The sequence below is a fragment of the Bremerella cremea genome (genome assembly GCF_003335505.1).
GTDB classification, from domain to species: Bacteria; Planctomycetota; Planctomycetia; order Pirellulales; family Pirellulaceae; genus Bremerella; species Bremerella cremea_A.
In genome coordinates this window covers 230,686-288,356 of the sequence record NZ_QPEX01000044.1, presented here as the reverse complement: position 1 = coordinate 288,356, position 57,671 = coordinate 230,686, and the positions used below count along the sequence as shown (strand labels likewise).

General features: G+C 54.0%; 44 protein-coding genes and 1 tRNA gene (2 of these 45 only partly in view). 25 read left to right on the top strand and 20 right to left on the bottom strand.

Annotated elements, in window-relative coordinates; translation table 11 throughout:
• A protein-coding gene (locus DTL42_RS20700; protein WP_158545498.1) for a beta-galactosidase crosses the window boundary here: on the bottom strand, window positions 1–1,115 show its 5' portion. Its footprint begins 250 nt before the window's first position; 1,115 of the gene's 1,365 nt are visible here — the first part of the coding sequence; the start codon lies at window positions 1,113–1,115; its stop codon lies beyond the left edge, outside the window.
• Between the two features lie 383 nt (window positions 1,116–1,498).
• On the opposite strand from DTL42_RS20700, the gene DTL42_RS20695 reads away from it, so the two are divergent.
• Complete coding sequence (locus DTL42_RS20695; protein ID WP_261341605.1) at window positions 1,499–2,404, top strand: phosphoribosylaminoimidazolesuccinocarboxamide synthase; 906 nt, start codon at window positions 1,499–1,501, stop codon at window positions 2,402–2,404.
• A gap of 7 nt (window positions 2,405–2,411) precedes the next feature.
• On the opposite strand, the gene DTL42_RS20690 is transcribed toward DTL42_RS20695, so the two are convergent.
• The 3 genes from DTL42_RS20690 to DTL42_RS20680 all read right to left on the bottom strand — a co-directional run bounded on the left by DTL42_RS20690 (window position 2,412) and on the right by DTL42_RS20680 (window position 6,307).
• Window positions 2,412–4,310 (bottom strand): tetratricopeptide repeat protein, encoded by a 1,899-nt coding sequence (locus tag DTL42_RS20690; protein ID WP_114371736.1) that lies wholly within the window; start codon window positions 4,308–4,310, stop codon window positions 2,412–2,414.
• Between the two features lie 10 nt (window positions 4,311–4,320).
• Window positions 4,321–5,145: a 3-deoxy-8-phosphooctulonate synthase gene (gene kdsA, locus DTL42_RS20685; RefSeq protein WP_234824288.1), complete on the bottom strand. Its 825-nt coding sequence runs from the start codon at window positions 5,143–5,145 to the stop codon at window positions 4,321–4,323.
• A gap of 232 nt (window positions 5,146–5,377) precedes the next feature.
• Window positions 5,378–6,307 (bottom strand): diacylglycerol/lipid kinase family protein, encoded by a 930-nt coding sequence (locus DTL42_RS20680; RefSeq protein WP_158545497.1) that lies wholly within the window; start codon window positions 6,305–6,307, stop codon window positions 5,378–5,380.
• A 794-nt stretch (window positions 6,308–7,101) separates the two neighbouring features.
• On the opposite strand from DTL42_RS20680, the gene DTL42_RS20675 reads away from it, so the two are divergent.
• From DTL42_RS20675 to DTL42_RS20660, 4 genes are all read left to right on the top strand, one after another.
• Window positions 7,102–7,175 (top strand) — tRNA-Thr (locus DTL42_RS20675).
• Window positions 7,176–7,349: 174 nt separating this feature from the next.
• Window positions 7,350–8,681, top strand: a complete 1,332-nt coding sequence (locus DTL42_RS20670; protein WP_114371732.1) for a DNA-directed RNA polymerase subunit alpha C-terminal domain-containing protein — start codon at window positions 7,350–7,352, stop codon at window positions 8,679–8,681.
• A 141-nt stretch (window positions 8,682–8,822) separates the two neighbouring features.
• Window positions 8,823–9,968 (top strand): tRNA guanosine(34) transglycosylase Tgt, encoded by a 1,146-nt coding sequence (gene tgt / locus DTL42_RS20665; RefSeq protein ID WP_425305530.1) that lies wholly within the window; start codon window positions 8,823–8,825, stop codon window positions 9,966–9,968.
• A gap of 117 nt (window positions 9,969–10,085) precedes the next feature.
• Entirely contained in the window at window positions 10,086–11,432 is a 1,347-nt protein-coding gene (locus tag DTL42_RS20660) for a PQQ-binding-like beta-propeller repeat protein (protein WP_234824287.1), read from the top strand.
• Window positions 11,433–11,496: 64 nt separating this feature from the next.
• Here DTL42_RS20660 and DTL42_RS26090 read toward each other — a convergent pair whose 3' ends face one another.
• Window positions 11,497–11,718 (bottom strand): hypothetical protein, encoded by a 222-nt coding sequence (locus DTL42_RS26090; RefSeq protein WP_147274380.1) that lies wholly within the window; start codon window positions 11,716–11,718, stop codon window positions 11,497–11,499.
• 22 nt (window positions 11,719–11,740) lie between these two features.
• Between DTL42_RS26090 and yajC the strand changes: the two genes are divergently transcribed.
• From yajC to DTL42_RS20635, 3 genes are all read left to right on the top strand, one after another.
• The gene (gene yajC / locus DTL42_RS20655) at window positions 11,741–12,100 is read left to right on the top strand and encodes a preprotein translocase subunit YajC (protein WP_114371728.1); all 360 of its coding nucleotides are present in this window, start codon (window positions 11,741–11,743) and stop codon (window positions 12,098–12,100) included.
• Window positions 12,101–12,226: 126 nt separating this feature from the next.
• A complete protein-coding gene (gene secD / locus DTL42_RS26430; protein WP_158545496.1) occupies window positions 12,227–16,063 on the top strand; it encodes a protein translocase subunit SecD in 3,837 nt (1,278 codons plus the stop codon).
• A 575-nt stretch (window positions 16,064–16,638) separates the two neighbouring features.
• The gene (locus DTL42_RS20635) at window positions 16,639–17,526 is read left to right on the top strand and encodes a LysM peptidoglycan-binding domain-containing protein (protein ID WP_114371726.1); all 888 of its coding nucleotides are present in this window, start codon (window positions 16,639–16,641) and stop codon (window positions 17,524–17,526) included.
• 8 nt (window positions 17,527–17,534) lie between these two features.
• Here DTL42_RS20635 and DTL42_RS20630 read toward each other — a convergent pair whose 3' ends face one another.
• The 3 genes from DTL42_RS20630 to DTL42_RS20620 form a co-directional block, all read right to left on the bottom strand.
• Entirely contained in the window at window positions 17,535–18,500 is a 966-nt protein-coding gene (locus DTL42_RS20630; protein ID WP_114371724.1) for an alpha/beta hydrolase, read from the bottom strand.
• A 205-nt stretch (window positions 18,501–18,705) separates the two neighbouring features.
• Complete coding sequence (locus tag DTL42_RS20625) at window positions 18,706–19,377, bottom strand: hypothetical protein (RefSeq protein WP_114371721.1); 672 nt, start codon at window positions 19,375–19,377, stop codon at window positions 18,706–18,708.
• A 60-nt stretch (window positions 19,378–19,437) separates the two neighbouring features.
• Window positions 19,438–19,872 (bottom strand): DUF2752 domain-containing protein, encoded by a 435-nt coding sequence (locus tag DTL42_RS20620; RefSeq protein ID WP_158545495.1) that lies wholly within the window; start codon window positions 19,870–19,872, stop codon window positions 19,438–19,440.
• A gap of 174 nt (window positions 19,873–20,046) precedes the next feature.
• On the opposite strand from DTL42_RS20620, the gene DTL42_RS20615 reads away from it, so the two are divergent.
• Complete coding sequence (locus DTL42_RS20615; RefSeq protein ID WP_114371717.1) at window positions 20,047–20,586, top strand: GrpB family protein; 540 nt, start codon at window positions 20,047–20,049, stop codon at window positions 20,584–20,586.
• A gap of 9 nt (window positions 20,587–20,595) precedes the next feature.
• Here DTL42_RS20615 and DTL42_RS20610 read toward each other — a convergent pair whose 3' ends face one another.
• Complete coding sequence (locus DTL42_RS20610; protein WP_147274379.1) at window positions 20,596–23,655, bottom strand: PVC-type heme-binding CxxCH protein; 3,060 nt, start codon at window positions 23,653–23,655, stop codon at window positions 20,596–20,598.
• Window positions 23,656–23,863: 208 nt separating this feature from the next.
• Between DTL42_RS20610 and DTL42_RS20605 the strand changes: the two genes are divergently transcribed.
• Window positions 23,864–24,745, top strand: a complete 882-nt coding sequence (locus DTL42_RS20605) for a hypothetical protein (protein ID WP_114371713.1) — start codon at window positions 23,864–23,866, stop codon at window positions 24,743–24,745.
• Between the two features lie 28 nt (window positions 24,746–24,773).
• Here the strand turns inward: DTL42_RS20605 and DTL42_RS20600 are convergent, their stop codons facing one another.
• From DTL42_RS20600 to rny, 4 genes are read right to left on the bottom strand one after another with little or no spacing between them, the layout of a single operon-like run.
• Window positions 24,774–25,568 carry a bestrophin family ion channel gene (locus tag DTL42_RS20600; RefSeq protein ID WP_114371711.1) on the bottom strand — a complete coding sequence of 265 codons (795 nt, stop codon included), beginning with the start codon at window positions 25,566–25,568 and terminating at the stop codon, window positions 24,774–24,776.
• A gap of 43 nt (window positions 25,569–25,611) precedes the next feature.
• Window positions 25,612–27,078 (bottom strand): sulfatase-like hydrolase/transferase, encoded by a 1,467-nt coding sequence (locus DTL42_RS20595; RefSeq protein ID WP_234824286.1) that lies wholly within the window; start codon window positions 27,076–27,078, stop codon window positions 25,612–25,614.
• A 39-nt stretch (window positions 27,079–27,117) separates the two neighbouring features.
• The gene (locus DTL42_RS20590) at window positions 27,118–27,921 is read right to left on the bottom strand and encodes a TIGR00282 family metallophosphoesterase (protein ID WP_114371710.1); all 804 of its coding nucleotides are present in this window, start codon (window positions 27,919–27,921) and stop codon (window positions 27,118–27,120) included.
• A gap of 28 nt (window positions 27,922–27,949) precedes the next feature.
• Window positions 27,950–29,503 carry a ribonuclease Y gene (gene rny, locus DTL42_RS20585; protein WP_114371708.1) on the bottom strand — a complete coding sequence of 518 codons (1,554 nt, stop codon included), beginning with the start codon at window positions 29,501–29,503 and terminating at the stop codon, window positions 27,950–27,952.
• Between the two features lie 903 nt (window positions 29,504–30,406).
• On the opposite strand from rny, the gene tilS reads away from it, so the two are divergent.
• On the top strand, window positions 30,407–31,339 hold the full coding sequence (gene tilS / locus DTL42_RS20575; protein WP_158545494.1) for a tRNA lysidine(34) synthetase TilS: 933 nt from the start codon (window positions 30,407–30,409) through the stop codon (window positions 31,337–31,339).
• Between the two features lie 66 nt (window positions 31,340–31,405).
• Here the strand turns inward: tilS and DTL42_RS20570 are convergent, their stop codons facing one another.
• Window positions 31,406–33,004 carry an MFS transporter gene (locus tag DTL42_RS20570; RefSeq protein WP_199590187.1) on the bottom strand — a complete coding sequence of 533 codons (1,599 nt, stop codon included), beginning with the start codon at window positions 33,002–33,004 and terminating at the stop codon, window positions 31,406–31,408.
• A 332-nt stretch (window positions 33,005–33,336) separates the two neighbouring features.
• Here DTL42_RS20570 and DTL42_RS20565 point away from each other — a divergent pair, with 332 nt between their 5' ends.
• From DTL42_RS20565 to DTL42_RS20555, 3 genes are all read left to right on the top strand, one after another.
• Window positions 33,337–34,662: an ArnT family glycosyltransferase gene (locus DTL42_RS20565; RefSeq protein ID WP_114371700.1), complete on the top strand. Its 1,326-nt coding sequence runs from the start codon at window positions 33,337–33,339 to the stop codon at window positions 34,660–34,662.
• An 88-nt stretch (window positions 34,663–34,750) separates the two neighbouring features.
• Entirely contained in the window at window positions 34,751–37,984 is a 3,234-nt protein-coding gene (locus DTL42_RS20560) for an AsmA-like C-terminal domain-containing protein (RefSeq protein ID WP_147274378.1), read from the top strand.
• A gap of 250 nt (window positions 37,985–38,234) precedes the next feature.
• The gene (locus DTL42_RS20555; RefSeq protein WP_114371696.1) at window positions 38,235–38,585 is read left to right on the top strand and encodes a hypothetical protein; all 351 of its coding nucleotides are present in this window, start codon (window positions 38,235–38,237) and stop codon (window positions 38,583–38,585) included.
• Window positions 38,586–38,662: 77 nt separating this feature from the next.
• Here DTL42_RS20555 and DTL42_RS20550 read toward each other — a convergent pair whose 3' ends face one another.
• Window positions 38,663–39,409, bottom strand: coding sequence for an ion transporter (locus tag DTL42_RS20550; protein WP_114371694.1), 747 nt, complete (start codon window positions 39,407–39,409; stop codon window positions 38,663–38,665).
• Between the two features lie 147 nt (window positions 39,410–39,556).
• Between DTL42_RS20550 and dapF the strand changes: the two genes are divergently transcribed.
• Window positions 39,557–40,426, top strand: coding sequence for a diaminopimelate epimerase (gene dapF / locus DTL42_RS20545; protein WP_114371753.1), 870 nt, complete (start codon window positions 39,557–39,559; stop codon window positions 40,424–40,426).
• A 32-nt stretch (window positions 40,427–40,458) separates the two neighbouring features.
• Window positions 40,459–41,304, top strand: coding sequence for a lysophospholipid acyltransferase family protein (locus DTL42_RS20540; protein WP_114371692.1), 846 nt, complete (start codon window positions 40,459–40,461; stop codon window positions 41,302–41,304).
• Here the strand turns inward: DTL42_RS20540 and DTL42_RS20535 are convergent.
• Entirely contained in the window at window positions 41,301–43,106 is a 1,806-nt protein-coding gene (locus DTL42_RS20535; protein ID WP_114371690.1) for an NPCBM/NEW2 domain-containing protein, read from the bottom strand. The two genes, DTL42_RS20540 and DTL42_RS20535, sit on opposite strands and share 4 nt — an antisense overlap.
• 188 nt (window positions 43,107–43,294) lie before the next feature.
• Here DTL42_RS20535 and xseA point away from each other — a divergent pair, with 188 nt between their 5' ends.
• The 6 genes from xseA to DTL42_RS20505 all read left to right on the top strand — a co-directional run bounded on the left by xseA (window position 43,295) and on the right by DTL42_RS20505 (window position 50,110).
• A complete protein-coding gene (gene xseA, locus DTL42_RS20530) occupies window positions 43,295–44,539 on the top strand; it encodes an exodeoxyribonuclease VII large subunit (protein ID WP_114371684.1) in 1,245 nt (414 codons plus the stop codon).
• 99 nt (window positions 44,540–44,638) lie between these two features.
• A complete protein-coding gene (gene xseB / locus DTL42_RS20525; protein WP_199590186.1) occupies window positions 44,639–45,013 on the top strand; it encodes an exodeoxyribonuclease VII small subunit in 375 nt (124 codons plus the stop codon).
• Window positions 45,014–45,096: 83 nt separating this feature from the next.
• Entirely contained in the window at window positions 45,097–45,993 is an 897-nt protein-coding gene (locus tag DTL42_RS20520; protein WP_114371751.1) for a polyprenyl synthetase family protein, read from the top strand.
• 5 nt (window positions 45,994–45,998) lie between these two features.
• The gene (gene dxs, locus DTL42_RS20515) at window positions 45,999–47,903 is read left to right on the top strand and encodes a 1-deoxy-D-xylulose-5-phosphate synthase (protein WP_114371651.1); all 1,905 of its coding nucleotides are present in this window, start codon (window positions 45,999–46,001) and stop codon (window positions 47,901–47,903) included.
• A gap of 97 nt (window positions 47,904–48,000) precedes the next feature.
• Entirely contained in the window at window positions 48,001–48,891 is an 891-nt protein-coding gene (locus DTL42_RS20510; protein ID WP_234824285.1) for an NAD(+)/NADH kinase, read from the top strand.
• Between the two features lie 97 nt (window positions 48,892–48,988).
• On the top strand, window positions 48,989–50,110 hold the full coding sequence (locus tag DTL42_RS20505; protein ID WP_114371639.1) for a hypothetical protein: 1,122 nt from the start codon (window positions 48,989–48,991) through the stop codon (window positions 50,108–50,110).
• A 13-nt stretch (window positions 50,111–50,123) separates the two neighbouring features.
• On the opposite strand, the gene DTL42_RS20500 is transcribed toward DTL42_RS20505, so the two are convergent.
• On the bottom strand, window positions 50,124–51,374 hold the full coding sequence (locus DTL42_RS20500; RefSeq protein ID WP_114371634.1) for a class I SAM-dependent methyltransferase: 1,251 nt from the start codon (window positions 51,372–51,374) through the stop codon (window positions 50,124–50,126).
• A 68-nt stretch (window positions 51,375–51,442) separates the two neighbouring features.
• On the opposite strand from DTL42_RS20500, the gene DTL42_RS20495 reads away from it, so the two are divergent.
• The gene (locus DTL42_RS20495) at window positions 51,443–52,210 is read left to right on the top strand and encodes a DUF6690 family protein (protein ID WP_114371615.1); all 768 of its coding nucleotides are present in this window, start codon (window positions 51,443–51,445) and stop codon (window positions 52,208–52,210) included.
• Between the two features lie 175 nt (window positions 52,211–52,385).
• On the opposite strand, the gene DTL42_RS20490 is transcribed toward DTL42_RS20495, so the two are convergent.
• A complete protein-coding gene (locus tag DTL42_RS20490) occupies window positions 52,386–53,804 on the bottom strand; it encodes a DnaA ATPase domain-containing protein (RefSeq protein ID WP_114371583.1) in 1,419 nt (472 codons plus the stop codon).
• A gap of 434 nt (window positions 53,805–54,238) precedes the next feature.
• Window positions 54,239–55,174 carry a GNAT family N-acetyltransferase gene (locus tag DTL42_RS20480; RefSeq protein WP_114371561.1) on the bottom strand — a complete coding sequence of 312 codons (936 nt, stop codon included), beginning with the start codon at window positions 55,172–55,174 and terminating at the stop codon, window positions 54,239–54,241.
• Between the two features lie 202 nt (window positions 55,175–55,376).
• On the opposite strand from DTL42_RS20480, the gene DTL42_RS20475 reads away from it, so the two are divergent.
• Entirely contained in the window at window positions 55,377–56,462 is a 1,086-nt protein-coding gene (locus DTL42_RS20475; protein ID WP_158545493.1) for a PDZ domain-containing protein, read from the top strand.
• 134 nt (window positions 56,463–56,596) lie between these two features.
• A complete protein-coding gene (locus DTL42_RS20470; RefSeq protein WP_114371557.1) occupies window positions 56,597–57,073 on the top strand; it encodes an MgtC/SapB family protein in 477 nt (158 codons plus the stop codon).
• Between the two features lie 56 nt (window positions 57,074–57,129).
• Here the strand turns inward: DTL42_RS20470 and DTL42_RS20465 are convergent, their stop codons facing one another.
• On the bottom strand, window positions 57,130–57,671 hold the 3' portion of the coding sequence (locus tag DTL42_RS20465; protein WP_114371555.1) for a LysR family transcriptional regulator. The gene runs 346 nt beyond the window's last position; only the last 542 of its 888 coding nucleotides appear in the window; its start codon lies off the right edge, out of view; its stop codon occupies window positions 57,130–57,132.

Sequence of the window (57,671 nt, the reverse complement as noted above, 5' to 3'; positions counted from 1 at the left end):
ATGGCTTCGGGATCCGGTCGCCACGAGCTAGGAGCTGATAAGGTAACAAATAACGGCACGCCTAACAGGCTCCAATAGTCGAGCAGGTCTTCGACATCGAAATAGCCTCGATAGTAAGTGGCCGGTGTATGTTCGCCGAAGTTAAACTCTAGACCGATGCCGGTAATGCCAACCCGCGCTCGGACAAGTTCCTCAGCAAAGTGAATCGGAGCTAATTCCCGGTCTCGACTGGTCATGTATTCGCCCCAAGGTTTGGCGAAACTGACCAGCAGCGGAGCTCGAAGTCCTGTGCTGCGCAGGGAATGAATGATATGGATTAAAAGCTGCAGTCGTTGCTCTTCTTTCATGGCAACGGCGGTTTGATCGTTCAGCCCCGCTGCGCAGTACCAAAGATCAACTCGGTTACGAAAGTGCTGGACTAATTCAACCGCATAACGTTGAACGGCGTTGAGCAACTCTGCAAAATCATTTTCCCACAAATAAAGCCAGTCTGGTGTGGTGAAACGATCGAGGCTGAACAACGGTCCCAGAATTGTGGAAAGCCCCTCCTGGCGAATCGATTCGAGCGTTTGGTCGACCTGTTGCCAATCGTGGTGGCCGATTTCTGGCTCGCAATGTTTCCAGTTGGGTTCAACGAGGGCGGCGTTTAATGGAGCCGTCAAAAGCGATTTGATGTCGGGCGACATCGGTTCGTTTAAGGCCATCCCACGCAGAAAAGCCCGTTGCTGCCCTTGCTTCTTAATGGCTAAATGCGAGGCTGCGGAGTAGACGTGTTCGAGTTGGGATATCCCTTCCAACGCATCGCCTAGGCTTTTCAGGGCCAACTTGTCGGCGTCTTCGGGGTGGTCTTTGGTAACCGCTGCCCGGGCGAAGTTGTCTGTCGCGTCTCTTAGCAGAGCCAGCGTAAGGTCGAGCAAGTCGAGGTCGGCATCAAGACACGCATTGCAAAGCGTACGAAAACGAAAAAGGGTTCCGCGAGCTAACTCTAGCAGCAGATCGTAGGGAGCCTTATTATCGATCCGCAAGCTGCAAGTCGAAAGCAAGATAGGAGTTCGGGTTGCTGTGCGGTAAGGAACTTTGATTTTGACCCCATCCGATTCAAGTACTTCAAGCACCAAGCGATTGCCTGCCCGCTTGATAAACGTACAGCGAACCAGCCGATCACAGCCGACCGCATGCATAATACGGCAGTCAGTGTCCGAAATAGTAAGTTCAGGCGAAATTCGAAACGTCAATTTTGGCAAATCAGCGGCTCACTTCGGTACGACAGGCCCCCACATGCTGCGAAATTCAAGAAGCTGTCCCATGATGATAGCACGTGCAGTATGCATTCTAATCGTCCCTTGCGCCCGGATGAACCACCAATAAACTTCATTTGCTGGGGTATGTCACCTAAAACACCTGTAACGGCAGACGTCTGGGCGGGCCTTTTGCATGGGCAAAACGTGTGGCAAAATGCCATTTGTCGCACTACTTTGAGTCTATTCGGGACTTGGTGGTGTTTATTTTCCGCCAATTTGCCATTTCTCAAGTTAGTAAAAGCATGGGGCTAAATTACCCGGTCCGGCAGGGCAAAGTTCGCGATGTGTACGACTTGGGCAGCCAGGTCTTGTTGGTGGCTTCCGACCGCATCAGTGCTTTCGACTATATTTTGCCATCGCAAATTCCGGATAAAGGGCGCGTTCTAACGCAGATGAGCCAGTTTTGGTTCGAGACGCTAGATGTGCCAAATCACCTGATCACCACGGATGTGGCCCAGATGAAGCTGAACGGCGACGTCGATCTGTCTCAGCTTGAGGGACGTTCGACCTTGGCCCGTAAGACGGAAGTGGTGCCGATTGAATGCGTGGTCCGGGGTTATCTGGCGGGCTCTGGCTGGAAAGAGTATCAGCAAAGCCAAACGGTCTGTGGAATTAAGCTGCCGGCAGGACTGAATCAGGCATCACGCTTACCAGAGCCAATCTTCACGCCAGCCACCAAGGCAGAATCCGGGCACGACGAGAATATTCCGTTTGCCCGCATGGTGGAAATCGTGGGGCAGGAAATGGCCGACCTTTTGCGAGAACGCAGCTTGGCCGTGTACCAAGCCGGGGCTGAGCGAGCCCTACAACATGGCATCATCATTGCCGATACCAAGTTCGAGTGGGGCGTGGTCGACGGCGAAGTGATTCTGATCGACGAAGTGCTGACGCCTGATAGTTCTCGGTTTTGGCCTCAAGATCAGTACGCCGAAGGGATAAGTCCTCCGTCGTTCGACAAGCAGTTCGTCCGCGATTGGCTTGAGCAAAGCGGATGGGATAAGAACAGCGAGCCGCCGATGTTGCCGGATGAAATCGTCCAAAAAACACGCGGCAAGTATATCGAAGCGTTCGAGCGAATCACCGGTCGCAAGTTCGCCTGGTAAGAGCCGCCTAGCTGGGTGAGTTGTCGGCGGAATCGGCAGACGTTTCGGTTGCCTCTTGGCTTGGCTCGGTGGTTTCTGGTGGATTGTTTTCCGCCGCGTTGGGTTGCGGCTGCGGAGTTTCGGATTCCGACGTGGCTTCGGGTTGATCTTCCGGAGGGGCCAGCCGCTGGGCTCGCAGGGCATTACCACGACGGTACGGCGAAAGAACGTCATCGTCATTGGTGTAGAACTGAATTGCCTTGTCGGCCAGCGAAGCATCGGCGTCTTCTTCTTTCGATAATGCTTCGTAGCTGCGTCCAATCCCATAGAAGACGGCCGACTTGTATTTCGATTCGGGATAGGGTTCGAGTGTCCGTTTCTCGAAGAAGTCGAGGGATGAGCGGTATTCTCTTTCGTCTAAGGCAATGACACCCAGATTAAAACTGGCCATCTCACGCCACAGGTTTGCGTTTTGCTGCATGTGGGCAAGGTAAGCATCGCGGGCTTGCGTATCTTGGCCGAAGTCGATCCCCATGGCTTTAAGCATCTCAGTCTTTTCAGTGATGCTCGCATTACGAAGGTCGTGGGACATCAAGCGTGTTTCCAGCAAGATACTTCGTGCGCCAGGACGTTGTGGTTCGTCGTTGAAACGGTTCATCAACTGCAGCGTTCGCGCCAGCGAGATTCCACCAGGGAAGTCGTACAAGCGGCGCTCGTTCCGAAATTCTGCGGCCAACTCAGGCTGAGAAAGCCATTTGGCGATCGATTGTTCCGACTCGAAAGGAGCCTCCCAGAGCTTAACGTCGGTGACGCCTGGCATCTCTTTCAGGCGATCTTTAATCAGGCTTGGTCGAACATGCAGGTTCAGCTTCTCTTCGCCTGTTAAGGTTTGTTCGAGCATGTCTGTGGCTTGTGTCAATGAGGTCGAGGGGGCTTCGACTAAGAGGGTCACATGCTTCAGTTTTTCAGGCGTGACTGGATACTTGTAGTTTTTCGAGGCCATCGCTTGCAAGTCTTCCGGATGTTCAACCAACTGCGTCAAAGTTTGAATTCCGGTGCCATCGCTCGTTGCAATCGGGAGACCATAGGCCGTATCGAACAAGTACAGATGCTTGCCGACATGCACCCCCACGACCTGAGTCACGGGATCCTTTTCGCCAAACTGAACGACAACGGCATCGAGGTCTTGCTGACGGCACAAGTGAATGAAAACGCGAGCACGTTCGAGGGCATCACCTTGCATCACTTGCAGGACACGCCAAACGTCGCGGCTCGTGCCAGGCTCGAAGGTTTCGCGCACGATTTCTTCTTCGCGTACCGGTTGGATATTCCGCACGGTCCAGTCGAACAGTAAGTAGGCGAGTGATAACTGTTCGGCTTCCGATTCGGTCAGTGTGTGGTTCTCTTGTGCCTTCATAAAGCGAGCTAATTGGGGCGGTAAGGTTAATTGGCCATCGTCCCAACGCTGCTTAATTCCGTTGGAAATGGCCTTCTCCCAATAACTGCTCAAGATGTAGTCGTATTCGCTTCCTCGGTAAGTGATTTCCGCCTGCGCGCGAGGGGCTGGTAGGAAGGGGCGACTGGCTAGATCTTGCAGACGCGGCATCGCCTGGATCGATTCTGGCAGTTCAGCGATCAGCGGATCTGGCTGCCACTGCGGATCTTTGGGCTGCGCGATGAACCAGCGATTGAGATCCTCGAAAACCTTCTCTTGAACAGCACCCCCAGGCGCTTGCCTGGTGTAGAGGTCGAGGTCTTTGATGAATGTAAATGCGGTGTCGACAAATTGCTTGGCGCTACCCGGATCGGTGGCCAGGTCGGCCTGGGTATCGGCGATCGTGCGGTGCTTGCGTGGTGTGTCGGAGCATCCAGCTAGAAACGTCACGGCCAGCAGGATAGGAATGGCAAGTCGATGCGTGCAGCTCATTAGGATTCGCTTAACCTAGGGCGGCCGTGCGAACGGCCAAAACGCGGTCTATGAGGGATTCCAGTTCGGCCAGGGGGATCATGTTCGGGCCATCGCTGGGGGATTGATCAGGATTAGGATGAGTTTCAAGGAATAGGCCGTCGATGCCAACCGCCGCAGCCGCTTTGGCCAACGGAGCAACCATCGCCCGATTGCCACCGGTTTGACTGCCCAGGCCGCCTGGCTCTTGGACACTATGAGTCGCGTCGAAAACAACCGGCACACCTAGCGAACGCATTTCGATTAGGGCGCGCATGTCATTTACCAAGCGGCCATAGCCGAAGAAGGTGCCCCGCTCGGTAAGCAGGGTTTGGCTGGCCTCGGCTTCTTTAAGCTTCTCGACGACGTGCTTCATGTCCCCAGGAGCCATGAACTGCCCCTTTTTCACGTTCACGGCCTTGCCGGTGGCAGCGGCCGCGACCAGCAAATCGGTTTGTCTCGCCAGGAACGCGGGGATTTGCAGGATATCGCACACTTCGCCAACAGGGGCCGCTTGGCACGATTCATGAACGTCGGTCGTGACCGGAATGCCAAATTCGCTGCGGACGGCTGCCAACAACTTCAGGCCTTCTTCGAGCCCTATTCCTCTGTACGAATGAATGCTAGTACGGTTCGCTTTATCGAACGAAGCCTTGAAAACAAGCTGAATCGGGTGGCGTTGAGCGATCTGGCAAAGCTGCTCGGCGATTTGAAAGGCAAGATCCCGCGTTTCCAAGACACAAGGTCCAGCGATGAGCAGCAGATGCCCGGCTTGGTTCAAGCTGAATGCTGTTTGTGATGGAGCAGAGGAATTCACGGCGATCTCGTTCGCTATGGAAGCTTTGTTTTTGGTGGCTTGGTCAGTGTGGCTGGAAAACACGCTGGTACGAACAGCCAGGCAAAGGCCCAGTGTACTCGCACTTGATTCTTACGGGGTGCCCGGCTTGGATCAAATCGCACAGACAGGCAAACCGAATCTAGCGGTAAGTCCTATTGTGACAAGACTTCGGGTAAATGCCCACCCGAGAAGTCGTCTCCTGGGCACGGCTTTATCCTGGCTTCTTGGTGGCCGGAACAATCAGCGGTAGGTAGCCAGGCTGGACTGAGACGGTCACATCCGTAAAACCGGCCGGATCACCGTCGGTCTGAAGCGGAAGAGCTCCCTCATCGCAGTGGATTTTAAGTGAGCGAGCTCGGTAGTAGGTGGTATCACTCCGAGTCGAGAGGTTGCCAGAGAGAAGCGAGCAAATGTAGGTATTTGTTGCCCAGAATCCTTTTTGGGTCAAAACACAAACATCAAGCAAACCGTCGTCAGGGCGGGCATTCGGGGTTAACTCCAGCCCAAGGGCATACCGCGGAAAGTTGAAAACGAACACCCAATAGCCAATCGTTTGGGTGCGTGTGCCGTCTTCTAGCTCGATATCGAGTTCTATCTTGGGGTACGCATAGCTCCGCATGAGCCCAAAGGTTGGCAAAACGTAGTTGAATTTCGAAAGGTGTCCATCACGTTGGGCATGTACCTGATGGACCACTTCCGCTTCAAACCCTGCCGAAAGCATCAACATAAAGGTCCGTTCGCCACACTTGCCGGCGTCGAAATGGCGAACTTGCCGTTGCGTTAGCATCGCGGCAAAGGCGTCGAAATCGGTAGGAATCTGCAGATACTTGGCCAGAACGTTCTCGGTACCAGCGGGATAGATCGCGATCGGAACTTGGCCAGCGGTTAGCCCTGCGATCATGGCTGCCGTGCCATCCCCGCCGACTGAAATAATGAAATCAGGTCGTGTGATTGAATCGTCGTGCCACTGCGCTGAGAGTTGCTGGGGGGAGTTTAGCTCGCGCATCTCAATGCCCAGCTTTTCAAGCAAAGCACGAAGCTGAGCATGTTGGTGCGACTTGTCACAGCCGCCGGCGATTCGGTTGATAAAGAGCCAAGCCGAACCGAGCGAAGTTTGCGGGCGAGTATCGGTAGAGATCACCGTAATATTGCCTTCAGGGATTCGTCCCTATACGCGTTGAGTAAACTCCGAAGCTCCCCATCGTATCGGGCCTCTGTCTGAAAGAAAGCCTAGATCTGGTTTAGGGCTCCCTATAGCTCAAATTGAGACAGATTGAGCATTGAGGAGCTCTGCTTAGGCGAATGTCTCAAAATGAATCATCGTTGAATCGTCGTAAGGTGTTGTGATTTAATTGGATACGATGTGTGATCTCGATCCAAGACGCAGTGTTAGGTTTTTTTGCCGAGAAAATAGTACTGCAAGGGGGAGTGTATCATTCGTTTGTGGCATCATACGACACGCCGGGAGCTTTTTAACAGGTGGAAGTTGATGAATCAAAATGAGACTTTGTTGTAAGTGTTTTGATTGTAACGGTTTGTGTTTGGCGTTTGTTTTTTTGTTGTCTTTGGCCTGCCGATTGCTGTTAATTGGGCATCGGCTCCTCGGAGGAGTCGGTAAGCTGGCCCGTGGGGCCGCTGTCGAACTTAAGCTGGGTGGTTTGCCTTGCCCCTGACGATTCAGCTTCTCCAACGCGGGTTGGTACGACAGCGGTCCCTCGATTTTTTCTTGGTTAAGCCAGAATTTCTCATGGGTGTGATTCGCCTCGCACGATAACCTTCTTCGCGAACCACCAGTTGGCCGATAGGCTTTTTCCGCTTGTGGGTCCATAAAACCTTGAAACTTACCCTGCTTCCTAAAATCAGAAGGTATGGTAAGTTGACGCCATCCAAGAGCTTCTGTATCTTGGAGCGTTTTGATTCGCAGCTTGCGAATAAGCCAGCGTAGCTTCAATTGGCAGAGCACAGCATTCGTAATGCTGGGGTTACGAGTTCGACTCTCGTCGCTGGCTCTTCTTCCTTTCCCGGATGCGAAGGGGTAATAGGTCTGCTTGAGGACATTTTTTTCGGATGATTATCGAAAAGATTGTTGGCAGGCCCTAAACGGAATGGCCCAGGTTACCCTATTTTTCTCCCCCCGAGCTTTCGCACTTGGGATTCGACAGCAAACGTTTGGAGCCCGGTAGATGATTCAAGGAATCGATTTCGATTTGAAGAGCGTTGTTCTTACGAATTCGTCCTTTGGACCAGAGGAGATTCGCCAGATCTTGCGGACGGTCGGACGCGATTACAACGCCTATTCGACGCTGCGAGATAGCGTTTCTGAACTGGAAGGCCAGTCGGAAGAACGCTCGCCGGCGACGAATGTTCGCTTGGGCGTTTGTCTGTTTATCATGGGGTACCATGGTCGTGCCGTTGCTACGCTTTCGGCTGCCGATGGTGGAGCTTTGGCTCACTTTTACCTGGGCCGCAGCTACTATGCCATGCAAGAGTACGATAAGGCGATCGAAGCCTTTCAATCGGCTCAAACCGCTGGCTACAACCGCGACGATTGCCAGTTGGGCATGATCGAATCGCTGAGAAGCAAGGGTAAGTCGGAAGAAGCCCTGGCGATGCTCGACAACATGTTCGGCCCTGTGGAATCGACTGCGAATTACCTCTATCAACGTGGTGCGACGATTGCTTCGTTGGGCGGAAATCCAGCTGAAGTTGTTGCGTTGTACGAGCGAGCCGTCGAAGCTGATCCGGGGCATGCCGGGGCTTTGTTTGGCTTGGCTTTAGAAAACGATCGCCGCGGAAATGACGTGCAGGCGTTGCAGCTTTATCAGAATGCTGCTGCTGTCTTCCCGACGCATGTCGGTGCCCTGTTGAACCTGGGACTGCTGCACGAAGATCGTGGCGAATACGACCGAGCGACCCATTGCTACCAGCGTGTTTTGGATTCTTATCCAAATGACAAGCGGGCTCGTATGTACATGAAAGATGCCCAAGCTTCGGGCGACATGTTCTACGACGAAGAAGAGCAAAAGAAACGCGACCGCATGTCGCAGGTGCTCAGCATTCCGGTTACCGATTTCGAGTTGTCGGTTCGCAGCCGCAACTGCTTGCAGAAAATGGGCATTATGACCCTGGGCGACCTCTGCCGCTGCTCGGAGCAGGAATTGCTGGCCAGTAAGAACTTTGGCGAGACCTCGCTTATTGAAATCCGGGACATGCTGCGTTCCAAAGGCTTGGAACTGGGGCAGATGGCCAACGAAAAGCAGGCCGCTCCCGAGGTTACTTACGATACTTCCGGCTTGTCGGCTGACGAGCAAGCCTTGCTCGATCGTCCGATTGCCGAGCTTAGCCTGTCGGTTCGTGCCCGCAAGTGCATGGTTCGCTTGGGAATTTCGACCATTGGCGAACTGGTCCGCCGCACCGGCGATGAATTGCTGGAATGCAAGAACTTTGGTGTGACCAGCTTGAACGAAGTTCGCGAGAAGCTGACTTCCTACAATCTAAAGCTACGCGGCGACTAAGCAGTTTGGTGCGGTTTCCCTGGCAACAGCTTGGGAAGAATCGAACGAGATGATACCGCATTCTGGCCTGCCAGTCAGGCCTTGCAATCATAAACCCATGCGGCAAGCCGTGTGGGTTTTTTCATGGAGCATCAAGACACTTTGAGCGATTCAACTGCAAAAACAGCCGAGGCTGATTGGTTTCGCTATCAACTGAAGCAGCAAGATTCCACAACGGCAGCCCGCCGGGGCGAGTTCGTCACCCCGCACGGAACCGTGCAAACGCCAGCGTTCATGCCGGTCGGCACGCAAGGAACGGTCAAAGGGCTCGAAATCGGGATGGTCCGGCAAACCGGCGCCGAGATGATCTTGGGCAATACCTACCATTTGTCGCTTCGGCCAGGGGATGACGTCGTTGCCGAGCTAGGCGGGCTGCATAAGTTCATGGGGTGGGATGGGCCGATCCTCACCGACAGTGGCGGTTTTCAGATCTTCAGCTTGGCCCAAATGCGGAAGATCACCGAGAAGGAGGCCATCTTTCAATCGCACATCGATGGCCGCAAGATTCACCTCTCGCCCGAGCGCAGTATCGAAATCCAAGAGAACCTCGGTAGCGATATCGCTATGGTGCTAGACCACGTCGTCGAACTACCGAACGAGCCGCAAGTAATTCGTGAGGCAATGGACCGCTCGATTCGCTGGGCCGAGCGGTGTCAGGCTGCCGCCACGCGAAAGGATCAGGCTCAGTTCGCGATTGTTCAAGGTGGGCTCGACGAAAACATGCGGGTCGAGTGTGCCGAGCGATTAGGGGCGTTGAACTTCCCTGGCTACGCCATGGGTGGGCTTAGTGTGGGAGAGCCGCCGCCAGAGATGTATCGGATTCTGGACGCGACCTGCCCTGCTCTGCCGGCCGATAAGCCGCGGTATCTAATGGGCGTCGGGCGACCAGAAGACTTGCTGGAGGGGATTCGCCGGGGGGTCGATTTGTTCGACTGTGTTATGCCCACACGCAATGGTCGCAACGCCCTGGCCTTCACCGACGAAGGCACCGTCCGTCTGCGAAATGCCAAGTATCAACGCGATCCGTCTCCGTTAGATTCGAAGTCGGCTCCTCAGGTTGCGGGGCTTAGCCGGGCTTATTTGCGGCATCTGTTTATGGCCAAGGAAATGCTGGGGCCGATTTTGCTGTCGCTACATAACGTGGCGTACTACCAGCGATTGATGCGCGAAGCTCGTCAGGCGATCGAAGAGGGACGATTCGTGGCGTTTTATGAAGAAAAGATGAAGGGTTGGGCTTCTGGTTCGTAAAACGTTTACGATTCCGGAAAGTTTGCCAAAGTTCTTGAATCCTTCCTCGGAGGCTTGGCCTCTAAAGAGAATCGCGACGCGTTTAGGTCCTCGCCAGCTCAAGCCAAGGAAAAAGCAATGCCTTTGCCTTCTTTCGTACGATTTCTGTTCGCTTTGCTCGTGGTGGCGGCGTGTGGGGGTGTTTCCTCTGCGCTGGCCGACGATTGGCCGCAGTGGATGGGGCCTCAGCGAGATGATGTCTACCGAGAGGCAGGTACCATCCAGTCGATTCCCGAGCAGGGGCTGAAGGTGAAATGGCGTGTGCCGATCGCTGGGGGCTATTCCGGGCCAGCCGTAGCTGGAGGACGCGTCTTCGTCACGGACTTTGTGGCCAAGACGAACCAAATCAACAACGACCCTGGCACACGGCAACAGCGGCTAGGTAAGGAGCGGATCCTGGCTTTCGACGAGAAGACCGGCGAGCCGCTATGGGAATACGCCTACGAGCGTCCTTACGAGATTTCGTACGCCGTGGGCCCTCGCTGCACGCCCACGGTCGACGATGGCTTAGTTTATATGCTGGGTGCCGAAGGGGATTTGATTTGCCTCGACGCCGAAACGGGCGATCTAGCTTGGCGCCGGAGCTTAAAAGATGATTTCGGGGCGGAAATTCCGATCTGGGGTTGCGCATCGCATCCGCTGGTATACGGCGATCTGCTAATCACGATGGTCGGTGGCGAGGGGCAAGGAGTGGTCGCTTTCAATAAAAAGAATGGCGAGATCGTCTGGAAAGCACTTGATTGCAAAATGGGCTACGCCCCGCCGTCGGTGATTGAGGCTGGCAAAACCAAGCAATTGATTGTCTATCAGCCGGAAGGTGTGGTTTCGCTAAACCCAGAAGACGGCAAGGTTTATTGGGAGATCGGGCTGACGCCAGCGTACGAGATGGCCATCGCTCGCCCCATGTTTGATGGCAATAAGTTGTATGCCAGTGGGATTCATACCGAATCGGTCATGATAGAGCTTGATGAAGAAAAGCCAGCTGCCAAAGAGTTGTGGCGAGGGAAGCCGAAGAATGCTGTTTACAGTGGAACTTCTACCCCACTATTTGTCGATGGCGTGGTTTATGGCAGCGATTGCAATGTTGGCATCTTGGTGGCGGTCGATGCCCAGAACGGCGATCGGCTGTGGACCACCTTCGAAGCGACTCGGCCCGAGGTTACGCGATTCATCAAGCATGGAACTTGCTTTCTCACTCGGATTGGTGATTCCGAACGCTATTTTATTTTCAGTGAGGAAGGCGATCTGTTAGTGGCAAAGCTCACGCGAGATGGCTTTGAGTCGTTGGGACGCTATCACGTGCTAGAGCCGACTAGCGAGGCCTTTGGGCGTGGCGTGGTTTGGTCGCACCCAGCGTTTGCCAACAAGACCGGCTACTTTCGCAACGATAAAGAACTGGTGGCAGTAGACCTTCAGGCCAACTAGTTGTGGCGAGAGAGGTTAGGTAAGAAGGGGCGGTTTTATCCCTTTTAAATAGCGATGAGGCGGTCTAATCGATCGCCTTTCGTTGTTTCTTGCCAGATTGGCCGCTATTGCCGGTATAGAACGAAACTCTTATCATGATCGGTTTCCATGTGCTGTCACCTTGTGGACGGTACGAAACAGGTCCATTCTCTGGGTGATTCTGACCTTGCGTCTGCGGTAGCTTGGCGGCTTGATAGCAGCCATGCTGGGCGGTATTGCGTCGGGATACAGCGGGGGAACTAGGCAAACGGTAGGAAGCGTCGGCGGAAATGAATCATTTGACGGCATGGCCGGTTTACATCTTGGCTCAAAACGGCGACGGTTTTTTTTCCAACCCTTTAAATTTCCTGCCCATCGTTGTGATCCTGGTGCTGGGTTACTTCATGCTGATTCGGCCTGAGCAGAAAAAGGCTGCCGAAGCCAAACAAATGCTCGAAGGGATCAAAAAGAATGACCGGGTGGAGACGATCGGAGGGATCATTGCCACCGTGGTCAGCGTGAAGAAGGACCAACAAGAGGTCGTGCTTCGCCTGGATGATAGGTCGGGCACGGAGATGCGGGTTCGTATGCGAGCGATCGCCGGTGTGCTTTCCAAAGAAGGCAAAGCGAGCGATAACGCCGAATCTTAATTTCCCCGGCTCAATTGTCCCTCCCCGGACAAGACCGACAAGCCATGGAATAGATCAGGGACGATACCACTTTCCAATATTCACACTTGCCTCAGGACACGTAGTTCTAAGGCGTGGAGACACGCAATGCAGAAGAGTTGCACGATTTTTGCTGTCATGCTCGTGCTGACGCTAACGGTCACCTTGTTGCCGGGCGTCGATTTCGGGCTGGATGCTGGCGGAAGTTCGTGGCTAGGCTCGACCGCGATGGCACAATCGGTGCCTTCCGGCGATGTGGCTGGCCCCACGATCGAAGTCACTCCAGTTGAAGCACCAGCTTCCGAAGGTAACCAAACCCTCAACGTTTTGTTGGTGATCGCTCTGGCGATTGTCCTCCCCTATTTCTTGGGGGTCTGGATTGCGAAAGCAATTCGCCTGCCTGATTTGGGACAACGTCTGGGAATCACCATGGCCAGTTTGGTGTTCAGCGTTGCGATTTGCGTGCTGTTGTGGCCGCCTCGATTAGGGATCGACCTGCAAGGTGGGATCATTCTGATCTATGAAGTCGACGAAGAGGCCAGTTTGGATCTTCTGACGACCAATGCCGCTGCTGCTGGCGATACCTCTGCCCTGGGGCAGACCAATGCGGCCCGCCTAAAGGAAGGTACGGCTCAGCTGATTCAGCAGTTGCAGAAGCGTATCAATCCGTCGGGTGTTTCCGAAGTCGTTATCCGTCCCTACGGCGAAAATCAGGTGGAAGTGCAGATTCCGCTGGCCGAGTCGGCAGATCTCGATTCGATCAAACGCCGTATTACTAAAGCGGGTGTGCTCGATTTTATGATCTTGGCCAACAGCCAGGACCACGAATACCTGATGACGCGGGCTCAAGATGAATCGCAATTAGGTACGGTTTATGTCACCGATCGCGAAGGCAATCGGATTGGTCGTTGGGTACGTGTCGAAAAAGACCAAGCCTTGGGAATTGTGGGTGACTACAACCCCAATGCAACCGACCTGACACCGATGATCAACGGCAGCCGCCACATGGTGCGTGGCGGTGGTCCTGGCCAAATGCTGGAAACGTTGATGAAGGTCGAACCGCCGGAATTCCAACTGGGCGGTAGCCACTTAAGCAGTGCGTCGGTTACGCGTGATAACTCGAATGGGTCGCCGGCGATTGCGTTTAGCTTTAACGTTGACGGTACCCGGCGAATGGGGCACCTGTCGCAAAACAACCTCACCGAACCGAATATTCCGCGTAAGCTGGGGATTGTGATGGACAACGTCCTCATCTCGGCTCCGCGAATTAATGCTGTGATCACCGATAGCGGTATCATTACCGGCGATTTCACGCAGCAAGAGGCATCCGACCTGGCTCAAGTGCTACGTGCTGGTAAATTGCCGGTGGTGCTGCGAAAAGAACCGATCAGCGAACAAACCATCAGTGCCACCCTGGGTGACGATACGGTCCGTAAAGGTGCTGTAGCAATCACGATTTCGTTGATTGCGGTGCTGGTCTTTATGGTTATCTACTATCGTGTGGCTGGCCTGATTGCCTGCTTTGCGCTGCTGTTCAACCTGGTGTTGATCATGGCCGTGCTAATCCCGTTTGCGGATCTCACCTTGCCTGGTATAGCCGGTTTGGTGTTGACGGTCGGTATGTCCGTGGATGCCAACGTGCTGATTTTCGAGCGTATTCGCGAAGAGCTCAAAAGTGGCGCTTCGTTGAAGGTTGCTTTGAATAACGGTTTCTCGAAGGCTATGTCGACGATTGTCGATGCCAATATCACGACGCTTATTACCGCCGTGGTGTTGTACCGAATCGGTACCGATCAGATTCGCGGATTCGCGGTTACGTTGTTCATTGGTATTTTGATGAGTATGTTCACCGCGATTTATGTCTCGCGAGGTTTCTTCGATATTCTCGAACGGAAACGTTTGATCAAAACGTTGAACTTCATGCCGGCCGCTTCGAGTATCGGTTACGACTTTATCGGTAAGCAAAAGGTTGCCGGGATTGTTTCGTTGATCGTGATTCTGGTCGGTCTGATCGGCGTGGGGGCTCGTGGTAAGTCGATTTTCGATATCGATTTCAACGGTGGCTCCTCAGTTCAGATTTACTTGGCGGAAGCGATGCCGATTTCGGAAGTTCGTAGCAAGCTGACGGATGTCTTGCCAGACCTTACGGTGAGTGCCGTTACCCTGGAAGGTGCGGAAGACCGGATCTACAAGGTCGATACCTCGCTGGCCGAATACGGCGAGCTTGGCAAAGTGGTAATGACCGACCGAAAAGGTAAGTCAGCCGAAGTCGATCTGACGGGTATCAACTCGTTGAATCAGATCATCGAGGCGTTGGATGCTGCGGATGTCGGCATTGCTGTAGGCCCGAATGCAGATACCGACGGCATTGAATTCACCGACGCCACGAACTCGCCTGAGGGTGAAATGTCGGTGAAGAACGCCGACGACAAAACCAATACGGCCAGCAATCTGAGAATGAATTTCAGCACCGACGCATTGCGATACAACACCGGTATGATCCCGGCAGGTGTCGATGTGGTGCAGGATCGGATTAAAGAGGTCTTTACGGGCCCCAACGGCGAGAGCTTGTTGGTGATGCACAATATGGACTTCTCGCTTTCCAAAGAAGCTCAGACAGCCACCCCTTCCACGGCTACCGACGCTCCGCAGGGAGAGTCCAAGCCAGCAGCCGAAGAGAAGCCCGCTGCTCCGGAAGGAAGCGAGCAATCCCTCTTTGCTCCGGCATCTTCGAGTTTGTTTGCCATGCTGCCTTGGCAAGTCGCCATCGATGGCTTGTTGCTGCAAGACGAAGAAACGCCTGAGAAGCCCATGGAAGAAGCCAAGCCGGCTGATGAAGCACCGGCGGAAGAAGCTCCAGCCGAGCCAAAGCCTGCGGACGAAAAGCCTGCGGACGAAAAGCCTGCGGACGAAAAGCCTGCGGACGAAAAGCCTGCGGACGAAAAGCCTGCGGACGAAAAGCCTGCGGACGAAAAGCCTGCAGAACCGATGGCGGAAACGCCAATGACTCAGGTTCCTGCTACTGAAGTTCCTGCGGCTCAGATGCCGATTTCTGGCACCGAAAGCATGTTCAATGTTGAAGTCGAATCAGAAGAGAAACCTCGTTTCCCAACGGAAACGGAGTTGTCCTTCGATGAAGGAATCAGTGCTGATACCGTGCGAACTCTGATCGAATTCGCTGCAGATGATTTGGCGATGCCTCAGCCTGAAGTGGCTTTGTTGGATAGTGAAGGCAATCTGTTGCCTGCCGATAGCCGGGTGAGTCAGAAGAAGTGGGCAATGAAGCTTTCGACGTCACCGGCGGATTCCGAGAAGATCTTAGAGCAAGTCAGCTTGAAGCTTGACTCGACCCCTGTTTGGCCTTCTTCGAGTAAGATCGGTAGCAAGGTTGCCGGTGACATGCAGACCATGGCTGTCTCGGCAATTCTGTTCTGCTTGATCGGAATTGTCGGTTACATTTGGTTCCGCTTTCAAAGCGTGGCCTTCGGTGTGGCAGCGGTCGTGGCGTTGATTCACGACGTGTTGGTCACGCTCGGGGCGATTGCGTTGAGCTTGTGGTTGGCCCCTGCGTTCGGCTTCCTGCAGATTACCGAATTCAAGATTAGCCTGCCGGTTGTGGCGGCGTTTTTGACGATCATCGGTTATTCGCTCAACGATACGATCGTGATCTTTGACCGTATTCGCGAAGTCCGCGGCAAAGACCCGCACCTCACGCCAGAAATGGTTAACCTAAGCATCAACCAGACTTTGGGACGGACGTTGTTGACGTCGCTTACCACGTTGATTGTGGTTGCCATTTTGTACTTCATCGGCGGCGAAGGGATTCATAGCTTTTCCTTCTCGCTTGTGGTGGGTGTGATCGCTGGTACTTACAGCACGATCTTCATCGCCTGCCCGGTGCTGCTGTGGTTGATGAATCGCGAGCAGAGCAAAGCCAAGGCATAACGCCCTGCTTCGCTAATCGTTAAAGTTTACGAAGACGGTACCGTTTGGTGCCGTCTTCTTTTTTTGTGCGCTAACTTCTCGGACGAGCACGAACTGGGCTGCGCAAGCATCGCGTATTGAATAAGTTATTCGATTGATTGCTGACCGCGAGTCGACTCTGGCTTCGCTTGGCTAAGTTGAGTGGGAAATGTTCTTGGCGAAACCAAGCGAAGCTAGAGCGTTTTATCACGTAGCAGTGAGCTTTCTGAACTGGGCGACGGTTGCCTAAATGTGCTTGTCTCAAGGAAGCTGCTCATGCTGCTCTTCAACGATAGAAGCTCTGGGGATCGGCAAGCTGTTTGTTTGTCAATTTCGCTACGTTTTTCCTGGGCAGAAAAGTCTTCCAGCGTAAGGTTTGCCTGACGTGCGTGTTGCTTATATTCGTGCCTGCGACAGGCGAAAAACGTGGCAATGCGTTCTTAAAAATCAAGAGTCCGACGCTAGCTAGTGTCGATGTACCGAAGTATCAGGATGGTCTTCGAAAAGTAAAGCAATGGACTGCGTACACGTGACTCCCCCAGACGACGGTACGCAATATGAATGGCGATTCCAAACTTCTGACCTTGGCCGCACTAGGAGTGATCGGGCTTGGGTCAGCCATGCCGTATTGGTCGGCATGGACCGCTCCCGCTCAGGCAACGCCTGAAGCAACAGCCGCTAACAATGCGGTGCAAACTGAGCAGGTCGAACCGAGATTCGATGCTCAACAGTATTGGGACCAGCAAGTCTCTCGTCCCGATGTCGTAACGTTGACCCCGCGTAGTAATACGGCCATGGGGCTCGACAATCCGGCCCAGATTCCCACCTTGTCGGTCGCAAACGAGCGTTCTGGGCTTGGCCCGGCGCAACCGATTTTGTCCGACGTGCCGATCAATCAGGTCGGCAGCGTAAGCTTGGCAACGCGTGTGGAAGCGTTAGATTCCCCAGGCATGGCCAGCCGGGCCGTTGTTCCGATCGAGATTCCTGGCTCAGCTCAGCCGCTGCCACCAACGGTAACTTCGCCGGTGATTACTACGCGGCAAGTAATGAGGCCAGAGCTGCCCGAGACGCAAGTGCAGCAGCAGTTCACTCCCCTGCCCCGTATTGCCCCGCCGAATCACGGCACCAGCAATAGCGGTTCGGCGATAACGCGGGAGCACCGCGTGCGTGATGGAGATAGCTTGGAGTCGATCGCCGAGAAGTATCTCGGCGATCCGCTCTTGGCCGATGCGATCTATCAAGCCAATCAAGCTCAGTTAGATTCGCCTGACCTGCTGCCAATTGGCGTTAAGCTGACGATTCCTTCTGGGAGGGTGGCTCATGCAGAAGCCACCTCTCCAGAGCTTCGACCGATGACTCAAATGAAACCGATCAGGACAGTTGGCGAGCGGTTGCCAGGCGGAAATCAGCCTTGGACAACGCTCGCGCCGCCTCAAAGTTATTGATAACTCGCCTATTTCAAAGGCGTCGAACGGTCGTGCCAAGGGTCGTTGGCTTGCAGTTCGGCTAAATGGCTCTTGGTAAAGAAGAGAATATCTTTCAAGCAGTTCGAACGGGGATCGGCCAGCAGAGCCGTTCCCGAAAGATCGTTGGGCTTAGTGGCAAAGAAGACGGTCCGATCAGAGGGATTCTCCATTTGCTTTTGGCGAAACTTTTCTAGCGAGTTAAACATTCGCTTTCCGTCTGTCAGATCGGTGCGATTTGCTTCACCGACGATGATCATAATCGACAGTTCGTTCTGCAGGACCGGCATTTTGAGTGCCTGATTGGCGTTAAAGCCTTTGAAGGTCCGTGGTGGAGAAATCAGCACCAGGCCTTTCACATCTTGTCCTTGTTTCAGTGTGGGGAGCGTTGGCCAACTCCAATCGCGGGCGGCGAAATTCAGAGCGGCAATCGCGCTGTAATCGCAACCGATGATGGTTAGCATCTCGATGTTGAGGTTTCCTTTGTTGTTTTCCTCCATCAAAAAGCTCTTCACAGCTTCCAGGTCTTGCGAGACAAATGTCTCGAAATCACTGGCCCGGATTCGGTCGAGGTCGATTTCGGTCACTTGACCATTAGGCCCTTGGACCGATTTGCTGGCTCCGTGGCCTCGTAAATCGACCGTGACCACGGCCAGGCCTTCTTTCTGCATAATTTTGGCGAGTCCGGTTAAGTCATTCTGGCTTCGTTCCCAGCCAGGCAGCATGACCACGGGGATCGCCTTCTTGCCTTCGGTGCTTCCATAGTAAGTGGCGTGGATAACGACACCGTCTTTGGTCGTCAGCGAAATCGCTTCCGGAGGAGGAATCTCTTTGCGAGGCCCGGTTGGTTTAGGGGCTGGTTTTTGGGCTGCCGGCGGTTGAGCTTGGACAGCAGTCGTATCCCAAGCCAGTAAAGCGCACAAAGCGACGATCAGCGATAATTTAAGCAAACGCATCTTGGCCGGATTGATTGGAGGTAGTGGGGAAGAGAATCTCGCCTCAGCGGCGTAACGTAAGTCAGGATTTGACTTTACTAAATGGTAGACGCTGTTTTCAAGCGGGTCAACTTTTCCGCGTTTGTGCTTAAGGCGATCGTGAAAACTAAACATAAAAAAAGCGGGCCTCTAAAAGGGGGCCCGCTGGGATAAGGCCTCGGAAACCTTAGTTGGAAATAAAGGTCTCGTCGAGCATCAAGTCTTCGTTGACATTGTACTTATAGAAATTTCGAGCAATGCGGTGTGAGATAAGCTGCATGAACGAACTGCGAAACTCCCGTTCGTTGCCAAGGCTCGATATAAGGCCATTGGTTGGGAATTCGATTGCCTTAGGGGTGTCGCGAAAGACCACTTTGCCGTCGTTGTTAATATCGTAAACGTTAACGATGAACTCGGCGGTTCCTTTGTAGACGCCAGGGTTGGGCTGGATCTCGAAGCGAACCAAGTCGATCGCGATCACCATATCCGCTCCGAGGGCCTTGCCTGCTTCGCGGTAGTCGACGTTATCCCAGCCGCTGCGGTCTTTCCAGTCATCGATTTTTTGTTGCGATATGACCGACACGTCTTCGATATGAGCGACGATCAGCCCCTCGACCTGTTCTGCTAGACGACGCGAGGTGGAAGTTTCTGAATAGAAGGAAGGCCCAGCAACACATAGCACGGCGACTTTCTTTTCAGAAAGCCCGTCGAACTTCGCCGGTTGGTAATCGCCACGAGATAATAGTGCTGCCAGTAGGCCAACACAGCCACTGTTACCCAGCAGCAACAAGCACAACAGAAGCAGTGGCAGGATGCCAGAAAACGACTGTGGCGAAATTCGATAGCGGCCGTGGTTCATGGACTCGATCCATCCGTGGTGAATTGTCGATGGCCCGAATTCATTTCAGGCCGTTATTTTTCAAATGTTGATTCGATAGAGCCAATCGAGCAGCGTGACGGCGACCACGAACAACGTTATCGTGATCAGCACGGCATCGCTGGGAACCCGCATGGTCATGCGTCCCATAACGGCGGAACTTAAAAACCAGGGGGAAATAACCAACGCGATCAGTCCTATCAAACAGCCAGCTGAGTTCGCCCTTGCTGATTCAAGCACGTTTCCCTTCATCAGGTAGGACCAACTGGTCGTCATCCCGCATGAAGGACATCGCATGCCGGTCAGCAGCACCATCGTACAAGGAGGCAACCCAAGTTGTTGATGGGTTCCCACGCCACGCACGCTGGGGGTGAGCCAGGCGGCTGTTGCCAGCAAAACGGCCAAGATCAGGCCGCCAGTCCCCAGCAAGATTCGCTCGTACCAGCGAAGTCGTCGAGGTGGCGTAACATCACTCATGGCAGAATTGCTCTTCAATCGGGCGCGAACGATACCGAAAACCAAAAAATCAAGCAAGGCAAGATTCATGGCTTCGATGCTATCATCGTATTTTGCTGTCGAAAAGGATGCTGGCTGGCTCGCGTGGAAGGCAAGACTGCTTCAGCAGTTGATTTTTCTTGTTAAAAATGTGCTATGACATCGCACCGAATTATTGAAGTCGTTCCGTCCGATCCCAATTGGTGGTTCGCCTATCAAATCGAATCCTCGCGGCTAGCGGAGGTTCTGGGGGATGTGCTCGTGCTTGCGCACCACATTGGCAGTACGGCCGTTCCGGCTCTGGCGGCGAAACCGGTCATCGATATTCTGCTGGAAGTTACCGATCTTGCTGCGCTTGATGCAAAAGAGATCGCGATGCAGCAGCTCGGTTATACGCCGCGTGGCGAGTTGGGGATTGCTGGACGCCGATTCTACTTGCGCGGGCTCGTACAACGAACGCATCATGTCCATGCGTTTGTGCAGGGCTCGCCAGATGTGCTGCGGCATCTCGCTTTTCGAGATTATCTGGTCGCCCATCCCAGCGTGGCCCTGCAGTATGCCCAGCTAAAACAGCAGTGCGCTGCGGCATGCGATAACGACAACGATAAATACTGCGAAGGTAAGCAGGCGTTTGTGGTCGAGCACGAACGGAAAGCGGTGGCTTGGTATGTCGGCAATCAAAGCGATGCCGTTTAGTGGGCTGCGTTACTTGTTGCTTTGTAGGTAAGCAAACAGGTCACGAATTTGAGTGGCGGTTAGGCCTTCTAACACACGATCGGGCATGAGCGATTTCTCGATGGCTACGGGGCCAGCTTCGATCTCTTCGCGTGGAATTACCAACGCGGGATTTTCGGCGTTTTGCAGCGTAATGGTTTTTTCATCTTGGTTCTTCAGAAAGCCAGAGATTACTCGGCCATCGACCGTTAGCACGCGATAGTTGGTGTATTCTTCTCGGATGGCAGCACTTGGATCGACGATTGAGAGAAGCATGAAATCGAGGTTGGTGCGTTCGTAACCGGTAAGCTCTGGCCCGATGCTCGCCCCTTCGCCGTGCAGCTTGTGACAGTTGGCACACCGCTGCTTAAATAGCTCGAAGCCATGCTTCGCGTTGCCAGATCCGGTTTTGAGAATGGTCGCGGTTTGCGATAACTCAGCGGCCAATTGGGCAGGCGTGGCCCGGGTCGTCCCCCAGATCTTGCTGATACGCTCGTTTAATGTTTTGTCGCCATGTAGCTTCAGGTTTTCAAGCAGATCGACCGAGACCGCCGTGCGGGGAATTGTGCCAGCATCGACCGCTTCCAGCAGGTGAAGCGCAGCGGTGGCTCTGGCGGTGGAGAGTTCGATAATGGCGGCTTGCACCGTGGTGGGTTCGTGGGGATAGCGAACCACGAGTTGCTGGGCAATCGCTGGGGATGGGAACGAACCGAGCCCACCAATCGCCGCTACGCGAATCGTATCTGGTGCTGCCGAGGTGGCGACTCGAAGTAGGGCATCGCGAGCTTCGGTGGAGCCGACCTGGCCTAACAACTGAATCAACTTCAAGCGTTGATCGAGTCTTGTTTTCTCATTTTCTATCAGCGTAATTGCTTGGGCTTCGGCTTCTTTTTGACCAGCACGTACCAGCAGTGCCAGTTGTGACGAAGAGTTGCCAGCGGCCACAGCCACGATGGCAGTTCGTAGTTCGTCTGGCATGCGTTCGATCTTGCGACCACTAAACGCGGTATCGATCGAGGTGAGCATCGCTTGACGCAACGTGTCTTGCTGGGCAACTTCCAGCATAAGGGCCAGGCGTTTTAGGTTGACATCGGTCGGCTCGGCAGCCAAGCGTTGGGCGAACCTGGGGAGGATGATTTGGCTGCCAATCTTTGTTGATTCCAGTGATCGGACGACCGAATCGATGTCGAGGGAAGAGTCATCGGCATGGGCTTCGATTGCCCACCACGTTAGTAGCGGGATATGGGGATCGTTGGCCAATTCGTCTCGCTGGGCCAGTTTTAGGGCAATCTCTAATCCGATTGGACCAGGGATGCGTTTGGCTGTCGAAGCAAGTTGGCTGGCGACTTCCAGGTGGGCTTCTTTTTGGGCGAGTTCGACTAGCTGTGCCGCGTTGACAGTGACGAGGCTTGGCGACAAGAGCCGAACTCCCCACATTCGCACGTAAGGATCGGAATGGCTCAGGGCAATCTCTGCGGCCCGTTGCTCATAGCGTTTGAACGCATCGATCGCCCATAGATACTCCAGGGCGAGTTGCCCCTCGGTTGTGGCTAGTTGGTCGATCAACGCATCGGCAGCCTCGGAGTCGCCATGTTCGCGGAGCATGCGCTGAGCAAGTTGCCGAGTTAACTTATTGGGACTGGCCAGAGTAGAAATCAATTGATCGGTTGAAAGTTTGCTTAGATCAACCGGCGTATGCTGGGGATAGCTGTTCGGTTGAATTCGCCAGATGCGACCACGTTGACGATCCCAGGTATCGCGTGGATCGACATGGGTGAGGCGGGTATCGCACCAGTCGGCAATGTAAACGCAGCCATCAGGGCCTGATTTAATATCGACCGGACGGAACCAAACATCGTCGGTCTGCAGCACGTGGAATTCGTCTTCGGTTTGAAAGGTCGAACCGTCTGGTAACACTTTGGACACGGCGACATAGTTGTGCAGCGGTACCGGAGCGATCAGGCGATGCTGATACCGTGAAGGTAGTGCATCGCTTTCGTATTTGATAAGCGTGTGGCTAAAACGTTCGACGGCGGCGTGTTTCATTTGTGGAAAGAAACCATAAGCATGTGGGTTGGTTAGTGCGCCATGCTTGCCCCAGCTTTTTTGGTAGTAGCCTCCTTGAACATAATGAAACCCACGTGTGTTGCCTCCGTTATGTCCGGAATAGATACGCCCCTTTTCGTCGAACTCGACGGCAAACGTGTTGCCGCCTCCTTCTGCAAAGATCTCGAACTGATGCGTACATGGATGGTAACGCCAGATGCCCTGCCCTTTGAAATGAACCGGTAAGTGAGAAGGATTCTTTAGCACGTTGATCGTTGCCCAGCAGGTGCTTCCTTGGGCTCCATACAACCAGCCATCGGGGCCCCAAGTCAAGCTGTTGGCGACGGCATGGGTGTCTTCCAAGCCAAATCCGGAAAGATGAACTTCGGGATCACCATCGGGGATATCATCGAGATCGGCATCGGGATAGAAGAGGAGATAGGGTGGGTTCAAAATCCACACGCCCCCTTGGCCTGGCAACGCACTGGTGGCGATGTTTAATCCATCGACGAAAGTCTTCTGCGTGTCGAAGGTACCATCACCGTTGGTGTCTTCATGGATGGTGATCTTATCGGCACCGAGATCATGATTCGGCGGTGCTGGCGGGACTTTGTCGAACACGGCTCGGAGATGTTCGTCATACTTCACAATCTTCAAGCCAGCAGGAAATGGATATTGCAGGTACTGAACAACCCACATGCGTCCTCGTTCGTCGAAGTTTATACAAACCGGCTGACGTACATCTGGTTCGGCCAGGGCTACCTTCACGGTGACATCCTCTGGGGTGATAAATTCCTGTTCCGCTTCGGCAGGAGATTTAGCAGCAATAGAGAAGTCTCCGGTCTCGCCTCGTCCGTCAAAGTTGCGAATGTGCTCGCGAACGGCTTCGTTCTGGGCGGCATCAAGAGATCGCTGTTTCGTGTTGGGCTCTTCGGCAAAGCTAAGCGAAGCAAACAGCGACAACGCGAGCAGGACAAACGATTGAATTGAGCAGAAGCGAAACATGGCAGGCAATAGGAACGGCGAGGAGGGATGCGAGGATGGCGATTCCCCGTATTTCTAATGCAAGCTCAAGCAGCAGGCCAGTCTTTTTCGTGATAATTCGAGATATCTAGGATCGCAATGGATGAGAAAGTCGCCTTGCCGCATAGCGAGAAGACAGGCTGGTGTTGTTCAACTACAATCAGGGAACACACCTCAAGGAACCAATAATATGAAGTCACTTATCTTTTTCGTGCTGCTGCTCATCCCTGGGCTACTGTTGGCAGAAGAACCGAATGTTGCCGAGTTGGAAAAGATCAATATCAAAGTCGTGCGACACAATGGTCTCATCGACGAGTTGCAGGTCTTTTGCGACGGCTACACGAATTCCGAGTACGAACTCATCGGTAAGTTATCTGGTTTAAAATCGATTTCGTTTAGCGGAAAGCAACTAAACGACGAGCAATTGAAAATGCTTTCCGGGTTGAAAGATTTGGAATACATTTTAATCAACGGCTCAGAGCTAACAGACGAGGGATACCGCGGTTTCTTAGCGTTTCCGAAGCTGAAAAAACTTTCCCTCTTTCATCCGTCTCGCGAACAGGTAACGTTTACCGGCAAGGGGCTTGCTCATTTAAAAGACCATCCCCGATTAACACAGTTGACCTTCGCCGGTGCAACAGCTGGGAATGAAGCTTTTGCTGCGATTAGCCAAATCACGCAGTTGGAATTGTTTCGAGAGTGGCATAATACCGAGACTTCGGCCGAGCTCGAGTATTTGACGAAGCTTGAAAATCTGAAAACAATCCGTCTCGGCCAGCGTTTACCGAATTGGGGAAAAAAAACACCAGCCAGTTTTGATAACAAAACCCTCGCTCTCTTGGCGAAGATGCCTTCGCTGGAAGTGGTAGAACTGACCGAAGCTCGCCTCGATTACGATGGACTTGCTCAATTAAAGAGTTTACCCAAGCTCAAAAAGATTATTATCTCCCAAGTAGATGTCTCTGCTACGGATATCGAAAAACTAAAAGCCGAATTACCTCACGTCGAAATTGACTGGAAGCCGCTAACCGAAGCCCAGGCCAAAATGCTGTCGAAGAATCTTAAGATCTAAGAGTTCCGTAAGTCGGTTTGCTGTAACGTTACCCAAGCATTTCCCGTACGAACGCTTCAATTCCCTTACAATAGTTTTCGAGCCGTAGGTCATCGTGTTCGAGGCCAAATGGGTCTTCGATCGTCTCGGCGACCATCTCCATGGCTACGAGAAAGCTATTGGAGAGCAAGATAATCGGTAAAGCATACCATTCAAAGTTCATGCCGAGCGGCCAGGGGGCGGCAAGACAGTAGAGCAGCACACTGAACCAGGCCATAAAGCGGTAGCTGGGAACCATAGGCGTATTGCGGATGCGTTCGCAAGCACCACACACATCCAGCAAGCCGTTTGCTTGGCGTTCTAAGATGCGAATAGAGGCGAAGAGGCTGTTGTCTCGATTCCATTTGTTCAACAACTTAAAAATTTGGAGCGAGATATAACCCGGCCGATGTTCGGCGTTGGCGATTTCGGGGAACAACGCCTCTATGCTAGGTAGCGGATCGCGCTGACCACGTAGGTGCATGCGTAACGCGTTCGGGAATGCAATCAGGAGTTCCGCCATAATCTCCCGGTCTCTGGGGGCGATTTCAGCAAACGCCGCTACTTTTACGGAGAGATTTCGCGACTCGTTGATTAGCTTTCCCCATTGCTGGCGAGCTTCCCACCAGCGCTCGTAGGCCGAGCGATTTCGAAAGACAAGCAGCACGCCGATCGAGACACCGAGTGCCGTGGTAAGTTCGTCTTCCCAGTCCCAACGTGGCAGCTCGAACTGCTGAGTGATGGCGATTGCGGCCACGCTGTAGCATGCTAAGAGAATAAGCCAGAGCAGAAGTCGTCGATACATCAGATCGTTTTACGTCGCAATGAAGTGGAGAACAAGGCTCTAATTAATTGTTAGGTGCTAGTTTTATATCCCAGTTCTTCCAGGGCTTGAATCCCTTTTGGCCGGTTCCGTATGGGGGAACGCCATCTTCTGGTTGCAATTGGCGATGAGCGACCAGCTTGGCAAGCAACTGCTCGACTACTTGCGGGTGCTGCTCGGCGACATTGTTCTTTTCGAGCAAGTCGTCCGGCATGGCAAACAAAAAGACTTCATGCGTGGCGGGGCTGGTGCCTTGCCGGATATCAGGACCATTGACCACTAGTTTCCAGTTTTCTGTTTTAAGAGCGATGGTTTCTTTTTGCGGGCCAGGCTGGCCGTGGTAAGAGTACCAATCTCGTTCTGGGAAATCGCTCGTTCTACCTGCGAATAAGTCGTTTAGGCTAACCCCATCAAGTTCGCGCCCCTTGGGCTGGCCGGCAGCCGGACCGATTTCGGCGGTTGCCAGGATGGTAGGCAGCACATCAATGTAACCCATCGTGTTTTCCAGCTTGCGTTCCCCTTTCCACTCTGCCGGCCAACGGACACAGGCCGGCACGCGGACACCTCCTTCAAACGTGGTGAGCTTGCTGCCACGCAAAGGACGATTGTTTCGGGGAAACTGACCGACGCCGCCATTGTCGCTGAGAAACCAGACTTGTGTATTATCGGCTTCGCCCGTTTCGTCGATCGTTTTCAAGATTTGCCCAACGGCTTGATCAAGCGTCCAGATCATCGCTCGATAGGTTTGCGAGTTATTAGGGTGCGGGCCTGCCTTCACCTGCTGGAGGGCATCTGCTTTGGCTTGAAAGGGAGAGTGGGGGGCGTTGAAAGGAACGTAGCAGAAGTATGGCGCTTCGTCCTGAGCTGCTTCGCGAATGAACGCACACGCGGCATTGGCCACCAGATCGGTCGAATAGCCTTCGTCAGTGGCCGGATCGTAATTGACTTGCCAGTCACGCTCTCCGTCGCGGGTTAAATCGAAGTAGTCGATCGCGCCGTTGTAATGGCCGACGAAGTGAGTGAAGCCCTGGGCGAGTGGATGCCACTTTCTTTGATGATGGCCTAAGTGCCACTTCCCGAAAATACCGCGATGCTTGTAGCCAGCCACTTGCAAACCTTCAGCTAGGGTGCGTTCTGCGGGCGGAAGTCCATCGTTACAGTAAGGTGGAATGACCGCACGGGCCAAGCCAAACCGAATCGGATAGCGCCCCGTCAGCAGGCCAGCTCGGGTGGGAGAACACATTGGCGCGACATAAAAACGATCGAGTTCAATGCCCTCTTTGGCGAGACCATCGATGTTGGGTGTTTGGACCCAGTCTCCATGGTATCCGACGGCATTCCAGCCTAAGTCGTCTGCCAAGATCAGCACAACGTTGGGCCGCGTTGCTGCGTGCGTGGCTTGGCAATGAAGTAATGTGGCTAACATCACGAGCGACAAGGTGAAAAAAAACATCGCTTTGTCGCTAGTGAGAGAGGCGCGAGAGAGACGCATCGGGAAACCTCGTTGGCCATGTAGTGAAATCGCGAGAGCTTACTTCAGAAGTTCTTTCAGGTCGGCCTCGCGGAGTTGGAAGCGTTGGATTGCTGTTGCCTTTCCTGTTAGGGAATCGACATCAACGATTGCGCCATTCATGCGAACGTCGTCGCGAGCGACATCGAACAGCGTGGGGCGAAAGGTCATCGTGGTTTCGAGAACCCGATCGATGCGACGGCCGATGATGCTTTCGTGCGGGCCAGTCATGCCGACATCGCACATGAACGCCGTTCCTTTGGGAAAGATCTGTTCATCTGCTGTGGCAACGTGCGTGTGGGTACCGAGACAGTAGCTTACGCGGCCATCCAAGTGGCGTCCCATCAATTGCTTGTCGCTGGTGGCTTCCGCGTGGAAGTCAACGCAACGCACTTTGACGTCCGACGGAAGCTGTGAAAGAACACGGTCTATCGCTGTCCAAGGACAATCGACCGGTCGCATGAAAACCCGTCCCATCACACTGATTACCGCGACACGCAACCCTTCTTTGGATTGGACAATCGCATAGTCTTTGCCTGGTGCCGAAGTCGGGTAGTTGGCAGGCTTTACGATGTTGGGCTGCGATTCGAGGGTCTTGTTGAGCTCTTTGCGGCGATAGATGTGATCCCCCATGGTGATGCAATCGACATGGGCATCGATCAACTCGCGATGGGCAGCCGGGGTTAGACCCGAGCCGCCGCACGCATTTTCCGCATTGGCCACGACCAGCGAAAGGTTGTACTTCTCGCGTAGCGCCGGGACGGCATCGCGAACGATGTCGCGTCCGACTTTGCCGACGATATCGCCGATGTGCAGAATCCTCAAAGGAGTCAGCCTTTCCGTGGTGAGGGGGTTACCTGGCGAATTCCGTAAAGCGGGATTCGCGAACCATGGTAACTTTGATTTCGCCTGGGTACGTCAATTGTTGTTCAAAAGCCTTGGCAATATCACGACAAATCTTAGCGGCCATTTCGTCGTTGACTTCCTTGGCGGCAGCAATCACGCGGAGCTCTCGCCCGGCTTGAATGGCAAAAGCCTGTTCTACGCCATGAAAACCGGTGGCAATCGCTTCGAGCTCTTCCATACGCTTGATATAGCGTTCGAGCGTCTCGCGACGAGCACCAGGACGCGAAGCGCTACAAGCATCCGCTGTCGCAACCAGCATTGTATAAGGATACTCGGTAATGATCTCGTCGTGGTGTCCAAACGCCGCGTGTACGACTTCCGGGGATTCGCCGTGCCGCTTGAGCAGGTCAGCACCGATTTTAGGATGCCCCCCTTCCAATTCGTGGTCAGCCGCTTTGCCGATATCGTGCAGCAGGCCAGCCCGTCGGGCGATTTGTGGATCAAGGCCAATCATCTCGGCCAGCAGCCCAGCGATAAAACCGACTTCCACACTATGCCTCAAGACATTCTGGCTATAGCTGGTGCGGAAATGGAGACGTCCCAGCATTTCGATCAGCCGAGGTTGAAGCCCCATCACATTGATTTCGGTGGCGGCTTCTTCCCCCTTCTTGCGGATCGTGTTTTCGATTTCTGAGTGCGTTTCTTTAACGACTTCCTCAATCCGCGAAGGGTGAATGCGGCCATCGGCGATCAATTTGTTAAGCGCCTGGCGAGCAATCTCGCGGCGAACCGGATCGAATCCACTAACAATCACCACCCCTGGGGTATCGTCGATGATGACGTCGACGCCGGTTTCCTTTTCGAAGCTGCGGATGTTCCGCCCTTCGCGACCGATGATTCGCCCTTTCATCTCATCGCTGGGGATGTCCACCGTGCTGGTGGTCGACTCCGCAGTATGCGCGGCCGCGAATCGCTGCATGGCGGTGAGCAGCATGTCTTGGGCGATGGGGCGAACTTCTTCTTCGAGGCGGCGCTGATGCTTGAGGATGATCGCTCCGGTCTCGGATTGCAGCTGTTGATCTAGCAACTTGAGCAGTTCGCTCTTGGCTTCGTCGGCGTTGAGCCCGCTCATGCGGTGCAGGCGTTCCTGCTGATCGCGAATGATATTTTCCAGCGAGACCGAGCGTTTCTCGTTTTCTTCGATCTTTTCGGCTAGGCGGCGCTGATTTTTTTCGACCATGTTCTCCTGTTTGCGGAGATGGGTCGCTTGTTGTTCGATCGATTCTTCGCGACGATCGAGCGATTTTTCTCGCTCGCGAATTTCGTCCCGTTGTTTCGAAAGCTCTTTTTCAGCTTGGGTCTTTTGACGGAGGGCTTCTTCCTTGGCTTCGAGCAGGGCTTCCTTTTTAAGGTTTTCAGAGTCTTGTTTGGCTTTATCGATAATTTGCGCGGCTTCGGTCTCCACGTCTTTTTTGCGGAGCCGATCGATAAATTTGACGAGCAGCGCGGATCCAACCGCCGCGATGACTGCCGTCAGCGCGATATTCAAACCCGATCCCACGTGTTACTACTCCTGCAGCTAAATGGAATAGCGATCAACGAGGCGATAGGCATGCCAGAGCAAAGATTTCCGAGGTCTTAAAGTGGACCCTGGAAATTGCTTGAAAGAAATCCGTCGAATTTCCGGACGTGAAAATCGTTCCCCCGAACGAACCGACCGAGCGCACCTTGGGTGTCTCTGGTCAGGTTTCGTGTCGACGGCCAGACGAGCGTCCGGACGTTGGGCCTGCACGTTTGGAAGAACCTTGGCGGGCTCTTTCCCAGGCGTTATGGGGAATGAGATGGGCGTCAATTTCCAGCCAACCAAGCAGCGGCAGATTGACCACTGCGGTTTCTCGTTGCGAAGAAGCGCGCCGCGATCCAGTCTTCGTACGAACACGAACCGGACTCAGAACTTCCACCTTAAAAGGACAGACCGCCAACAGGAGCCGTATCACGAAAAGGAGTACTTGCACGCTTATTTGCCCTCCGAAAAGCCAAATGGGGCTAGAAGGTTTTACCTATCCGGTACTTCGACTGGGTTCTTCTCAAGCCATTCTCAGGCGATGCTATTCGCTTGATTCGTTGAACGCTTAGATCAACACAATCGAGAGAAGTACGCACGATAATAGAGCGCACGACCCGTTCAAGCTATATTAACAGAGTTACCCCCCAAAGGGAAGCAAGCATTTTTCGTGTTGCGGGAATCCATCTTAACATTCTTTCTACCGTAGTAGATGCACCGGAATGCTTGACTACGCTAACCTTTATGGCCTTACCCTTGCCATAAGAACGAGCGTGTTTTGGGGGGCGATCTCTTTGCGTTTATAGCCTCTGGCACGATTGATTCCACGATATGAATGACCTTTCAGAGCGATTTCTCCAACATTGGCCGTTGGCCTCATGGCGAAATCGAACAACGCTCGTGGCTGTTTCTGGAGGGGTAGATAGCGTTGCGCTATTGCATCTACTCGCAGAATTAGCCGACCATGCCACCCGAAAGAAGTTAATCGTCGTTCACTTCAATCATTGCCTCAGGGGAGAGGCGTCCCAGGCGGATGCGACTTTCGTGGAAGCTTTGGCAAAAAAGCTGGGGCTAACCGCTCGTATTGGCACTGCCAGTTGCGATTGGTCTAGTGATGCAGAGGGGGGCCAGGGTTTGGAGGCCAATGCCCGGACGCTGCGTTATGCCTTTTTTGAGCAGATTGCTCGCGAGATGGAAGCTAGGTATTTGGTAACCGCTCATCACCGTGACGATCAGATCGAAACGATTCTCCATCGTATTTTGAGAGGGACTGGCATCGCTGGCCTGGGCGGCATTCAGCCGGCTCGCGAGTTGTTGCCTGGTGTAGGATTGGTACGCCCTCTGCTCTCTTTCTCTCGCGCAGAGATTATTCGCTATCTGAAAGCGATGGGGCAACCATGGTGCGAAGATGCTTCGAACGCGACGACGGAGTTCACACGAAATCGCATTCGTAACGAACTGCTACCCTACCTGCGAGATGCTTATGGCGAGCAAGTAGATCACGCTTTGTTTCGCCTCGGGCAGCAGGCCCGCGACTGCCAGGAAGTAATCGACATTCAGGTGCAAACGTTGATGGATTTAGCAGTGCAGGCATCAGCGCTGGGGCGATTGGTTGTCGTCCGCAAATTGGCAGAGGTACCTTCTTACCTTGTGCGAGAATTGTTTGTGCGCATCTGGAACGAACAAAATTGGCCGCGGCAAGAAATGACGCAGCTTCACTGGCAACGTTTAAGCGACCTGGCCGAGTCGGACGATCCTACGGCGAGCGACACCATGCCTGGGAACATTCGGGCGATGCGAGACGGGGACGTCTTGGTTTTGCAAAAAGTGTAATACAAAAAAAGGCGAGTCACTTTCAGTGACTCGCCTGCTTGGATTGTTTGATCCGAGAGTCGAGAACTACTCGACCGGGCCTTGGACACCGCCGGTGTACTGCTCGGTTTCTGATTCTTCCCCATGCAGGACGACTTGTTTGTAGCCACCTTGCAAATGGAAGTAAATCACCAGAATCAAGTAGCAAATGCCCATCGTAGCGGGTATGATCGCCGTCCACTTCAATGCCATCCGGCCGCCGTAAATGTTGGCTTCTTCGACGATGGTTTGGGTTTCTTTCAGTTGAGCTTCGTCGGCTGGCTTATTGGCTGCCCACCACTGATCTAGGGCGATGGTTTCTTTGGAGAGTTCGCCTTCTTTTTCTTCGATCTCAGTGCGTCGGGCGAGTTCTTCTCCGTTGTCGCTGAGGACACCCACTTTAGAACCGTCGAGGGCATAGATCTTTGGGAAAAAGAGGAACGCTTTTGTTTTTTCCGAGCGGTATTCCTCGAATAGCTTAGGATCGAGTTGCTCCATCTTTTGTGTAGCAAAGTAGTCCTGCTTGTAACCAATACCTGGGCCCCCCAGCAGCCCTGCGGAAAGCATGCCGATGCCTCCCATCACGCCCATGGTAATTGCACCGCCGCGAGGGAAGCGTTCGCCGACCACACCCAGCATGGTTGGCCAGAAGAAGGTTTTGCCTAAACCGTAAACCGTCGCTGCAGCGACGATTGCCAGGCCAGTATTGGCGGAACCTAGCCAGTAAAGACCAGTGCAACCAAAGATGGCACAAACAAACAAAAGGCCTAGAGGATTGATTTTGTGGACGATTGGCCCGGCAAAAAACCGCAGCACAAACATGATCGACGAGGTATAGATAAACAAGAGGAACGCATTCGAGGAGATCACGTTCTCCATGATATTCGTGATCCAGCTGTCCGTGCCTAGTTCTACGTAGCCGACCATTGCCTGAATGAAAAACAGGAACAGCAGCAATGGGGAGAGGAACTGCAGCAGCATTTGCTTGGTGGTTACCCCAGCCGCTGCGGCTTCGGAAGGAGGGAAAGCTTCCTTAAGAACCATGATGCCGTAAATCAAAGTTGGCACCATATACAATGCCAAGGGAATTTCCCAATAGGCATGCACAATTTTGGCCCCTTCACCACAAAACAAGTAGCCAATGATCCCCCCAATAATCAGGCCAGCTGGCCAGCCAGCATGCAGGATATTGAGGTAGTGGGTCTTTTGTTTCGGGAATAGCGTTGCTACGAGCGGATTAATAACCGCTTCGCACACGCCGTTGGCCAAGGCGAAAATGAACACGCCCACGTACAGGCACCAGTACGTGGCATCTTTGCCTGCAAAGATGAATACTGGAGTAGCCGCCAAGGTGATGACTACGGACAAAGCATGTAGGACAAATGCCAATGTCAGCAGCTTTTTGTAACCGAGAAAGTTATCGGCTAGAAAGCTGAAGAAGATGATCGTGACACCGAAGCCAACCAGGCCACCACCAGTGATCGTGCCGAGATCAACCTTGGTGAAACCATAGCGATTGGCCCAGTCATTCAAAATCCCAGCTCGCACCCCAAAACCGACACCGGCTGCAATGAGGGTCATGAAGCTGGCTATGAGGAGCGCCATCCTGTTGTAATGTGATGGCTGCGTGGTTTCAGCAGTAGACATGGGATGAAGAACTCCTAGACGAAGATGTGCATAATGGGGGGAAATATTGACAACTGCCCAGGAGGCGGGCCGTTTCTGATCGGTATTAGTCTGTCTCTGGGGTGAGACGGGAGGAGATTAGATTTACTAGCAATTGATGCTCGCAAGGTATGCGGCAGTCCGAGTATACCGACTCAGTCATGGAAGTAAACTATTGTCCTGGGGGGATTTCCGGCAAGATTTTCCCCAGGACCCTAAAATTGCACAAGCATGCACAGCTTTTCTGCTTTACCTAGATTCGCACCGTGAAATTGACTCGCAGGCAATTTGTCAATTGGGAACGATCAACCTAAATGTCTAATTTGGAACAAGTTGCGAGACCCAAGCAGCGAGAGTTTCTCTGGCTCTTGGCCTTGATCGTAGTCGTGGGCTTTCTGGTTCGCCTGGCAACTGCCGTATGGTGGGAAGGAAGAATGCCCGCCGGCGAGCGTTTTATGTTCGGCGATAGCCTCGGGTACGAGATCCTCGCGCGGCATCTCGCGCACGGAGAAGACTTCGCTTACGGTACGGCTTACGTAACGCGAACCCCTGGTTATTCGCTTATGCTGGCCCCTTTCTATTGGGCAACGGACCTGCCGCCGACGCTGGCTTTACGGCTCGTTGGCATTGTCTGCGGAACGGTGGCGATTGCCTTGGCAGCGTGGATCGCACGGATGTTGTTCAACCCCGTGGCGGCAGTGATTGCCGCCGTGCTGGTGGCGTTTTATCCCGGGGCGATCGCCATGAGCGTGTTCATCCTTAGTGAAGCTCCATTCGCTCCATTGATGCTGTTGAACCTTGGTTGGTTGATTGTCGCTTTGAGGGCCGAGAGGACGTCAAGGCGTTTGATTTTTGCCGCTTTGTCTGGGGCTGTTTTCGGAATTGCGATTTTGACCCGCCCCAGTTGGCTCATGTTTCCCTTCTTCGCAGCACCGATTGGCTTGGTGTTTTACCCAGCGCGAAAACAGCAATTAGAGGTTTATTTCACGGCGGGAATGGCAGCGGCGATCGTGATGACGCCGTGGTGGGTGCGGAACTACCAAGTGATCGGTCAGTTCGTGCCGACGACGCTTCAGGTGGGGGCCAGCTTGTACGATGGGATTAGCCCAACGGCTACCGGGGCTAGCGATATGCAGTTTGTGAATGACTTCGAGCAGCAATTACAGCAAATCGAAATGCAAGCCACGAAGCCACTGCCAGGAACACACGAGTCGCGTCGCGATGCCCTGATGAAACAAGCGGCAATCGATTGGGCACGGCATAACCCTGGGCAGGTGGCTCGGCTGGCTGTCATCAAGTGTTGGCGATATTGGACTCCGCTAGGCAACAACGAAGAAATGAGCGGCAAGATGGCCTTGGTGATTGCGGCCGGGTACCTGCCGATTGTGGTGACAGGATTAGCGGCGACTTTTCTCTTTGCCAGGCGGTTGTGGATCTATTTTTTACTGGCGTTGCCGATCTTTTATTTCTGTTTGCTGCACATGGTGTTTGTCAGCTCGATCCGCTATCGGCAGCCACCTATGCTAGCGTTGGCAATCCTTAGTGCTGGGCTGCTGGCGGGGTGGTTGCACCAATCATGGCCAGCCCCGAGCGACAAGTTTCCCTCAGGCAACCAAAAGGAAATTGCCGACAACCGCTAGCAGGCCCCAAACCGGCGTTTACCAGGAAGCTGGTTTCTGCCAAGATTTAGCGCCGGATGCTCCCCCATGGAAAGGATTCCACGATCGGGTGAAACGTTATTTTTCCGCGACCTATCGCTTTCTCAAGTGGGCCACGTTTGCCGTGGTTATCTTGGCGTGCGCGCTGGGAATCTATCTTTATCACAATCTGAACAACGAGATTCGCTCGTACGTCGAAAAGAAGTTCGCCAGCCACTATGACAATTTGCTGGTTTCGGTTCGCTCGGCTCGGTTTGTCGAGGGGAAAGGAATCGAAATCCGCGGCTTCACTCTCTCGCAGCGTTCAAGTGTTTATCGAACGCAAGAGATGGTCTCGGTCGACGAGATCATGGTCTACTGCACGACCAACCCCATGGAATTTGTTTCCGGTGAGTTTAAGGTCGACCGGATCGTTGTTAAACGTCCTCGCCTAACGGCAACCTTGGATGCCGACGGGCAAATGAATCTGCGGCATCTTTTCCCAGGGCCGAAGTGGGGAGACGACAACCCAGATGTCGAAGTGCAAGATGCTTCCTTCTTGCTGGCCGATCGCCATGGAGGGAACGTACGACGCTTACTGGATGATGTCGACTTTCAAATCAAAACCGAAGTTTTGACGGGTGCTGGAAATCAGGCGGGTCAAAATCGAATTCATAAGCACATTAAAGCGGTCCTCAGCTCTCAGAATTGGGAGGCCGCCGCGCTGACCGCCACGGTTGATGAAGAATCACAATCGTTTTCTACGCAAGGAACGATTAGCAACTTGCGAATCGACGATCATCTTTGGCAGCAGTTTCCCGAGGAATTGCGAGAAAAAGTCAAAGACCTGACGCACCTAAGCGGGATGGCCAACGCTGCGTTTCAAGCCTCCGGTAGCGTTAGCGGACCAATCAACTATCTTGCCACGATTGATCTGCGGGAAGGAAGTTGGAGCGATCCTCGCATACCCAACACTATCGAACGGATTCAAGGGCGTGTGATTGCCTCGCCGCCTGGGGTTCGGGTTGAGAAGATGGTCGCCTATTACGAAAACGGCTCGGTTAGTGCCTCGATGGATCGAAAGGGTTGGGCCCAGAACAGCCCTATTCATATTTCTGCCACACTAAAAAACTTCAACTTGCACAAAGGCTTGAAGGTTTTGTTGCCGTTGTCGATGCAGGAAACCTGGAAGCGTTATCAACCTTCTGGGGTGCTGGATGCCTCGTTGAATCTCGACTTCGATGGGCAGCGTTGGGTGCCAGAGATTCATGCAAACTGCCGTGGCACAAACTTTGTCTTTGAAGAGTTTCCTTATCCGGTCACGGAAGCGCGGGGCAAGATTGATTTTAAAGATCGCCTGCTGGAAGTCGATTTGCTGGCCAAGGCGGGGAAGTCGAGGGTCTCGATCGTCGGCAGCGTGATGGACCCTGGCCCCTACAGCAGCGGCCCCGTTCGTATTCGCACTTTAGACCCGATTAGCTGGGATCCGACGTTCGAGTTTGCCCTGCGCACTTGCCACGAAGGGGTTTACAACGTCGCCTGCGATTTTCATCTACAAGGTCAGGCGAACGTCGATTTTGCCATAGTCACGCACAGCGATCCCAATGTGAAGTCAGATAAAACGTTGCGAATGGAGGTCATCAATGCGTCGGTTAAGTACGACAAATTCAAGTACCCCATTTCAGATATTAATGGGTTGATCACGTGGCAAGATGACGTGGTCACCATCGAGCAGCTTACCGGGATGAACGATAGCGGACATGTTACGTGTCGTGGAACGTGGCGCGAAATTCCTGGCAGTAAGCAGGGAGACTTGAATTTATCGTTTACCTGCAAAGACGTCCCGCTGGACGACGAGTTGAAAGACGCCCTACCCCCTGCAGCGCAGGAAGGTTGGGAACAATTGCGACCGCGCGGTTCGATTGATCACATGGATGTGCAATTGCATTGGCCTAATCCCCAAGGGGACTGCGACTTGTGGGTCAACGCGCAGAAATGGGAGCGAAGCCGAAATCTCTCAGGCCGGGCGATCTCGGTCGAGCCGGTTGGTTTCCCTTACGTGCTGGACGATGTGGTTGGGAGTGTCGAATTTCGCAACGGGCAAATCACACTCAAACAACTCACCGCACGCCATGGAGGCGTCCGTGTTTCAACCAACGGAAGCTGTTACTTTCCAGAAGATCGTCGCTGGCAGATTCGGTTTCAAGACTTGCGAATTGAGAACATCGTGATCGATCGGGACTTGATGGTGGCGCTGCCGGCCAAGCTTGAGAAGTCGCTTCAGCAGTTGCAAATCGGACCGTTGTTCCATGCCAATGGGGAAGTCGTTCTCTCGAATCCCAACCCAGGTGGCTCGATTCAGATGAACTGGAACGTGACTGCCCACATGGCTGGCGGGCAAATACGTCGCGGTTCGCATGTCAGCAATATTTACGGCGAGATTCGATTTGAAGGGCAATCAGACGAAACGGGAGCTCGCTCGTTTGGTGAATACATGCTCGATAGCGTGACGTGTCGCGGCATACCGGTATCAAACGTCCGTGGACCATTTTGGATCGATGAAACGCAGTTCCTCATGGGACGTCATGTTCCCCGTAACGGAAACGAACCAGCCCGCAATGTCACCGGCAATACGTTTGGTGGTGTGGTGAACTTAGATAGTCGGATGCTACTAGCAGGAGTGCAGCCGTTTCAGGTCGATGTCACATTGGCCAATGGAACCGTAGGCCAAATGCTGATCGATTTAGGACAACAAAACCGGGCACAAACCTCCGGAAGGCTATACGGCAACATCAGCATGAACGGCACGATGGAGAGTGAGTACACCTACGAAGGCAAGGGTTCGCTACAACTGCGCGATGCGAATCTGTACCAACTGCCGCTGGCCGTGGCGATGCTGAAAGTGCTTAATGCCCGCTTCCCGAATACGAATGCCTTCGACACGGCGGATGTGAACTATCGCTTGTCGGGCAATTATGTCTATCTGGATGATATCCGCCTAACGGGCGACGCTCTTTCGATAAAAGGAAATGGAGAAGCTAAGCTCGATGGCCAGATCAGCATGCAGTTCACCACCGAGTTCGGAAATCAGTCGTTCGATCTGCCGGTGGTGCGTACGGTGCTGGGGGAAGCCAGTCGTAGCTTGATGGTGATTCATGTCGGGGGAACGGTTGATAACCCGACGACCGAGCAAGAGATTTTCCCATTGGTCAACGAGACTTTAGAGCAGCTTTTCCCTGCCAAATCGGTTCGCCTGCCGATTGGGGCTCCTCCTTTGCCAGAATCGCCAGCCGGCGTGCGTCGCGGTAACTCGATTCCCCGCTAGCAAAAGGTGCTTTCGTGGAATGCTTGCGAGGTTCTCCCTGAAGATGGGGGGCTTCTATGCCGATGGTACCAGATAGAGCGATTCATTTAGCGGAAAACAACTCGATGTGCTCCTTCGTATCCGTAAACGTTTGACAGGAAGCGGAACCCAGTCCAGGGTTAAAACTAGGGAACTCTCTCTATCAACGAGTGTTCTTGTAGCCGTTTTATTGCGTTTCCAGCGGATTTGAGCCCTACGAGGAGTCTCGGCGATGAGCATAGGACCGACCGGCATTTCGTTTGCCAGTTCCGTAGCCGCGACCGATTTGGCTCAGCGTAATTCGTCTGACGTTGCCCAAACGCAGCAAGCGACCAGCAGCCAGGCCCGTCTGCTCGAAGCGACCGAGAAGGCCGAACAGGCGGCCGGTATTAGCGACGCCGACGAGAGCGAAAAGACCTCGGATCGAGATGCCGACGGACGCCGAGCCTGGGAGCGTTCCGAGCATCCCGCAGAAGACTCGGAAGCTGCGGAACTGGAACTCGAAGGGGAAACGACTTACGACGACCGCCCTCCCAAAGATGGCGTCGGAAAAACGGGCAGCCATCTCGATATCAGCGGCTAGTCATTCCCTCTGGCGATGGCGAACTTTCCGAGAGATGGACAGCGGCGTCAAACATTTGTGGAAAAAGGGCGTGCGTGTTAAACCTCGTTGTTCGTCTCATCCGGCACGGGAGGTTGGTTTTGAGCATCCTCTAGCTTCCTGGCCTGAGCCAAAGCAGTGGCGACTAAGCCTGCCGGGACAGAAATCACACCGAGACCAATTACCAAAATCACAAACGTAAAGATTCTTCCGCCGATCGTAACGGGATAGACGTCGCCGTAGCCCACCGTGGTTAGCGTGGCTACGGCCCACCAGAGGCAATGAAATACGGAGCCAAACGACTCAGGCTGGGCTTCGTTCTCGAACTGATAAATTCCCACGGCGGCTAAGTAAAGAATGATCAACGCGGCACTCAGAAACAGAATGATTTCTTCCTTGGCGATGATCAAAGCACGATGAAAACGGCGAACCGCTGCGCTGTAGCGGGCCAGTTTCAAGATGCGGAACAAACGCAGCAAACGTAAAGCCCGGATCGAGCGTAGGTCAACGCTAAAGCCAATGAAAAAGGGAAGAATCGCCAACAGGTCGATGAGCCCAAAGAAGCTGAAAATGTACTTTCGCTTCGGAGTGGCAACGTAGATTCGTAGCAAATATTCCAAAGAAAAAACGGCGAATGAGAGAGTCTCGAGTCGTGATAGCCAAATACGACCCGTTGCCGATAGATTGGGGATGGTGCTCAAGGAATAGCTAAATAGTGTTACGACGACCATGGCGAGAATTGAAAAGTCAAAAATCCGCCCAGCTGGCGTGTCGTGTTTTTCAACAATTTGTTTCAGGGTAGGCATCTTGGTTGCTAGCAAGGTGAAAACGGGGCGTCCATCCTTCTAAATGTCGCCAATAGCGGCCTTAACTCCTAGACCCCCTTCGCGATATGATAGAAGCCCTTGAATTTTGGTCTGAAAATCGAATTTGTTGGAATCCCAATGTCGCAGATGCGTTTTACAAAAATGCACGGAGCCGGAAACGACTACGTGTATGTCAACTTGTTTGAAGAATCGTTGCCTGCCCCGCCAGAGAAGCTTGCTCCATTGGTTTCGGATCGCCATTTTGGGATTGGTGGCGATGGGTTAATCTTGATCATGCCTTCCGACGTGGCCGATGCCCGGATGCGGATGTTCAATGCCGATGGATCGGAATCGGAAATGTGCGGTAACGGTTTGCGCTGTGTCGCCAAGTTCGTTTACGACCACGGGATCGCCAAGAAGGATAAGCTCAAGCTCGAAACCGGAGCCGGCATACTTTCGGTGGACCTCGAAACCGATGGCAAAACGGCCAAGCGGGTTACCGTAAATATGGGACAGCCGATCCTCGACGCAGCGAAGATTCCAACCACCTTTGGTGAAACGCCGGTTGTGGAAAAAGAGCTTGAGATCAGCGGTCGGATGTTCGAGGCGACTTGTGTTTCGATGGGCAATCCGCACTGCGTGATCTTTGTCGACAAGGCAGACGATGATTTGGTATTAGGGATTGGCCCTCAGATCGAAAATGCTCCCCAGTTTCCGGCCCGGGTTAATGTCGCGTTCATTGAAGTCATCAGCCCGAACGAAGTACGGCAGCGAACTTGGGAACGCGGAAGTGGCGAAACGTTGGCTTGCGGCACCGGTGCTAGTGCTGTTTGCGTTGCTGGCGTGCTAGCCGGCAAGCTGCATCGACGCATTGTAAATCACCTGCTCGGGGGGGATTTAGAGCTTTACTGGAGCGAAGAAGACAATAATGTCTATATGACCGGCCCGGCGGAAGAAGTTTTCAGTGGGGTTTGGACGATACCACAGGATGTACCTTTGTATTCGGAACTGGCCTAGTTTCCCATCTCCCTGGTTAGGGCAAGGATGCCATGCGTAAGAATCTTCATCCCTGGATAGCACGAACCGGCGGTATGGCCTTGGTGACGATGCTAAAAACGGTGATGAGTACGCTGGACATCCGAGCGATGTACTACCAGGCGCAGAACGACCCGGCCAATCCGTTTTGTCCACGGCGTGGCATTTATATTTTCTGGCACGAGTACATCACGATTCCCTTTGCCTTGCGGGGGCATTGCGAGATCTCGATGCTCTTGAGTCGGCACCGTGATGCCGAGTGGCTGGCCCATGCGGCTTCGATCATGGGGTTTGGCACGGTGCGTGGATCTTCCAGTTGGGGAAGCATTACCGCGCTCAAAGAGTTGATCAAGATTTCCCGTGACCAGCATTTGGCGATCACTCCCGATGGTCCGCAAGGTCCGCGACGCGAACTCGCACAGGGGCCGATCTATTTGGCCTCGAAGTTGCAAATGCCACTCATTCCAATGGGGTTTGGCATGGATCGACCGGTCCGGCTGGGAACGTGGGACAAGTTCGCCCTGCCCCGCCCCTTCAGCCGAGCACGTATGATCATGGGGGAAGCGATCTATGTTCCGCGCAAAATCGATCGCGATCAGGCAGAAGCATATCGCCTGCAAGTGCAACGTGTTCTGACCCAACTAACGGTCACCGCCGAGAACTGGGCCGAGTCTCGTTTGCCAGGCGAGAACGAAGTCGCATTCTTTCCGACAGCTACTCCGCTGGCCGCTCAGAAAGATATTTCTGACAAGCGGCGTTTTTGGAGCCAGGCAGCCGAACGCGACCTTATGCCTCAGCCGCCGATGCAGGAAGAAAGAGTGGCCGAGCCTGCCATTCTTCCGTTCCGCGTGGCTTCTTAACGGCTGATTTGAGGCGAGCCCCACACCGACCAGCAGCCGCGACTGCCTTGGCCTGCCGCTTGGGTGATCAATTCCAGTTGCTTCACGCCGCTAATATCGAGTTCGATCTGAGCGACATTCGAGCCTTGCAGCCTCTCCGATCGATAAAGCTCTTTTCCGTCTCCTTGCACGATGAAGACCACGCTGCCCTGTTCCGGGGCACCTGGCTGAAGGCCAGCTACTGCTGTCAACTTCTTCCAGGTTCCATCAAGAGCGAAGGTATAGTTCGACTTAGCATGGGCATACAGACCCTTGCCGTGGATCTGGCCCCCTGGCATTAAGAAGAATCCGCTGCCCTGGCGGCGTCGCGAATGGTAAATCGCATTCCGCGTTGGGCGACCAAATTCGACCTCCTCTTTTTCGGCCTGGATGTCGGAAAGAAATACTGCGTTCTCGGTAACATCTTGTAAGGCACGCAGTCGGGTATTGCCCTGGTAAGCCTGACACTGCTGCAGGAATTCGGCGATAGTCGTTTCAGGATGGGCTTTCCAGTAGCTGGCCGCAAGTGTATGGGCCGCGTGGAAATCGCCTGAGCGGAGTTTTTGTTCAATATCGCCTTTGATCAGCGAATCTTGCAGGGCCTGAATGTTGGGCTCCCCTCGTTCGTTGGCGGTAAAGCCATAGCTGACTTCCGAGGTCGCTCCGTTAACGTGACAGAAGTTCAGCCGCAAGGCATTAGGTCCTGGCTTGTGTTCGTCGAGCGTGATCTCGAATGTTCCGTCTGGCCGGACTTCCTCTGTCCATTGGAACGCATCGTAGTTGCTACCTCCTTCGGCGTCGCTGTAGGCGATTACGGCGAACGGTTCGATGTTCGATTCCACTTTGCCGCGTACGGTCAACGCTTTTCCTGTTCCCTGGAAGGTCACATCCGAGACGCGTACGTGTCCCCGGTCGAATCGCTGTTTGTTGCTTTGCGTTAGCAGCGGGTGCGACAGCATGCGGGTCGCGCTGGCCAGCGTCATAAAGCTCCCCTTTTTGCCGATCAATTCTGCACGGTAAGTGTAATTGCCCGACCCCATGAGCGCCGTCCCTTTGTCGCGTTCAGATGAAAGCTCGTGGTTGTGAGGTAGGCTCAGTCCGTGCCCCAATTCGTGGGCCATGCCGCCGATGAAAACCGTGTTGAAATCGGCCAGCGAGCGACGTTGATCGCGATTGTGTTCGTTGTAGCGGAACGGCTCCTTAGTCTTGGTCAGATTCAACGTGTCGAGCATTTCGCAATCGGCGGCGAAGCAAATGCCCCGAACCTGATTCGCATCGCCGAGACCATAATAGGGAGAATAAATCTTGTAGACCCCTTTGTCCTGCTTGTCGCACAAGCCGCACAAGATCAAAAGAAATTCCCGTTCTGGATCAACTTGGCCGCGTAGTTGTTGGCCGATCTCGCGGAGAATTTTCAAACCGTATTGGACGTCGTAACCGTAGCTGTCGTGGTTTTCGGCGCCTTTCACCACATGAATTTTGACTTCCTCGCCGTCCATCTCCAGCGGCAACTCGGCGTCTTGCAGACCGATTCGCGCGAACTCGGTGTCGTAGAAGTCCTTGATGTCCAGCACGATCCGATTGACTCGCGCTTGGTAGTTGGACTGCGGCTCGCGGTCGGCGGGATGAAAGTAGATTACCCGCAGCTTCAAGTCTTCGTGCGGGGCATCTGCATGAAAGGCTCGCACGCGCTCTTGCAGGGCTTGGGCGGTCGAGGTTTCGTCGGCCAGCGCCGGCATGGCCAAAGTAAGAAGCAATAACAGCGAGCAAGCAAACTTTCGCATGGAAAGTTGAATCCTAAAGGTGGGAGGAAGGAGGTAGGCTGCGCACAACTATATATTAACTGGCAGGAAGGTCTCTGTCCTCACCTGTTTGCCTCGACCCTTCCGAAATTGGTAATTCTGGTCTATCATGCGCAGCCCTGGCTCGTGTGCCTGTTGAATGCTGTTTTTTCCGGGATTTTATTGTCGACATGGATGCCGAACTCGAAGGCTGGTCTGAACCAGAAGGAAAGCCGCCGGTCCTCAGTGTGTCGCAATTGACGGCCTTGATTCAGGGAACGCTCGAAATGGCGATCCCGGCAGTCTGGGTGGCAGGTGAGATCTCGAACTTGTCGCAGCCGCGCAGCGGGCACATTTATCTGACGCTCAAAGACGACGAAGCCCAGATTCGGGCTGTTCTCTGGCGCAATACGGCCGCCAAGCTTCCCTTCGACCTGGAAGATGGGCAGGAAGTGCTTTGCCACGGGCAACTCGATGTCTACCCGCCACGCGGAAGTTACCAACTGGTGATCCGCGAAATCGAGCCGCGCGGCGTGGGCTCTCTGCAACTGAAATTACGACAACTGCAGCAGAAACTTGCTGCTGAAGGGCTCTTCGAGGCGGATCGCAAACGCCCGCTGTCGAAGTTTCCACGGCGAATCGCTTTCGTAACCAGCCCCACGGGGGCGGCGGTACGTGATTTTCTGGAAGTGATGAATCGCCGCTGGAAAAACGTCGAAGTGCTGGTGATTCCTGCTCGTGTCCAAGGAGAAGGAGCCGCTCAAGAGATCGCCGCCGGAATTCAAAAGGCGAACCAGCTTGCGCAACGCCCCGACGTACTGGTCGTAGGACGCGGCGGCGGAAGCATGGAGGACTTATGGTGCTTCAACGAAGAGGTCGTTGTTCGGGCGATCGCGGCTTCCGAAATTCCGACGATCTCAGCCGTAGGGCACGAAATCGATGTTACCTTGGCAGACTTTGCCGCAGACGTGCGGGCATTGACCCCCAGTGAAGCCGCCGAATTGGTGGTGCCGTCGATGGCTGAGATTCAGGAACGACTAGGCAGCTTAAAGCAGCGTCTGGCTACCGGTCTCCGAGCGACCTACGACCGAGCCGCCGCCAAGTTGGAACTGCTTTCTCGCAACCGTTTATTCACGCATCCTTTCGAGATGGTCCACGACTACCAACGCACGCTTGATGAACTCGATACGGCCGCAACTCGGGCAATTCGGCGCCGACTCCAAAATGCGCAAGAGGCGATGGCCCGCCGTTCAGCCCAGTTGGAAGCGATGTCTCCCTTGGCAGTGTTGTCGCGTGGGTACTCGGTTACACGAAATGTCGAGCGAGATGTGATTCGTGAGATAAACCAGGTTCAGCCGGGGGACGAAATCGAAACCATTTTGCCCCACGGACGAATCCTCAGCCGGGTGGAATCGAGCGAACCAAACGAGTCGTAACACGTAATGGTCGGCTGAGCGAGTTCTCGTTGTACGGCCGCCAAGTTAAAAAATATCGCATTTTGGTCCGTGATGTCGGGCCCCACGAAGGATGTTACTTTGGCCAAAAAGAAGACCCCAGAAGCCCAGCAGGATGATGCCCCGCCCAAATTCGAGGAAGGTTTGGCGGAGCTGCAACAGATTGTCCAGCAGCTAGAAACGGGACAGTTAGGCTTGGACGAGGCGCTCGACAAGTACCAGCGTGGGATCGAAGTCCTTAAGCAATGTCATGCGGTATTGAAGACGACGGAACGTAAGATCGAGCTCCTTTCGGGCGTCGACGCAGAGGGGAACCCCGTTACCCAGGCGTTTGAGGACGAGGAAATGTCCCTCGACGAAAAGGCCGAGTCCCGGGCCAAACGGAGGGGTACTGCCAAGAAATCTACGGGTAAATCGACCACAGATAACGTGGACGACGGTCGCAAGTTGTTCTAAAATAGGACCTTGCAACGGAAGGCGGCTTAGTGGCCACGAAGTTTGTTCCGTTCCCTTTGTTCTCAGATCGCGCAGGAATGAGCATGGCCGAGGTGTCAACGGACACGTTTCGCGAAATTGCCGAACGGCTTCGACCCGAAATCGATGCCGCATTAGTCCGGCTCACCGAATTTGATGACGATTGCCCGTCCCGTTTGCGGGATGCAATACGTTACAGTTTGCTGGCCCCAGGCAAACGCCTCCGCCCTGTTTTGGCGTTGCTTGCGGCGGAAGCGTGCGGTTCAGAAAGGAAGCAAGCGATTCCTCCGGCATGTGCGGTCGAGATGGTTCACGCTTACTCCCTTATTCACGACGATTTACCAGCGATGGATGACGATGACCTGCGACGCGGGCGTCCGACTTGCCATCGCCAGTTTGACGAGGCCACCGCGATATTGGCTGGCGATGCACTGCTAACGCGGGCTTTCGAGATTCTTGCCACCGAAATCCCCGATGCCGAGCAATCTCGCCGCTGTTTACGCGAATTAACCCGTGCCGCTGGGGCCAGCCAGTTGGTTGGCGGCCAAGTAGACGATTTACAGTTCGAGACCTTGCCAGGCACGGCTGACGATTTGGCAAAGATACATCGTCGCAAAACCGGTGCGATGATTACCGTCTCACTTCGGTTGGGGGGGATTGTTGCCGGGGCAAGCGAAAGTTTGCTGACCGCGCTGACCTGCTACGGAGATGCGGTCGGTTTAGCCTTTCAAATCACCGACGACTTGCTGGACGTCCAAGGGGACGAAAAAGCGATGGGCAAACGCGTTGGTAAGGATGCGGGAAAGGGAAAGATGACCTTTCCTGGGGTTTGGGGTATTGAAGAGAGCCGGCGCAAAGCAGAACAATTGATACATCAGGCAAGTGAAGCCGTTGCCACCCTGCCCTGCGGAGGAGATGCGCTTATTTCACTGGCTCACTACGTGCTGGAAAGGAACCACTAATCGCCATGGCGGAACTACTCCCCTCGATTAAATCGCCAGAAGACCTGCAGAATTTCAATACGGCCCAGCTCAATCAGTTGGCCACTGAGATTCGTGAGGTGTTATGTAATTTGGTGGCGACTCGCACGGCCCACTTTGCTTCCAACTTAGGTGTGGTTGAACTGTGCATTGCCCTGCATCGCACGTTCGATTTCGAACAAGATCGCTTGATCTGGGACACCGGCCATCAGGTTTATCCGCATAAGCTGGTTACCGGGCGCTACGATCAGTTCAACACGATGCGAACCAAAGGGGGCCTAATGGGGTACCCCAACCCCAACGAGAGCCCTTACGACTTGTTCATGACAGGGCATGCCGGGGCGAGCGTCTCGACGGTGATGGGACTGGCCAGTGGTGATTACTTGGCTGGCCACGGCGATCGTCATGCGGTGGCGGTCATTGGAGACGGGGCATTTCCTTGTGGCATGGTGTTCGAGGCGCTCAACAACGCTAAGACGCTCAAGGGGAACCTGATTATCATCTTGAACGATAACAAGATGTCGATCTGCCCACGCGTAGGTGGAGTGGCCGACTACTTCGACCGCTTGCGGATGAACCCGTTCTATACCGGTTTCAAGCATGAAATCGTCAAAGCGCTGAACATGGTCCCCGTTTTCGGCGACCCGACCGAACGTTTCCTCGCCCAACTGAAAGAAGGCGTCAAAGCTGGCCTGCACGGCGGGATGCTGTTTGAAGAGCTGGGCGTCAATTACATCGGTCCGATCGACGGCCACAACATTCCGCTGCTGCGGAAATACCTGGAGATGGTCAAATCGCAGAAGGGACCAACCTTGCTGCATGTGGTGACCGAAAAAGGGCACGGCTACGATCCAGCGGCCGAAGATCCCGTCTACTACCACACGCCTCCGGCGATTTGCAAACCAGGCGAAGTCAAAGAAGAAGAAACCAAACGCGAAGGCTCGAAGGCTTACACCAATTACGCCCGCGATGCGATTGCCGCCGTGATGCGTCGCAACGAAAAGGTAACCGTTCTTACGGCAGCGATGTGCCAAGGAACGAAGATGGAGCCACTCCGCGAAGAGTTTGGCGAACGTTTTTTCGATACCGGGATTTGCGAATCGCATACGGTTGCTTTTGCGGCTGGTCAGGCCAAAGCGGGACTCCGCCCGGTCGTTAACATCTACAGCACATTCCTCCAACGCAGCTTCGATCAGGTCTTCCAGGAAGTTGCCCTGCAGGATCTGCCGGTCGTTTTCACGATGGACCGAGCCGGAATTACTGCTGCGGATGGACCGACGCATCATGGCATGTACGATGTCGGTTATATGCGGATGTTCCCCAACATGATCGTCATGGCTCCGGGCGATGCCGACGAATTGACGGCGATGGTCGACTTCGCCGTGGAAGTGGATCATCCGACAGCGATTCGCTACCCCAAAACCAACGCTGAAAACATCAAGCGAGATCGTGCCCCCTTGGAATTAGGCAAAGCCGAAGTGTTTCGCCGTGGTCAGGACGGAGCCGTCATTTGTTACGGGGCCCAACTGGCTGAAGCGAACAAGGCGGTTGAAATGCTGGCCAAAGATGGTCTCGATATCACGCTGGTCAATGCGCGTTTTGTGAAACCGTTTGACGCCGAAACCATTTTGCCCATTCTCCGCGAGTCCCCTTTCGTCGTCACGGTGGAAGAAGGGGCTTTATTGACCGGCTTTGGCAGTGCCTTGCTGGAAGAAGCCGCCGATGCTGGTGTCGATGCGAGCCATGTAAAGCGACTTGGAATTCCGGACGTCTTCGTACAACATGGAGACAGAGCCGAAATCCTGGCCGAACTTCAGCTCGACTCACTCGGCATTGCGACCGTTTGCCGTGAGTTGGCTGGCGTACAACGCAAGGTTTCGTCCTCCCACTAAATCCCGTAAGGTCCGCAAGTGCGGATCGAGATGCGGTCGTCGACTTCATTTACGGGCGTATTCCGCACTCTTGGACCTTACCCGGGATTTGCCTCCCATGACTTTGACTCCCCCGCACCCGAAAGCCCCAGACTGGATTGGCAAGGACAGGCCGCGTGTCATGTTGCTAGGGGCCGGCAATCGGCCTCATGTGCAAGAAGAAACCGAGCGTCTGCTGCACGTCTTGCCTCAATTCGCGGACGTGGTGCTGACCGATCTGAACTGGGAGTCGGATCTTTCCCAGGTTGAAGCCGACTTCGCAATTGTTTTAGGAGGAGATGGTTCGATTCTGGGGGCTTCACGTAGTATGGGGCACAACCAGACGCCAATTATCGGCGTAAATATGGGGAATCTTGGGTTTCTGACGACTTTCACGCCTGAGGTTTTCGTCGACCAGTTAGCTTCGTTGGTTGCCGGCGAGTGCCAAATAATGGAACACATGATGCTTCGTTGTCAGGTTCTAAAGGACAATGAAGTGATCGCCGAGCGGATTGGTTTGAACGAAATGGCGATTCTCGGCGGTCCTCCGTTCCAAATCCGCACGATTGATCTTTACGTGGATGGACTGTTAGCGACATCATATAGCTGCGATGGCTTGATCATCAGCACACCGGTCGGTTCGACGGCGCATAATCTGTCGGCAGGTGGTCCTATTTTGCGGGCCGATTTGCGGGCTTTCGTGGTCAGTCCGATCAATCCGCACACGCTGACGATGCGGCCTGTGGTTGATACGGGAGATCGATGTTTCGAGATGCACCTACGTGGTGCGGAACGAAAGATGTCGGTTGTTGTCGACGGCCGCGTCCTCAGCCCGATTACCAGCGACCACCGCGTTCGCGTCGACCAAGCGGAACCAAGATTCAAGCTCGTCGCGACCCACGATCACAACTACTACCGCACGCTCCGCGAAAAACTTGGCTGGGGCGGTCAAATAGAACACGGACGGTAGTAATAGTTTGAAGTGTTCAGTTTTTAGTGTTCGGCCAGAGAGGGGCATTGAATGCTGAAAACTGTTCCCAAAAGACCCGAACTGCAAGGATGCAATTATGAAGATCTTCGCGACGATCGCGATTCTATTGGGCGTGGCTTCGGCTGCGATCGCTGACGAGGCAACCGTCAAGCTGGAATACAAGTTCAATCAGGGGGATGTGATTCGCTCGAAGATCACCCACCTCTCGACGGTCGACACCAAGATTAAAGGGGTGAAGCAAACCGCCCAGTCACGCAGCATTTCGACCCGCAAGTGGGAAGTTCAAAAGGTCGATGAAAGCGGCTTGGTTACCTTTATGCACTCGGTTGAAAATATCAACATGTGGCAAAAGGTGACTGATCGTCCCGAGGTGTCTTACAACAGCGAAACGGACAAGACGCCCCCGGCAATCTACGCTCAGGCCTCCCAAAGCGTTGGCGTACCGTTGTCGCGCATTACCGTCGATGCCCAGGGGCGATTGGTTAAACGGGAACATTTGGCCGGTACGCCGAGCAGCGAATCGCAGATCCTGCCGATTCTGCCTGCCGACCCGGTTGCCGTCGATGCAGCGTGGTACTCGCCCGATGACCTTACCGTGCGAACAGGCAACGGTGCCCTCAAGCGGATTAAAACCCGTCAGGTGTTTCGTTTGGTGAATGTCAGTGCCGGAGTGGCGACGATTACAACGGAAACGCAAGTTCTCACCCCGATCGATGACCCGATGTTGAAGGTCGAACTGATTCAGAAGCTGACCAAGGGGAAGTTTCGATTCGACATTGAGCAGGGACGCATTCTTTCGCAACAAATCGATCTCGATGAACGTGTGATCGGTTTTCAGGGAGAAGAAAGCGTCATGAATTACCTGGGCCGGATGACCGAAGAGCTGATCAACGCCGAGCCTGCCAAGGTGGCCGCCTTGCCTGCGTCTGCAAAGAAAACAGTCAAGTTGACCCCTCCTGCTGAAATGAAAGAGGAGAGCCCGACCCCTGCCGACCCAGCCACAAAGCCAGCAGAAAAGGCTGAGCCAGATCAAGCACCGATGAAGGAAGAGATGCCGAAAGAAGATTCGGCTGAAGACAACGTCGCAGGGGTACCTACTCTGGCTGATCCAGCGACCAAGCCGAAGGAAGAGGCCGAGCCGCTAGAGGAAGTTGCCGAAGTGCCAACATTGGCAGCACCCGAAACCAAGAAGAAGTAATTGGCTTGCCCGCTTACTCAAACCGTTGGCATAAGATCGCTCGATTGCCGACGGTGGTTGGGGTAAAGATGATGGTCCCTGGACCGTCACCGCGTGGTTTAAGTTGTTTTCGCAAGGCCTCGAGTTTCAGCTCGAGGCCTCTTTGTTTGAGTTCGAGCGTTCCCCAATTGGCCGCCGTGATCGCCTTCTTAAGTCGCTTGGTATCAATCTTTTCGACTCCCTGAACTTCAAAGCGAGAGAGCAGCGGGTGTTCGATTGATAATGGCCCGGTCAGGTAGTGCGATTGAGGCGAAACCCGGGCTAAGTTGAGCTCTGCCGCCAAGGTATCGACTAAGCCAGAGGCGACTAGGGCTGGATCTGGATCGAATAGGCAGGCCGCAATTTCTGTTGAAGCGTACGAATGGTTAGGAGAGCCTAGGAAAGAGTCGATCTGACCGGCATTCCCAATTCGTGTTGCCCGACGAAGACCTGGCTGCGGGGCGAGGTTTCCTAGCCAGACGACAAGTTGTTTGCATTCTCGATGGTGCGTGATCCACTCGCACTCCCCCTGCTCTTCCCATTCAGGCGGCAAACGGCTGGCGGGGGCGAGTTTCAAAGCCGCGTTGCGGTTCGCCCGCAGCATCATTTCTAGTTGCGGCAACGCCGGGCTGAAGTGATCGAGCTTGATCGTACGGCGATTGTCACTACGTCGGTCGGGGTCGATATGCCAGGCCGCAAATTCTTGCAGAGGCGTCTCTTCGGCCAAGCCGCACTGCGTGCCGGCAAGGTTCGCGTCATAGGCAGCAACGTTCGCTTCCGCATAACACAAATGTTCCGGAGAGGCATCGACCGCCATGGTAGGCCCGCGCTGGGCCAAGGCGATCAAGTCGCCCCCGATTCCGCAGCAAAGGTCCGCCAGCGGCTGGCCAGGGGAAAAGCGGCATGCCTTGTAGGCAGCAATCTCTTCGTCGGTGGCTTGCTCTTGCCCAACCCGAGTGAAGAACATCTGCCCGGCCCTCGTAAATTTCTTCACGCCCCGCTGGCGAAGCTGAGCCTGGTTGAGGATCGCTTGTGACTGCTCGGCGGTCAATTCCTGGCGAAGCTTCGACAGGGTCGCAATCGCCTGGGGATCAACCTTGCTGAGCCAGGCGAACCATTCAGCTGCTTCCCGCGAGGTGAGCCAATGGGCAAGATTGAGGGGGGCGGATTGCTCGGAAGATTCCATCTTGTCGTACTGGGAAAGACGTGGCGGCGGCTCGGGTTCTAGCGTGTGCTGGCATCGCATTCATGAGGCGGTTTCCGCTTGTTCGATGAATAACCAAGACGCACGCAATCTGGGAAAGGAGAACCGAGGTGTTTCGTCGAACCGTTATGTTTTGGGTTGCCGCAGCCGCCAGTATTGGCGTGCCCTACGGCTATTTTCATCCGGACGTGCGGGAAACGGCTGCTACCTATTGGAACAAGGCCAAGGCTTATGTGCCATCGGGGGCAACAAGCCAAGCCGACGCGCCGGATGCCTCGATCAAGTTCGACCCGGGGCAAATCGGCAGCCAGGTTTCTGCCCTTTCGCAGCAAATGACCGGCAATCTGCCAGGTGGTTCACCAGGCCAACCAGGGGCGGCGCCAATCTTTCAAGAGTTCAGCCATTTCATTAATTTCAATGCGACCCCGCGTTGGATCATGGAAACCTGGCCTCACGTCAGCACCACGCTTTCCGATCTTAATATGGAAGGCATGCGAGTCCCTCTGGTTAGTGGATCTCGTGTCGATGACATTGCAGGCTCGTTGACCTACTACTTCGACAAAGAGAAGCAACTGCAGCGAATCACCTTTCATGGCACGACCGGCGACGACCGGCGCTTAGTGACCATGCTGACGAAAGACTACCAATTCGAGGCAGAACCGACGGTGGCTGGCACGATGTACATGGTGAAATGGAACGGGGATCCGGTCAGCGTGCTAAGGGTCGAACCGGCGCCGGTTGTTAATCAAAGCTTGCCTCACACACGGCTGAAGATCGATCTCGAGATCAACCGCCCCTCTCGCTACTACTCACTAAGCCCAGAAATGGCCAAGCTGGTCGATCGCGACAAGCATGCCGGTCGTTGGGGTTTTCAGTAAATCAGCAACGCCCGCCACGGGTTTCTCGGATGGGCACGGAACCGTATTCAAGGGCCGTCGCACAAGACCACGCCTCATTTCCGTGCGCATCCGAGAAGACCGTGGCACAGCGGACGCTTCTTAATTTCTACCGCTGCAGAATAGGGCCAGATTTAAATTCGCCCCGAGAATAAAACTAGCGGCTCGTGCGAAGTTCGGCTTCCGCTAACTCAATCGCCTCTTTGGCTTTCAGTGAACGATCGGCGATTTGCACGATCGATTCTTCCGAAAGCCATTTATTGACCTTCTTCTCGGCCGAGATCACCGTGCTATGGCTACGGCGATTGAAGTGTTGGCAAATATCCGACAAAGCCGCGCCGGTATGTTTACGGGCCAGCCACATGGCCAGCATACGTGGGTTGCTGGCCCGGCGAGACTTCGATTGCGAACGGAGGAGCTTTGTGTCGACACCGAAAACGCGACAAACAGCTTGCTCGATATCGTCTAGCCGCATCATGCTGCTGCGCTGCGGAATCAAATCGGCTAACAAGTTTTCGAGAATGGGAATCGAAAGCGTGTTCCCTTCCACGGCGTTGAAAGCCCACAACCGATTGATCGCCCCAGAAATGAGACGTCCTTCGCCTGGTAACTGGCGGGTAAGCCAATGGGTGATTGGTTCGTTGAGAGTTACGCCCCGCTTTTCAGCAAGTCGCTGCACAAGGGTTTGTTTACAGATATCGTCCAAAGGATCGACTTTGCAGATCAAACCACTTGAGAAACGAGCGACCAACTCAGTGCCGAGCGCGGAAAGCTCGGTCGGACGCTGGTTGCCGGCCAAAATAACCTGGCCGCCACGTCGGTTGATGGCATCGAGCGTGTGAAGCAGTTCCGTTTTCGTCGCTCGTTTGCCGGCGAAGAACTGCACGTCGTCGATAATAAGGACGCCCACATCTCGATACTTGCGGCGGAAACTGGCTACGCCGGACGATTGCAGGGCCTCTAGAAAGAACGTCGTGAACTGCTCTGCCGAAAGGTAGACAACACGTCCAAGTTCTTTACGCTGCTGGGCAAGTCCATAAATTCCTTCTAGCAAATGGGTTTTGCCACTGCCAGAAGGACCGTGAATATAAAGTGGCGAGATCTGTCCTGGTTGCTGTAAGACCATCGTCGCAGCTGTCTTAGCCATCGAGTTACAATCGCTGACGACGAACTCTTTGAGCGAGGCAAACTTGCGGCGAGGCAAGCCGCTAGGGCTGCTGGCAGGACGAGAAGTCGTGGTTTGAGATGCGCGAACCGGAGGAGCGGCGGCAGGCAACTTTTTCTCAGCGCGGTGTTGGCTTGGACCTTGCGTCTTCTTGGCAGGGACCTGACCTTCGCGGTAGACGACTTGATGGCCGGTTAGTTGAACGTCGGACAGGGCCTGGCAAACAGCTTCGTGGAAGTTCTTACGGAGGAAATCGAGGTTAAGTCGGCTCGTCGATTCGATCAACAGACAGCCTTCGCTCATGCGAAGCTGAGTGTTGGTACCGAACCAAAGTTCGAAGCGATCTTGTCCTACCCTTTCGATCATTGCAAGACGCAACGCGGGCAGAATGTCGATGTCTTCCGTGACCACAGGCTGACTCTTTCAGCGAGTTAGTAAGCAGATTTTCAATCCGAAAATCGCTTCATAACCCCAGACGGGAGAGAGGCAAAAACAAGCGGCATCAACAGCCGCGTGGAGGACGATTGTATGCAAGCTAGCACCCCTGTCAAACCACTCGACGAACCTCTGGACGAAAAAAAGCACCAGCGGAAAAACGCGCCTGCGGAAAGCCCCTCATTTCTCGGAGATTCACACTCAATTGCGGCTTTCCTTTTTCTAACACGATCTGAACAGAGGCGTGGAAAATATGTCGAATCATGGGGAAACGCATTCAAGAAGGAGACCTTTGATGTTTCTATCTTGTTGAAAAGCAACACTTTACGCGTTTCAAAAACCGGATATTACCGTTTGACACGGTTGGTCACGCATTGTGAAGAAATAAAGAAGGAGGGGTAAGTGTGCCCCTAAGCGACCGCCACGTTCAGGGGCGGCAGCGGTAGCAAAAAGAGCTCTTTGCTGTCCGACGGGATAAACCCAAATTGGTGGTAGAGGGCCATCGCCGGTGTGTTTCTTTCATCAACACCAGTCAAGATCGACTGGCAGCCGATTTGACGAGCTAAGTGCAAAAGGAAACGGATTACCTCTTTCCCTAGTCCTCGCTGCCGAAACGGGGGGAGCAGTCCAAAGTAGATTAGCTCCAACTGGTGGTTTGCTGTGTGATGCGCCAAGATAACCACCCCGATGGTTTGCCCAGCGAGCTGTACAAGATACCAATGCCGCGTATCGTGGCCGCTGGTAGCATGATAGCCGGTCAAAACGTCTTCAATCTGACGTAGGCCATCAATCTCTGGGCAATCGAGGCTTCCCTCATAGGTGTTGGCAACCAATTGCTCGAAAGCTGGTTTGCGGAAATCATCGCAGGGCAAAAAGGTTAGCAGACTACTTGGTGGAGGTGTTGCAATTTCGGCTGGGAACGCATGCAATTGGTCGAGGCGTGTTACGTGCCGGAAACCGATTCGCGCTAAGTGTTCGCCTGCGTTGGGGTTTTCTAGGCCAATCAAGCTTTGCATCAGGTGATTGCCGGCTTGCTGGGCGAATTTTAGGACTCGTTTAATCAATTGGTCTGCCAGGGTGTCCGATACGCCGGAAATCAATCCTGGCCCCCAGATCGTGGCGATCTTGCCGGGCTGATTCAAACACCAGATGGCACCAATCACGCGACTTCGGTTCGTCGCGGCCACCAACCCATCGAAGCTAACTTTGCCTTCTTTTTCCGCAGCTAGCAACGCAGTAACCCGGCCTCGATTCACATGACGAGAGCGGCCGCCGGTGGCCAGCCAGAGGGCGGCTCCTTGATGCTGCGGCTGTGCGCGATCGATTTCAAAGTCTTGCCTATCCATAGTTCTCTAGCGTACCAAGGCGGGGAAATCCTGTCTTCATGGAAATTCGTACCTGGAATCGCTCGGTTTGTCTTTCCTTGCTTCAAGCAATGCGGGACAATACCAAGTGATAAAAACCGGGCAAGACTTCGTGTGACGGTCCGTTCGACCGTAAATTTTGATCGAGAGGGAGGTAGTGATGAGGTTGCTAACGAATTTCAGGTTGGCCGTTCTGCTGACGGTAACTTTGCTGATGTCTCCGCAAGGAGCGCAGGCTCAGGGGGCACTCGACAAGCTGAACAACTTGTTGGATCAGGTTCAAGGCAACCGGCAGCAGCCTCCTGCGAACCCTCAGCCGACACCGGCAACCAATGAACGACCTTTCCTGGGGGCGATGCTTGATACGTACGAGTCCGATTCTGATCCAATTTTGAAACAACAAGGCATCATCGTCACCGAGATCAACCCAGGCGGGCCGGCGGATAAAGCGGGGCTCAAGCCAGGAGACCTCATTGTTACGGTCGATGGTCAAAGGTTTCAGACCCTCGACCAACTTGGTAAATGGATGAGTGGCAAGAAGCCGGGCGATAAACTTACGTTGAACGTGTTGCAAGATGGAAAGCCCAGCGATCTGGAAGTTGTGTTGGGGAGCCAATCCAACGAGACTCCCGTTCCCCCGCCCCTCACGCCGCCTGGTCAGCCTTACGATCCGTTAGGGGTGGAAGGGAACATGCCCCAGCCCGAGCAACTTCCGGCTGCCGCCCCAGTGGCTGGCCGCCGCGTACTAGGCGTACGTGTATTGCCTGTCGACGATCAACTTCGCGCCCAAACCGGTATTTCGGTGCGTCGAGGCGCCTTTGTTGAAAGTGTCAGCCGAGGTGGCGTAGCCGATCAGGCAGGCATTCCGGTCGGCGCTGTGATTGTGGCCTACGATGGGCGTCGAGTGAACGATGCGAATGAACTGATTCAAATGGTTCGTACCTCGCCGGAGGATCGTTGGATTCCGGTGAATTACTACGTGGGCAACCGGATGGAATCGACCAACTTGTTTTATGGCGATCCTCGAACGATGCCGCCGCAACCGATTGAAAACCGCCCCAGTGGACCTTCGATTGGGGAAGACCGCCCTGCCCTACGCTTGTTGCAGAATGCTATACAAGGGATGGAAGGCAACGCTGTCCCGGCTGATCAAATGGTTACACCCGAGCAGGTGGAATCGCTCAGCCGACGAGTGCGCGAACTCGAGCAAGAAGTACGCCAGTTGCGTGAAGAGTTGAAGAGCTTGAAGTCAGGCGGCGCCGATTTGTAAACGTCTTCTTGTCACGAACTCGAACATAGAAAGAGGGCTTCTAAGGGCCCTCTTTTGCTGCGCCATGCTCATTCTTAAGCGGCCAAGGGCATGCTAAAATCAGGCTAGAAACTTGCACCATTGAAAGCGACACCATGTTTGAGAGCTTACTTTTCGCGACGATCTCGTCCGACTTCGATTCGTTCCTACGCTTGTTTTTCGCCGTATTGTGTGGATCGATATTAGGGTGGAATCGCGAACGGCATGATAAGCCTGCCGGTTTGCGGACCAATATGCTCGTTGCTTTGGGGGCTGCCCTGATTATGGTGATTGGCATGAACTACACCGTGACGCTGGAAGATGGCGGCCCCGGTTGGTTGCGGTTGGATATGTTTCGATTGATCGCTGGAATTATTGGCGGCGTCGGCTTTCTCGGGGCAGGATCGATCATTCGGGCTCACGGCGGAGTCCACGGTCTAACGACCGCAGCGACAATTTGGGTTGCTGCCGCCACCGGAACCGCTTGTGGTATGGGGTACTATCGCATTGCCTGCATGGCGGTTGCTTTGGCCTGGGCAACGCTGGTGACGATGGGATATATCGAACGCGTTTTCTTCGGCGAAGAGGACTAATAACCGTTGATGAAATCGGTGGTTTCTGAACCGCTGCAGACCTGTTTTGCAGCCTGCTAAAGGCCGTAAGCCTGCGAGAATGCCCGGATGTGTTCTTTGAAACGTTCCAGTAGCTTGCATTGAAAACGGTACGGGTTCCAGGTCATCGCAATCTTACGTGTGGGCTTGGTACCAGCAAGAGAGCGGTAGACACGACGCGGACTGGTATCGAGATTCTTGGCCATGGCCGGAATCATCGAGACACCATGATTCATCGAGACCAACTCTTGCACGGTTGCAAGTTGGCTGGTTCGTTCCACTGAAATAGGGTTGAACGAGCGGTGTCGGCAAAAGGTGACGATGTTATCGGATAAGCAGTGCGCTTCGTCTAGCAAGACAAACGGATACGGTTCGACATCGGCCAGCTTGATCTGTTTCTTTTCGCACAGTGGATGCTCCGTCGGTAAGACCAGTAGCAGTTCCTCTTCAAAAAGCGGTTCAATCTCTAAGTGTTTGGCGGTGATCGGCAAGGCGAGAATCGCCACGTCGATTTCTCCTTGCTGACATCGTCGCAAGAGGTTGTCGGTGGTGTCTTCTTGGACGGTCAGATGCGCTTTCG

Coding starts and splice junctions, on each gene's coding strand:
- DTL42_RS20570 (WP_199590187.1), bottom strand. CDS start 33,004: ATGTCTACTGCTGAAACCACGCAGCCATCACATTACAACAGGATGGCG.
- DTL42_RS20550 (WP_114371694.1), bottom strand. CDS start 39,409: ATGCCTACCCTGAAACAAATTGTTGAAAAACACGACACGCCAGCTGGG.
- DTL42_RS20480 (WP_114371561.1), bottom strand. CDS start 55,174: ATGGATAGGCAAGACTTTGAAATCGATCGCGCACAGCCGCAGCATCAA.
- DTL42_RS20605 (WP_114371713.1), top strand. CDS start 23,864: ATGAAGTCACTTATCTTTTTCGTGCTGCTGCTCATCCCTGGGCTACTG.
- DTL42_RS20620 (WP_158545495.1), bottom strand. CDS start 19,872: ATGAGTGATGTTACGCCACCTCGACGACTTCGCTGGTACGAGCGAATC.
- DTL42_RS20670 (WP_114371732.1), top strand. CDS start 7,350: ATGATTCAAGGAATCGATTTCGATTTGAAGAGCGTTGTTCTTACGAAT.
- DTL42_RS20565 (WP_114371700.1), top strand. CDS start 33,337: ATGTCTAATTTGGAACAAGTTGCGAGACCCAAGCAGCGAGAGTTTCTC.
- DTL42_RS20520 (WP_114371751.1), top strand. CDS start 45,097: ATGGCCGAGGTGTCAACGGACACGTTTCGCGAAATTGCCGAACGGCTT.
- DTL42_RS20510 (WP_234824285.1), top strand. CDS start 48,001: ATGACTTTGACTCCCCCGCACCCGAAAGCCCCAGACTGGATTGGCAAG.
- DTL42_RS20595 (WP_234824286.1), bottom strand. CDS start 27,078: ATGCGTCTCTCTCGCGCCTCTCTCACTAGCGACAAAGCGATGTTTTTT.
- DTL42_RS20610 (WP_147274379.1), bottom strand. CDS start 23,655: ATGTTTCGCTTCTGCTCAATTCAATCGTTTGTCCTGCTCGCGTTGTCG.
- DTL42_RS20505 (WP_114371639.1), top strand. CDS start 48,989: ATGAAGATCTTCGCGACGATCGCGATTCTATTGGGCGTGGCTTCGGCT.
- DTL42_RS20470 (WP_114371557.1), top strand. CDS start 56,597: ATGTTTGAGAGCTTACTTTTCGCGACGATCTCGTCCGACTTCGATTCG.
- xseA (WP_114371684.1), top strand. CDS start 43,295: ATGGATGCCGAACTCGAAGGCTGGTCTGAACCAGAAGGAAAGCCGCCG.
- DTL42_RS20535 (WP_114371690.1), bottom strand. CDS start 43,106: ATGCGAAAGTTTGCTTGCTCGCTGTTATTGCTTCTTACTTTGGCCATG.
- secD (WP_158545496.1), top strand. CDS start 12,227: ATGCAGAAGAGTTGCACGATTTTTGCTGTCATGCTCGTGCTGACGCTA.
- yajC (WP_114371728.1), top strand. CDS start 11,741: ATGAATCATTTGACGGCATGGCCGGTTTACATCTTGGCTCAAAACGGC.
- DTL42_RS20630 (WP_114371724.1), bottom strand. CDS start 18,500: ATGCGTTTGCTTAAATTATCGCTGATCGTCGCTTTGTGCGCTTTACTG.
- DTL42_RS20625 (WP_114371721.1), bottom strand. CDS start 19,377: ATGAACCACGGCCGCTATCGAATTTCGCCACAGTCGTTTTCTGGCATC.
- DTL42_RS20555 (WP_114371696.1), top strand. CDS start 38,235: ATGAGCATAGGACCGACCGGCATTTCGTTTGCCAGTTCCGTAGCCGCG.
- dxs (WP_114371651.1), top strand. CDS start 45,999: ATGGCGGAACTACTCCCCTCGATTAAATCGCCAGAAGACCTGCAGAAT.
- DTL42_RS20635 (WP_114371726.1), top strand. CDS start 16,639: ATGAATGGCGATTCCAAACTTCTGACCTTGGCCGCACTAGGAGTGATC.
- DTL42_RS20690 (WP_114371736.1), bottom strand. CDS start 4,310: ATGAGCTGCACGCATCGACTTGCCATTCCTATCCTGCTGGCCGTGACG.
- DTL42_RS20615 (WP_114371717.1), top strand. CDS start 20,047: ATGACATCGCACCGAATTATTGAAGTCGTTCCGTCCGATCCCAATTGG.
- DTL42_RS20600 (WP_114371711.1), bottom strand. CDS start 25,568: ATGTATCGACGACTTCTGCTCTGGCTTATTCTCTTAGCATGCTACAGC.
- DTL42_RS20500 (WP_114371634.1), bottom strand. CDS start 51,374: ATGCGATGCCAGCACACGCTAGAACCCGAGCCGCCGCCACGTCTTTCC.
- dapF (WP_114371753.1), top strand. CDS start 39,557: ATGCGTTTTACAAAAATGCACGGAGCCGGAAACGACTACGTGTATGTC.
- DTL42_RS20660 (WP_234824287.1), top strand. CDS start 10,086: ATGCCTTTGCCTTCTTTCGTACGATTTCTGTTCGCTTTGCTCGTGGTG.
- DTL42_RS20540 (WP_114371692.1), top strand. CDS start 40,459: ATGCGTAAGAATCTTCATCCCTGGATAGCACGAACCGGCGGTATGGCC.